The sequence below is a fragment of the Kitasatospora sp. NPDC001540 genome, from assembly GCF_042894345.1.
In the GTDB taxonomy this organism is placed as follows: domain Bacteria; phylum Actinomycetota; class Actinomycetes; order Streptomycetales; family Streptomycetaceae; genus Kitasatospora; species Kitasatospora phosalacinea_C.
Window position 1 is genome coordinate 1 of record NZ_JBIAVO010000040.1, and the last position, 55,143, is coordinate 55,143.

The 55,143-nt window shown below is 75.0% G+C and carries 54 protein-coding genes and 1 tRNA gene (1 of these 55 only partly in view); 24 read left to right on the forward strand and 31 right to left on the reverse strand.

The features are described 5' to 3' along the window. Positions 1 to 187 precede the first annotated feature (187 nt). The 5 genes from ACFY00_RS32210 to ACFY00_RS32230 all read right to left on the reverse strand — a co-directional run bounded on the left by ACFY00_RS32210 (position 188) and on the right by ACFY00_RS32230 (position 4,809). Positions 188 to 1,387, reverse strand: a complete 1,200-nt coding sequence (locus ACFY00_RS32210) for a hypothetical protein (RefSeq protein ID WP_388036163.1) — start codon at positions 1,385 to 1,387, stop codon at positions 188 to 190. Positions 1,388 to 1,723: 336 nt separating this feature from the next. Then, a complete protein-coding gene (locus ACFY00_RS32215; RefSeq protein WP_388036166.1) occupies positions 1,724 to 1,924 on the reverse strand; it encodes a hypothetical protein in 201 nt (66 codons plus the stop codon). Positions 1,925 to 2,004: 80 nt separating this feature from the next. Further along, positions 2,005 to 2,694: a class F sortase gene (locus tag ACFY00_RS32220; RefSeq protein ID WP_388036168.1), complete on the reverse strand. Its 690-nt coding sequence runs from the start codon at positions 2,692 to 2,694 to the stop codon at positions 2,005 to 2,007. Continuing rightward, complete coding sequence (locus tag ACFY00_RS32225) at positions 2,691 to 3,404, reverse strand: hypothetical protein (RefSeq protein WP_388036170.1); 714 nt, start codon at positions 3,402 to 3,404, stop codon at positions 2,691 to 2,693. The genes ACFY00_RS32220 and ACFY00_RS32225 overlap by 4 nt, the downstream gene beginning before the upstream one ends. Before the next feature lie 160 nt (positions 3,405 to 3,564). Then, on the reverse strand, positions 3,565 to 4,809 hold the full coding sequence (locus ACFY00_RS32230; RefSeq protein ID WP_388036173.1) for an aromatic acid exporter family protein: 1,245 nt from the start codon (positions 4,807 to 4,809) through the stop codon (positions 3,565 to 3,567). 220 nt (positions 4,810 to 5,029) lie between these two features. Between ACFY00_RS32230 and ACFY00_RS32235 the strand changes: the two genes are divergently transcribed. Beyond that, positions 5,030 to 6,253 (forward strand): MFS transporter, encoded by a 1,224-nt coding sequence (locus ACFY00_RS32235; protein WP_388036175.1) that lies wholly within the window; start codon positions 5,030 to 5,032, stop codon positions 6,251 to 6,253. Between the two features lie 165 nt (positions 6,254 to 6,418). Here the strand turns inward: ACFY00_RS32235 and ACFY00_RS32240 are convergent, their stop codons facing one another. Continuing rightward, a complete protein-coding gene (locus ACFY00_RS32240; RefSeq protein WP_388036178.1) occupies positions 6,419 to 7,369 on the reverse strand; it encodes a GlxA family transcriptional regulator in 951 nt (316 codons plus the stop codon). 122 nt (positions 7,370 to 7,491) lie between these two features. Between ACFY00_RS32240 and ACFY00_RS32245 the strand changes: the two genes are divergently transcribed. Then, complete coding sequence (locus ACFY00_RS32245) at positions 7,492 to 8,388, forward strand: NAD-dependent epimerase/dehydratase family protein (RefSeq protein ID WP_388036181.1); 897 nt, start codon at positions 7,492 to 7,494, stop codon at positions 8,386 to 8,388. Positions 8,389 to 8,391: 3 nt separating this feature from the next. Here ACFY00_RS32245 and ACFY00_RS32250 read toward each other — a convergent pair whose 3' ends face one another. The 7 genes from ACFY00_RS32250 to ACFY00_RS32280 form a co-directional block, all read right to left on the reverse strand. Then, complete coding sequence (locus ACFY00_RS32250; RefSeq protein ID WP_388036184.1) at positions 8,392 to 9,267, reverse strand: helix-turn-helix domain-containing protein; 876 nt, start codon at positions 9,265 to 9,267, stop codon at positions 8,392 to 8,394. Positions 9,268 to 9,314: 47 nt separating this feature from the next. Beyond that, the gene (locus tag ACFY00_RS32255; RefSeq protein WP_388036187.1) at positions 9,315 to 10,199 is read right to left on the reverse strand and encodes a class I SAM-dependent methyltransferase; all 885 of its coding nucleotides are present in this window, start codon (positions 10,197 to 10,199) and stop codon (positions 9,315 to 9,317) included. Further along, positions 10,196 to 11,731: a 4-hydroxyphenylacetate 3-hydroxylase N-terminal domain-containing protein gene (locus tag ACFY00_RS32260; protein WP_388036190.1), complete on the reverse strand. Its 1,536-nt coding sequence runs from the start codon at positions 11,729 to 11,731 to the stop codon at positions 10,196 to 10,198. Before ACFY00_RS32260 ends, ACFY00_RS32255 begins: the two co-directional genes overlap by 4 nt. Next, positions 11,728 to 12,282, reverse strand: coding sequence for a flavin reductase family protein (locus ACFY00_RS32265; RefSeq protein ID WP_388036193.1), 555 nt, complete (start codon positions 12,280 to 12,282; stop codon positions 11,728 to 11,730). Before ACFY00_RS32265 ends, ACFY00_RS32260 begins: the two co-directional genes overlap by 4 nt. Beyond that, a complete protein-coding gene (asnB, locus tag ACFY00_RS32270) occupies positions 12,279 to 14,108 on the reverse strand; it encodes an asparagine synthase (glutamine-hydrolyzing) (protein ID WP_388036196.1) in 1,830 nt (609 codons plus the stop codon). Before asnB ends, ACFY00_RS32265 begins: the two co-directional genes overlap by 4 nt. Then, positions 14,108 to 14,848, reverse strand: coding sequence for a hypothetical protein (locus tag ACFY00_RS32275; RefSeq protein ID WP_388036199.1), 741 nt, complete (start codon positions 14,846 to 14,848; stop codon positions 14,108 to 14,110). The genes asnB and ACFY00_RS32275 overlap by 1 nt, the downstream gene beginning before the upstream one ends. Positions 14,849 to 15,072: 224 nt before the next feature. Further along, a complete protein-coding gene (locus ACFY00_RS32280; protein WP_388036202.1) occupies positions 15,073 to 15,912 on the reverse strand; it encodes a LuxR C-terminal-related transcriptional regulator in 840 nt (279 codons plus the stop codon). A gap of 527 nt (positions 15,913 to 16,439) precedes the next feature. Between ACFY00_RS32280 and ACFY00_RS32285 the strand changes: the two genes are divergently transcribed. The 7 genes from ACFY00_RS32285 to ACFY00_RS32315 all read left to right on the forward strand — a co-directional run bounded on the left by ACFY00_RS32285 (position 16,440) and on the right by ACFY00_RS32315 (position 23,852). Further along, positions 16,440 to 17,384 (forward strand): ABC transporter permease, encoded by a 945-nt coding sequence (locus ACFY00_RS32285; RefSeq protein ID WP_388036204.1) that lies wholly within the window; start codon positions 16,440 to 16,442, stop codon positions 17,382 to 17,384. A gap of 3 nt (positions 17,385 to 17,387) precedes the next feature. Continuing rightward, complete coding sequence (locus ACFY00_RS32290; RefSeq protein ID WP_388036206.1) at positions 17,388 to 18,212, forward strand: ABC transporter permease; 825 nt, start codon at positions 17,388 to 17,390, stop codon at positions 18,210 to 18,212. Next, positions 18,209 to 19,168, forward strand: coding sequence for an ATP-binding cassette domain-containing protein (locus ACFY00_RS32295; RefSeq protein ID WP_388036209.1), 960 nt, complete (start codon positions 18,209 to 18,211; stop codon positions 19,166 to 19,168). Before ACFY00_RS32290 ends, ACFY00_RS32295 begins: the two co-directional genes overlap by 4 nt. Further along, the gene (locus tag ACFY00_RS32300) at positions 19,165 to 19,998 is read left to right on the forward strand and encodes an ABC transporter ATP-binding protein (protein ID WP_388036212.1); all 834 of its coding nucleotides are present in this window, start codon (positions 19,165 to 19,167) and stop codon (positions 19,996 to 19,998) included. The genes ACFY00_RS32295 and ACFY00_RS32300 overlap by 4 nt, the downstream gene beginning before the upstream one ends. Then, positions 19,995 to 21,608, forward strand: a complete 1,614-nt coding sequence (locus ACFY00_RS32305) for an ABC transporter substrate-binding protein (protein ID WP_388036215.1) — start codon at positions 19,995 to 19,997, stop codon at positions 21,606 to 21,608. The genes ACFY00_RS32300 and ACFY00_RS32305 overlap by 4 nt, the downstream gene beginning before the upstream one ends. A gap of 34 nt (positions 21,609 to 21,642) precedes the next feature. Further along, on the forward strand, positions 21,643 to 22,668 hold the full coding sequence (locus tag ACFY00_RS32310) for an LLM class F420-dependent oxidoreductase (RefSeq protein ID WP_388036218.1): 1,026 nt from the start codon (positions 21,643 to 21,645) through the stop codon (positions 22,666 to 22,668). An 83-nt stretch (positions 22,669 to 22,751) separates the two neighbouring features. After that, complete coding sequence (locus ACFY00_RS32315; RefSeq protein ID WP_388036221.1) at positions 22,752 to 23,852, forward strand: LLM class flavin-dependent oxidoreductase; 1,101 nt, start codon at positions 22,752 to 22,754, stop codon at positions 23,850 to 23,852. Positions 23,853 to 23,878: 26 nt separating this feature from the next. Here the strand turns inward: ACFY00_RS32315 and ACFY00_RS32320 are convergent, their stop codons facing one another. Further along, positions 23,879 to 24,352, reverse strand: coding sequence for a hypothetical protein (locus ACFY00_RS32320; protein WP_388036223.1), 474 nt, complete (start codon positions 24,350 to 24,352; stop codon positions 23,879 to 23,881). 46 nt (positions 24,353 to 24,398) lie between these two features. Further along, positions 24,399 to 25,112 (reverse strand): winged helix-turn-helix transcriptional regulator, encoded by a 714-nt coding sequence (locus ACFY00_RS32325; protein WP_388036225.1) that lies wholly within the window; start codon positions 25,110 to 25,112, stop codon positions 24,399 to 24,401. Between the two features lie 79 nt (positions 25,113 to 25,191). Between ACFY00_RS32325 and def the strand changes: the two genes are divergently transcribed. After that, positions 25,192 to 25,839, forward strand: a complete 648-nt coding sequence (gene def / locus ACFY00_RS32330; RefSeq protein ID WP_388036228.1) for a peptide deformylase — start codon at positions 25,192 to 25,194, stop codon at positions 25,837 to 25,839. 147 nt (positions 25,840 to 25,986) lie between these two features. Beyond that, the gene (locus ACFY00_RS32335) at positions 25,987 to 26,943 is read left to right on the forward strand and encodes an NADP-dependent oxidoreductase (protein ID WP_388036231.1); all 957 of its coding nucleotides are present in this window, start codon (positions 25,987 to 25,989) and stop codon (positions 26,941 to 26,943) included. A 75-nt stretch (positions 26,944 to 27,018) separates the two neighbouring features. Here the strand turns inward: ACFY00_RS32335 and ACFY00_RS32340 are convergent, their stop codons facing one another. The 3 genes from ACFY00_RS32340 to sigJ form a co-directional block, all read right to left on the reverse strand. After that, positions 27,019 to 28,035 carry a BtrH N-terminal domain-containing protein gene (locus ACFY00_RS32340; protein ID WP_388036232.1) on the reverse strand — a complete coding sequence of 339 codons (1,017 nt, stop codon included), beginning with the start codon at positions 28,033 to 28,035 and terminating at the stop codon, positions 27,019 to 27,021. Further along, complete coding sequence (locus ACFY00_RS32345; protein WP_388036235.1) at positions 28,032 to 28,874, reverse strand: MerR family transcriptional regulator; 843 nt, start codon at positions 28,872 to 28,874, stop codon at positions 28,032 to 28,034. Before ACFY00_RS32345 ends, ACFY00_RS32340 begins: the two co-directional genes overlap by 4 nt. A gap of 81 nt (positions 28,875 to 28,955) precedes the next feature. Next, entirely contained in the window at positions 28,956 to 29,921 is a 966-nt protein-coding gene (sigJ, locus tag ACFY00_RS32350) for an RNA polymerase sigma factor SigJ (protein ID WP_388036238.1), read from the reverse strand. A gap of 264 nt (positions 29,922 to 30,185) precedes the next feature. Between sigJ and ACFY00_RS32355 the strand changes: the two genes are divergently transcribed. The 3 genes from ACFY00_RS32355 to ACFY00_RS32365 all read left to right on the forward strand — a co-directional run bounded on the left by ACFY00_RS32355 (position 30,186) and on the right by ACFY00_RS32365 (position 33,518). Continuing rightward, positions 30,186 to 32,546: a hypothetical protein gene (locus ACFY00_RS32355; RefSeq protein ID WP_388036240.1), complete on the forward strand. Its 2,361-nt coding sequence runs from the start codon at positions 30,186 to 30,188 to the stop codon at positions 32,544 to 32,546. Positions 32,547 to 32,774: 228 nt separating this feature from the next. Further along, on the forward strand, positions 32,775 to 33,032 hold the full coding sequence (locus ACFY00_RS32360) for a hypothetical protein (RefSeq protein ID WP_388036243.1): 258 nt from the start codon (positions 32,775 to 32,777) through the stop codon (positions 33,030 to 33,032). A 3-nt stretch (positions 33,033 to 33,035) separates the two neighbouring features. Further along, on the forward strand, positions 33,036 to 33,518 hold the full coding sequence (locus ACFY00_RS32365; RefSeq protein ID WP_051777960.1) for a thioesterase family protein: 483 nt from the start codon (positions 33,036 to 33,038) through the stop codon (positions 33,516 to 33,518). 160 nt (positions 33,519 to 33,678) lie between these two features. Here ACFY00_RS32365 and ACFY00_RS32370 read toward each other — a convergent pair whose 3' ends face one another. The 7 genes from ACFY00_RS32370 to ACFY00_RS32400 all read right to left on the reverse strand — a co-directional run bounded on the left by ACFY00_RS32370 (position 33,679) and on the right by ACFY00_RS32400 (position 39,460). Then, positions 33,679 to 33,858 (reverse strand): hypothetical protein, encoded by a 180-nt coding sequence (locus tag ACFY00_RS32370; RefSeq protein ID WP_388036245.1) that lies wholly within the window; start codon positions 33,856 to 33,858, stop codon positions 33,679 to 33,681. Between the two features lie 101 nt (positions 33,859 to 33,959). Further along, complete coding sequence (locus ACFY00_RS32375) at positions 33,960 to 35,291, reverse strand: hypothetical protein (RefSeq protein ID WP_388036248.1); 1,332 nt, start codon at positions 35,289 to 35,291, stop codon at positions 33,960 to 33,962. A 277-nt stretch (positions 35,292 to 35,568) separates the two neighbouring features. Continuing rightward, positions 35,569 to 36,042, reverse strand: a complete 474-nt coding sequence (locus tag ACFY00_RS32380; protein ID WP_388036250.1) for an SsgA family sporulation/cell division regulator — start codon at positions 36,040 to 36,042, stop codon at positions 35,569 to 35,571. Continuing rightward, entirely contained in the window at positions 36,039 to 36,362 is a 324-nt protein-coding gene (locus ACFY00_RS32385) for a hypothetical protein (protein WP_388036252.1), read from the reverse strand. Before ACFY00_RS32385 ends, ACFY00_RS32380 begins: the two co-directional genes overlap by 4 nt. A gap of 493 nt (positions 36,363 to 36,855) precedes the next feature. Further along, entirely contained in the window at positions 36,856 to 38,220 is a 1,365-nt protein-coding gene (locus tag ACFY00_RS32390) for a YDG/SRA domain-containing protein (RefSeq protein ID WP_388036255.1), read from the reverse strand. 133 nt (positions 38,221 to 38,353) lie between these two features. Further along, positions 38,354 to 38,427: transfer RNA gene (locus tag ACFY00_RS32395), tRNA-Pro, on the reverse strand. Positions 38,428 to 38,515: 88 nt separating this feature from the next. Continuing rightward, a complete protein-coding gene (locus ACFY00_RS32400) occupies positions 38,516 to 39,460 on the reverse strand; it encodes a metallophosphoesterase (protein ID WP_388036258.1) in 945 nt (314 codons plus the stop codon). A 131-nt stretch (positions 39,461 to 39,591) separates the two neighbouring features. On the opposite strand from ACFY00_RS32400, the gene ACFY00_RS32405 reads away from it, so the two are divergent. After that, positions 39,592 to 40,047, forward strand: coding sequence for a GatB/YqeY domain-containing protein (locus ACFY00_RS32405; protein WP_388036260.1), 456 nt, complete (start codon positions 39,592 to 39,594; stop codon positions 40,045 to 40,047). Positions 40,048 to 40,244: 197 nt separating this feature from the next. Here the strand turns inward: ACFY00_RS32405 and ACFY00_RS32410 are convergent, their stop codons facing one another. Beyond that, entirely contained in the window at positions 40,245 to 42,464 is a 2,220-nt protein-coding gene (locus ACFY00_RS32410; RefSeq protein WP_388036263.1) for a transglycosylase domain-containing protein, read from the reverse strand. 399 nt (positions 42,465 to 42,863) lie between these two features. Here ACFY00_RS32410 and ACFY00_RS32415 point away from each other — a divergent pair, with 399 nt between their 5' ends. Beyond that, positions 42,864 to 43,187, forward strand: coding sequence for a WhiB family transcriptional regulator (locus ACFY00_RS32415; RefSeq protein WP_030461873.1), 324 nt, complete (start codon positions 42,864 to 42,866; stop codon positions 43,185 to 43,187). Positions 43,188 to 43,194: 7 nt separating this feature from the next. On the opposite strand, the gene ACFY00_RS32420 is transcribed toward ACFY00_RS32415, so the two are convergent. Beyond that, positions 43,195 to 44,370, reverse strand: a complete 1,176-nt coding sequence (locus tag ACFY00_RS32420) for an ArsA family ATPase (protein ID WP_388036324.1) — start codon at positions 44,368 to 44,370, stop codon at positions 43,195 to 43,197. 50 nt (positions 44,371 to 44,420) lie between these two features. Beyond that, positions 44,421 to 45,431 (reverse strand): ArsA-related P-loop ATPase, encoded by a 1,011-nt coding sequence (locus tag ACFY00_RS32425; RefSeq protein ID WP_388036327.1) that lies wholly within the window; start codon positions 45,429 to 45,431, stop codon positions 44,421 to 44,423. Between the two features lie 234 nt (positions 45,432 to 45,665). Between ACFY00_RS32425 and ACFY00_RS32430 the strand changes: the two genes are divergently transcribed. The 5 genes from ACFY00_RS32430 to ACFY00_RS32450 all read left to right on the forward strand — a co-directional run bounded on the left by ACFY00_RS32430 (position 45,666) and on the right by ACFY00_RS32450 (position 48,570). Further along, positions 45,666 to 45,821 (forward strand): DUF4177 domain-containing protein, encoded by a 156-nt coding sequence (locus ACFY00_RS32430; protein ID WP_014136749.1) that lies wholly within the window; start codon positions 45,666 to 45,668, stop codon positions 45,819 to 45,821. 2 nt (positions 45,822 to 45,823) lie between these two features. After that, on the forward strand, positions 45,824 to 46,288 hold the full coding sequence (locus ACFY00_RS32435; protein WP_285735993.1) for a RidA family protein: 465 nt from the start codon (positions 45,824 to 45,826) through the stop codon (positions 46,286 to 46,288). A gap of 142 nt (positions 46,289 to 46,430) precedes the next feature. Further along, positions 46,431 to 47,273: an NUDIX hydrolase gene (locus ACFY00_RS32440; RefSeq protein WP_388036266.1), complete on the forward strand. Its 843-nt coding sequence runs from the start codon at positions 46,431 to 46,433 to the stop codon at positions 47,271 to 47,273. A gap of 219 nt (positions 47,274 to 47,492) precedes the next feature. Further along, positions 47,493 to 47,684, forward strand: a complete 192-nt coding sequence (locus ACFY00_RS32445) for a hypothetical protein (protein WP_388036269.1) — start codon at positions 47,493 to 47,495, stop codon at positions 47,682 to 47,684. A 64-nt stretch (positions 47,685 to 47,748) separates the two neighbouring features. After that, positions 47,749 to 48,570: an MBL fold metallo-hydrolase gene (locus ACFY00_RS32450; protein WP_388036271.1), complete on the forward strand. Its 822-nt coding sequence runs from the start codon at positions 47,749 to 47,751 to the stop codon at positions 48,568 to 48,570. A 178-nt stretch (positions 48,571 to 48,748) separates the two neighbouring features. On the opposite strand, the gene ACFY00_RS32455 is transcribed toward ACFY00_RS32450, so the two are convergent. Together ACFY00_RS32455 and ACFY00_RS32460 are read right to left on the reverse strand one after the other, a co-directional pair. After that, positions 48,749 to 49,423, reverse strand: coding sequence for a Crp/Fnr family transcriptional regulator (locus tag ACFY00_RS32455; protein WP_014136744.1), 675 nt, complete (start codon positions 49,421 to 49,423; stop codon positions 48,749 to 48,751). A gap of 156 nt (positions 49,424 to 49,579) precedes the next feature. Continuing rightward, positions 49,580 to 50,236: a GntR family transcriptional regulator gene (locus ACFY00_RS32460; protein WP_388036274.1), complete on the reverse strand. Its 657-nt coding sequence runs from the start codon at positions 50,234 to 50,236 to the stop codon at positions 49,580 to 49,582. A 143-nt stretch (positions 50,237 to 50,379) separates the two neighbouring features. Here ACFY00_RS32460 and ACFY00_RS32465 point away from each other — a divergent pair, with 143 nt between their 5' ends. Then, positions 50,380 to 51,603, forward strand: a complete 1,224-nt coding sequence (locus ACFY00_RS32465) for an amidohydrolase family protein (protein WP_388036277.1) — start codon at positions 50,380 to 50,382, stop codon at positions 51,601 to 51,603. Between the two features lie 44 nt (positions 51,604 to 51,647). Further along, complete coding sequence (locus ACFY00_RS32470) at positions 51,648 to 53,144, forward strand: APC family permease (protein WP_388036279.1); 1,497 nt, start codon at positions 51,648 to 51,650, stop codon at positions 53,142 to 53,144. Positions 53,145 to 53,333: 189 nt separating this feature from the next. Here the strand turns inward: ACFY00_RS32470 and ACFY00_RS32475 are convergent, their stop codons facing one another. Continuing rightward, positions 53,334 to 54,524 carry an amidohydrolase gene (locus ACFY00_RS32475; RefSeq protein ID WP_388036282.1) on the reverse strand — a complete coding sequence of 397 codons (1,191 nt, stop codon included), beginning with the start codon at positions 54,522 to 54,524 and terminating at the stop codon, positions 53,334 to 53,336. 424 nt (positions 54,525 to 54,948) lie between these two features. On the opposite strand from ACFY00_RS32475, the gene ACFY00_RS32480 reads away from it, so the two are divergent. Continuing rightward, on the forward strand, positions 54,949 to 55,143 hold the beginning of the coding sequence (locus ACFY00_RS32480) for an NAD-dependent protein deacetylase (RefSeq protein WP_388036285.1). The gene runs 645 nt beyond the window's last position; the window shows 195 of its 840 coding nt (coding positions 1–195); it begins with the start codon at positions 54,949 to 54,951; its stop codon lies off the right edge, out of view.

Sequence of the window (55,143 nt, forward strand, 5' to 3'; positions counted from 1 at the left end):
CACCGCCCGGTCGAAGGCCGGGTCGCAGGTCAACTCGATGGTCCGCATGCCCACACCGTAGGGGTCGCCCCCGCGTCGGCGGGAACCCGCCCCGGGGGGGGCGCCCCCCCCCCCCCGGGGGGGGGGGGGGGGGGGGGCCCCCCCCCCCCCCCCCCCCCCCCCCCCCCCCCTCCCCCGTTCCCCCGGGTCACTTCAGGTAGGTCGGCCAGTCCGGGGCCTGGGCCGGGTCCAGGAGGCGCAGCTGGTCCAGCACCTTCGGGTCCTGGGCGTCCATCCAGTCCGCGAGCTCCTTGAAGGAGACGCAGTGCACGCCGTCCTTCTTGCAGACGGCCTCCATCACGTCCTGGATGGCCTGCATGTAGATGCCGCCGTTCCAGGTCTCGAAGTGGTTCCCGATGAACAGCGGTGCCCGGCTGCCGTTGTAGACGCGCTCGAAGCCGTCCAGGTAGCCCTCGCGGGTCTGCTTCTCCCAGGCCGCGTACTTCTTCGGGTCGCCCTCGGTGCTGGCGCCCGACTGGTTGGCCAGGAAGTTGAAGTCCATCGACAGCACCTGGGTGTTGCCGAACGGCAGCAGTTGCAGCGGGAAGTTCCAGATGCCGTCCGACTTCGTCGGCCAGACCTGGAACTCGCCCGGGGAGCTGGCGTCGTAGCGCCACCCGTAGGTCTTCGCGGCCTGCAGCAGGTTCTTCTGGCCCTCCAGGCAGGGGGCCCGGCCGCCCACCAGCTCCTTGGCGTAGTCGAACGGCAGCGGGGCCTCGTCGGTGAAGCCGGTGTTCGTCCTCCAGTTGGCGACGAACGAGTACGCCTGGTCGATCTCCTTCTTCCAGTCGTCCACGCTCCAGGTGGAGCCGCCCCCGGCGTCGCCCGCGTCGGTGCAGAAGTGGCCGTTGAAGTGGGTGCCGATCTCGTTGCCGTCCTGCCAGGCCAGCCGCAGCTGGGCCAGGGTGTCCCGGACGTGCTGGCTGGTGGGGAAGGAGATGGCGGAGCTGCCGGGGGAGTGCTGGGGGGCCTGGTAGAGGCTGCGCTTCTCGTTCGGGACGAGGTAGATGCCGCTCAGGAAGAACGTCATCGTGGCGTTGTTGGCCTTGGCCAGCTCGCGGAAGCGGGAGAACAGGTGGTCGTCGTTCTCCAGCGCGCCGTCCCAGGAGAAGACCACGAACTGCGGTGGCTTCTCGCCGGGCTTCAACTTCTCGATCTTGAGCTGGTGGGGCTGCGGCCCGGTGTCGGACATCGAGCCGTCGCCCAGCACCTTCACCTTGCCGTCCCAGGCCGACGCCGAGGCCCCGGCACCGGCCGCCGCGGCGTCGGACGAGCCGTGGCCCGGGTCCGCGCCGTCGTCCAGCACCAGCGTCAGGGCGAGCGCGGTGACCGCGCAGCCTGCCAGCACGCCCAACGCCACCTTGACGTTCCGGCTCCGGTTGCCCGGTCTCTCCCTGCGCCTGTGGTTCTTCACTGTCCGCTGTTCCTCGTCCCGCTCCGCCGTGTCGCCGCGCGACTGCGCCGGCATGACCGGACATCGCACCATCTTTTTATTGGACGACTGTAAGCGGGTGGTCGGTTGTCACCGCAGCCCGGACCGGAAGTTGCCGGAAGTGGTGGCACCGCGACCATGAGTGGTCAGAACAGGCCGTGCCACCTCTGCTCGACGACGACGTTCCACCAGGTCGATTCCTCGTGGAAGGCGTCCGGGTCGATCGCCGCCGGCTTCCTCCGTCCGCACGGGTCAGTTGCAGGAGCTGCCGGAGCGGCAGGGGGTCAACCCGGGCACCGGGGCGGGCGGCGGGGGCGTCGGGGTGTAGTGGCTCGAGCCGAACAGGAAGGCGGTGCCCAGCGTCAGGGCGACGCCGAAGTCCGCGAGGAGCAGCAGCGGACGGGAGCGGCGCCGGTCCTGCGGACGCGGCTCTGCGGGCCGGGGGAGCGTCATGGGTGCACCCTGCCCGCCCCACGGTCGGAGCGGAATGAGTACGCGGGCTCAAATCCCGTGGCCCCCGCGGCCGTCGCGCGTCAGGCGGTGGAGGTCAGGTGGGCGTACACCACGGTGTTGGAGTCGTAGCCGGTGCGCCGGTCGTAGCGCCCGCCGCAGGTGATGACGCGCAGTTCGGCGCGGCCGGTGGGGGCGTACACCTCCGCGGTGGGGAAGGCGCTCTTCGGGTAGGAGCGCACCGCGTCGACGGTGAAGGTGGCGGTGCGGCGGTCCTGCCGGGTGACGGTGATGGTCAGGCCGGGGCGCAGCAGCCCGAGCCGGTACAGCACGCCGGGGCCGCGCCGGTCGTCGACGTGGCCGACGACCACGGCGGTGCCGTCCGCGCCGGGCGCGGGGGCGTCCCGGTACCAGCCGACCAGGTTGGGGCGGCCGAGCGGCGGGGTGCTCAGGGCCCCGTCGGCGTCCAGGCCGAGCGGGGTGAACGCGGCGTCCACCGAGATGGAGGGGATGCGTAGCCGGGTGGGGTCGGACGGGCCCAGCGCCGGGACGTCCGGGGTGGCGGCCGGTGCGGGGGCGGGGGAGGACGCCGTCCGGGCGGGGGTCGTCCGGGCGGGGGCCGCGGACGGCGGCGGGGCGGGCGGCGGCGGGGGCGGTTGGGAGGTGGTCAGTCCGTCGTCGACCAGCCAGGCGCCGCACAGCAGCGCGACGACCGCGGTGCCGAACCGTAGCCGGTCGGCACCGCGGGAGCGTCGGTGGGCGGGAGGGGTCAACGGCGGGCGCGGCGGAGTCGGCGCACGACCAGGTAGCCCGCCCCGGCGACCAGGGCGGCGCCGACGGTGACCTCCGCCGGGTTCAGGTCCTGCGAGGAGCCGCCCGCACCGGCCGCGACCCCGCCGTGCGGCGTCCGGCTCGGTCCGCCCGGCCCCGGCCTGCCGGGCGAGGGCGACGAGCCGCCGCCGACCCCGCCCTTGCCGGTGGGCGAGGTGCTGGGCGACGGGGAGGGCGAGCCGCCGCCGTTGCCGACGGGCGAGGGTGAGCCGCTGGGCGGCGGGCTGCTGGCACCGGCGCAGTCGACCGTGAACACCTTCTGCTTGGCGGCGCCGTTCTCGCCGGTGAAGTTCCAGAACAGCTTGTAGTGCCCGTCGGGCAGCGACTGGTCGGTGGTCCGGGCGGTGCCGGTGGGCATGACCAGGACTCCGCTCAGCACCTGGGCGTTGCCGGTCGGCGGCTGCTGGTCGATGTGCCAGGTGACGCTCTGCCCGGCGTCGAAGTTGAGGCCGTCGAGGTAGAACTTGCAGACCTTCGGGTCGTCGTTCTGGCTGTCCGCGGCCGTGGTGCTGTCGTGGATCTTCACGTCGCCGTTGTCGCCGGGCGCGGCGTGCGCGGGGAGGGCGAACACGGCCAGCGGCAGGACGGCCGCACCGGCGAGGGCGGCCGCGTGCAGCGGCCGCAGGCGTCGCCCGGTCGAGGTCGGGGTCATGGGAGCTCCGGGGGGAGGGACGGGGGCTGTCGGCAGGGCGCCGACACCCACCGAGGGTCCTCGCCCCCGCCTGGCGCACCGTCACAACACACCCGAACCGGTACGACGGTTCCCCCCGACGGCCCAGCTCCCGGCGTGTCCGGGGCGGGGTGGGGCGCCGTCAGGCGGGTTCGCGGCGGCGGATGCGGCGGGGGCGGAGGCGTTCGCCGCGGGCGAAGCGGCGCAGGCGGGGGAGGCGGGCGAAGCGGTCGCGGTTGGCGACGGCGGCGCGGTCGAGTTCCTCCATCAGGCGGCGGCCGCGGTGCTCCAGGTCGAGTTCGTCGAGGATGCGGTCGACCTCGGCGAGCAGCGAGCCGTGCAACTGCCAGGCCTCGGGGCTCTCCTGGACGCGGCGCAGCAGGAGCTGGGCGACGTTCTCGCGGCAGGCCCAGGCGGCGGAGAGCTCGGAGGCCATCCGCTGCTCGGCCTCCTCCGCGTTGCGGCTGACCTGGGTGGTGACCAGCACCGCGAAGCTGACCAGGGCGCCGCCGACGTGCTCGAACAGCTCCTCCAGGGCCACCGCCACGTCGTCCGGGAAGAGCCGTTCGCCCGGGCCGCGGCGCTTGGCCAGGTCGGTGAGCGAGCGGGCGATCACCCGGATGACGACCACGCAGATCTCCAGCGTGTCCAGGCCGGTGCGCAGGACCAGCCGGGGGAGCAGGCCCTCGCTGATCCGCGGGTTCAGCCGCAGGCTGTCCTCGGCCTGCCGCAGCGCCCCGTCCACCTGGGCGATCGCCTGGTCCAGCCGCCGGGCCTCGTGCAGCCGTTCGGCGGCCCGTTCGACCGGCACCGGGCGGCCGAGCTGTTCGGCGAGGCCCAGCAGCAGGGACCGGGCCCGGCGGGCCAGGTCCTCGATGGACTCGCCCGCCGTGTCGACCCACACCGGGGGCGCTATCACCAGGTTGAACAGCAGGCCGACGCTGGCGCCGATCACCGTCTCCAGCACCCGGTCCCAGGCCTGCGTGGTGACCTGCGAGACGCCCAGGATCAGCATCGCGCTGATCGCGACCTCCTGGACGAACTCGTCGACCCGCACGAAGCGCCCGATCACCAGCGAGGCCAGGATGATCAGCCCCAGGCTCCACCAGGACAACCCCACCACGGCGGAGAACCCGATCGCGATCAGCACCCCGACCACCACCGAGTTGACCCGCCGGATGCTGGTGGTCAGCGTGGAGTACACCGTCACCTGCACGACCAGCAGCGCCGTCAGCGGCGCGGTCAGCGGCACCGGCTCCCGGCTCAGCCAGGTCGCCACCACGTACGACAGCGTCGCGGCGACCGTGGCCCGCACCGTCTGCACGACGAACGGGTCCTTGGCACCGCGACGCACCACCACCGCCACCGGTTCGGGAACGAAACGCATGCAGCCCTTCTATCCCTGCCGGGGCCCGATCACACCGCGCACACGCTGACGGGGCCTCAGGCTGTGAGCTGCGGTCACAGGATGAACGCCTGTCTGGCTGGCCCCCGGCCCGCTGCCGAGGATGGCGGCATCGGACGCCCATGCCCCCCGCGCGGCCGAACGCGTCCGCGGTCCGAGGACGCGCCGCGCGACCCGAGGACCGGACGAGGTGGTGGTCGCCGTGAGCGACGTCTCCGACCTGACCGAGCGCGGGCGCACCGAGGCGGTGCCCGCCCCCGAGGCCCTGCGGCCCCTGCGCTACGCCGGGGTGTTCGCGCTGCTGTTCCTGTTCGGCACCGAGACCTTCCTGGTCTCCCCGCTGCTGCCGACCATCGCCGAGTCGATCGGCTCCACCGAGGCCGCCGCCGCCTCCACCGTCACCGCGTACGTGCTGGTGTACGCGGTCTTCGCCCCGTTCCTCGGCCTGCTCAGCGACCGGTTCGGCCGCCGCCGCACCCTGCTCGCGGGCGGCCTGCTGTTCGTGCTGTCCAACGCGGCGGCCGCGCTCTCCACTGACCTCACCCTGCTGGTGCTCTCCCGCGCGCTGGCCGGGCTGGCCGCCGCGGCCGCCGGACCGGCGATCTGGGCGCACATCGCCGAGACCGCCCCCGAGGCGGTGCGCGGGCGCGCCCTCGGGCTCGGCATGGCGCTGTTCTCCACCGGCCAGGTGGTCGGCGTGCCGCTGGGCGGCGTGCTGGCCGGGGCGGCGGGCTGGCGGGCCGCGTTCTGGGCGCTCGCGATCGGCACCCTCGCGGCGATCGCGCTGCTCACCCGGCAGGTCGCCCCCGCGCCGGGCGGCGCGGCGGCGGGTGGGGCCGTCCGGGCGATCCTGGGCGGCTGGCGCGACCCGGTGCTGCGGCGCGCGCTGCTGGTCAACACCGTCTTCAACGCGGCCAACCTGGGCGCGTACACCTTCCTCGGCGCCGTCCTCGACCGCCGGTTCGACCTGTCGGTGCAGGCCCTGGGCCTGGTCGGCGTGCTGGTCGGCGCGGGCAGCGTGGCCGGTTCGCTGGTCGGCGGGCGCCTCGGCGACAAGGCCCGCGGCGCGGGCCGCACCGACCTGCCGCTGCTCGCCCTCTGGGGCCTGCTGCTGGCCGCGGGCATCGCCCTCGCCACCAGCGCCCCGGGCCTTCCGCTGTCCCTGCTGGGCGTGCTGGTCTGGTTCACCGCCAGCGGGGCCTTCGTCACCGACCAGCAGACCCTGGCCGGCAGCGTCGCCCCCGCTCACCGCGCCACCTCCAGCGCCTGGCTGACCTCCACCATGTACGCGGGCACCGGCCTGGGCGCGTGGGCGGTCGGCGCGTTCTCCGACGTCACCCACGGCGCCCTGCTGATCGGCACCGGCCTGGCCCTGCTCGCGGCGGCGGGCGCCTGGGCGGTCTCGCGCGGCCTGCGGAGGGCGTGAAAGGGGGCCCCGTCAGGGGCTCGGGGAACTCTTCGGCAGACGAGCATGCACAACCAGGGGCTCGGGGAACGGCGAGTCCGTGCTGCTTCGGGCCGGGGTGACAGAACCCGAAGCCACCGCACGCACCGGCAGCAGCCCCGTGCCCGCCGTTCCCCGCGCCCCTGATCACGCGCCCCTCCGGGTGGTGAACGCGTTGCGGTAGGCGGCCGGGGTCATGCCGAGGTGGCGGTGGAGGTGCTGGCGGAGGGACTCGCCGGAGCCGAGGCCGCTGCGGTCGGCGACCTGGTCGACGGTGAGGTCGGTGGTCTCCAGGAGTTCGCGGGCGCGCAGCAGGCGCTGCTGGAGCAGCCACTGGAAGGGGGTCACGCCGGTCTCGGCGGTGAAGCGGCGGGTCAGGGTCCGCACGCTGGTGCGGGCCCTGGTGGCGAGGTCGGCGAGGGAGATCGGCCGGTCGAGGTGCTGCAGGGCCCAGACGCGGGCGGCGTCGAGCGGGGAGCCGGTGCGGGCGGGCAGCGGGGTGCTGACGAACTGGGCCTGGCCGCCCTGGCGGACGGGGGTGACGACGGCGGCGCGGGCGGCCGCGTTGGCGACGGCCGCGCCGTGGTCGGTGGCGATCAGGTGCAGGCACAGGTCGAGGCCGGCGGCGGAGCCCGCGCCGGTGACGACCCGGCCGTCCTCGGCGAACAGCCGGTCGGCGTCCACCCGGACGGCGGGGAAGGCGCGTCGCAGTTCGTCGGCGAAGGCCCAGTGGGTGGTGGCGGTGCGGCCGTCGAGCAGTCCGGCCTGGGCGAGGACGAAGGCGCCGGTGCAGATCGAGGCGATCCGCTTGCCCGCGGCGGCGGCCTCCCGCAGGGCGTCCAGCGCGGCCGGGTCGGCGTCGTGGCGGCTGGCGGTGGAGGGGACGACCACGGTGTCGGCGGCGGCGAGGGCCTCCAGGCCGTGCCGGACGACGACGTCGATGCCGCCGTGCCCGGGCAGCACCCCGGGCACGGGCGTGCAGACCGTGACGGTGTAGCAGGGGCGTCCGTCCGCGACGGCGGCGTCGAACAGCATCGAGGGCATGGACAGGTCGAAGGGCTTGACGGGCGGGACGGCCAGGACGGCGACGCGGTGCATGGCTGGATCCTTGGACTCCGTGGCTATCGGGCCACTGACCCTACCCCCTTGCGGCAGGGCAGAGTTGGCCGGGCGGAGGGCCCCCGCGACCACGTTCCCCACCAGAGCAAGGAGACACCACCATGGCCGGAGCAGTCGTCATCGGAGCGGGCGCCACCGGGGCCGCGACCGCCAGGCAGTTGGCCGGGCGCGGCGAGCGGGTCCGTCTGGTGACCCGCGGCGGCGGCGGGCCCGAGCACCCGGGCATCGAGCGGATCGCCCTGGACGCGGGCCGCACCGAGGAGTTGGCCGAGGTGCTGGCCGGGGCGGACACCGTCTTCAACGCCGCCGCGACCGCGTACCACACCTGGCCGCAGACCCTGCCGCCGCTGTTCGACTCGATCCTGGCGGCGACCGAGCGGGCCGGGGCCGACTACGTGATGCTCGGCAACCTGTATGGCTACCGGCCGACCGCCGGGCCGGTGACCGAGCGGACCCCGCTGGAGGCGCGCACCCGCAAGGGGCGGGTGCGGGCCGAGCTGTGGCGGCGGGCCGAGCGGGCGCACGCCGAGGGGCGGCTGCGGGTCACCGAGGTGCGGGCCGGGCAGTTCCTGGGCCCGGGCGCGGTCTCCACGTTCACGCTGCTGGTGGCGCCCCGGGTGCTGGACGGCGAACTCGCCCTGGTGCACGGCAATCCGGACGCGGCGCACTCCTTCTCGTACACCGAGGACGTCGCGGCGGCGCTGGTCGCGGTCGCCGGTGACGACCGGGCCTGGGGGCGGGCCTGGCACGCCCCGGTGATCACCACCACCGTGCGGGGGGCGGCGACCGCGCTGGCGGAGCTGCACGGGGCGCCCGAGCCGCGGCTGGAGCAGCTCACCGAACGGGAGTTGGCGCTGCTGGCGTTCGGCGACCCGCTGTGGCGGGAGCTCGCCGAGCTGGGACACATGGCGGAGCGGCCGTTCGTGGTGGACGACGGCGACCTGCGCGAGGCCTTCGGGCTGAAGGCCTCGACGCTGGGCGCGGCGCTGGCGGGCTGAGGCTCAGCGGGCCCCGGCCGCCAGCAGTTCGGCGCCGCCCGCGGCCCCCGCCGCCGTCAGCTCGGCCATCCGGGCCGCGTCGGCGGGGGAGGACGGGGTGAACAGCACCACCAGCGCCGAGGGGTCGTCGACCGGGTGGAAGGAGCTGAGGGTGAGCCGGACGGGGCCGAGGCCGGGCGGGTCCACCAGGACGGTGCGGGCGGTGAGTTCGGCCACCGAGTGGCAGCCCCACCAGTGCCGCAGCTCGGGCGCGTCGGTGTCCAGGCGGCGGTAGAGCTCGTCGGTGCGCGGGTCGGCGAGGGCGGGCCCGGCCTGGGCGCGGAAGTGCTGGAAGACGTTCATCGCGAGCGGCTCCCAATCGTGCAGGACCTCGCGCAGGCGGCGGTCGACGGCCAGCAGCCACATCAGGTTGCGGCGGTCGGCGGGCACCTGCTCGGGGGAGCCCCACAGCGCGCTCCAGGCGGCGTTCCAGGCCAGCAGGTCGAAGTGCCGGTCGAGCAGGGCGGCCGGGCTGGCGGGCCAGGAGTCGAGGACCGGGCGGACGGACGCGACCAGCCGCCCGGCGGCGCTGCGGTCGGCGTCGGCGGGCACCGGCTCGTGGTAGCCGGCCAGCCGCATCGCGTGCCGCAGGCCCGCCGCGTCCAGCCGCAGGGCGCGCGCCACCGCCTCCAGGACCTGCCGGGAGGCGGTGACGCGGCCCTGTTCGAGCCAGGTGTACCAGGCGAGGCCGACGCCGGAGAGCGAGGCGACCTCCTCGCGGCGCAGCCCGGGGGTGCGCCGCCGGGCGGTGGCGGTGAGTCCGACGTCGGCGGGCTGGAGGAGTTCGCGGTGGGCGCGCAGGAACGCGCCGAGTTCCTGGCCGGTGGCGGGGGTGGACACGGTGCTCGCTCCTCGTCGCGGTGGTGCTCGGGTACGTCGGTTCCAGGTTAGGCCGGGAGCGGGCCGGTTCCGGATCCTGCAACAAACTCCTCACGTTGCGCCAACTCCCAGAGCCGAACGGGCATGTGGCTGACGTGCCCGCGTTCGGCCTGCCGCCGCCAGGCGGCGGCGCCGACGGCCCGGTAGAAGTCGGCGCGGCGCTCCTCGGGGAGGACCTGCGCGTAGTAGTCGCCGAAGGTCGCGGCGTGGAAGTGCTCGTACTGCTCGGCGGAGTCGACGGTGACCACCGCGTCCCGCTCGGCGTGCCCGGCGACGGCCAGGTGCGGGGCGAGGACGTCGAGCAGCTCGTCGACGGTGCGGGTGCGGGTGGCGATCGGCAGGACGCCGTGCTCGGCGAGCAGCGCGGGCACCTGCTCGGCCGGGACGCCGAGCGCGCCCAGCGCCTCGCGCACCAACTCGTCCTCGCCGCCCAGGCCGTGGGCGTCGCGGGCCGGGTGGTAGGTGGTGAGCAGGAAGCGCCCGCCGGGGGCGAGGTGGGCGGCGACCCAGGCGAAGACCCGGTCCTCGACCGGGTACAGCCAGTGCAGCACCGAGGTCTGGGTGATCACCTGGGCGCGGTGCGGCAGCGGCTCGGGCGCGGTCAGGTCGGCCCGGTGCAGCTCGGCCCGCTCCCCGTACGGGGCCAGCCGGTGGCCCGCCTCGGCGATCCGGTGCTCGGAGCGCTCCAGGCCGACGGCCAGCCGCAGCGAGGGGAAGCGCTCCAGGGCGCTCTCCAGCAGCTGGCCGATGCCGCTGCCGAGGTCGATCAGCACCTCGGGGGCGCCGCTAACGCGGTCCAGCACCCAGTCGCGGTCCTGGACCTGGCGCAGGCGGCTGGCGTCGGCGTACCCGGCGAGGGTGCGGGCCTGGATCTCGACGGTGGACGGGCTCACGCGCGGGCCTCCTGGACATCGGTGCCGACGGGGGTGTCGGTGCTGGCGGGGGTCTCGGGGGTCTCGAGGGTCTCGGGGGTGTCGGGGGTGTCGAGCAGGGCGAGCAGCCGGGCCCGGGCCTCGGACTGGTCGTGGCGGTGGTAGACGGTGATCCGGTTGCGGGCCAGGTCGCCGCGGTGGACGTACTCGTACAGGTCCTGGCGCTGGCCGAAGCCGTCGCCGGTCAGCTCCCAGGCGAGGCGGAACAGCCGGGACTTGCGCTCCACGTCGGTGCCGCGGCCGCGCATGTAGCGCTCCAGGTGCGGGCGCAGCCTCGGGTGGGCGAGGTCGCCGGGGGAGGGCTGCATCAGCAGGCCGGAGGCGCCGATCCGGCGGACGATCTCCACCGCGTCGCCCGCGACCTCGGCCGACCACACCCGGGAGGCGAAGGTGTCGCCGGGCGCGAACAGGCCGGAGTCGGTGAGCGCGCCGCGGTTCTCGGCCGCGTCCAGGAAGTAGCCGGTCAGTTCGGCGTACCCGGCGAGCCGGCCCAGGTCCTCCTGGACGTTGCGGAAGCCGTCGACGCCGATCGACTCGGCCAGCAGCGTCGCGGTGGCCAGCAGGGTGCGCAGCCGCTCCCGGTAGCGGATGTGGCCGACGTACGCGCTCCAGGCGTTGATCCGGCCCAGGCCCTCGCGGGCCAGGGCGGCGTCGCGCAGCAGGAACACCCGCTCCCACGGCACCAGCACGTCGTCGAAGAACAGCATCGCGTCCTGCTCGTCGTACCGGGCGCCGACCGGGTGCCGGTGGCCCCAGGGGGCGGCGCCGAGCGGCTCGCGGGCCAGCGTGATCAGGCCCGGGGCGTTCAGCGGCAGCGCGAACCAGACCACGAACTTCTCGGCCCGGTTGTCGGTGAACGACGCCGACAGGTACACCAGCACCTCGTGGGCCAGCGGCGCCAGCGTGGTCAACTGCTTGGCGCCGCGCACCACGATGCCGCGCTCGTTCTCCTCCAGCACCCGCAGCGCCAGGTCCGGGTCGTCCAGCGGGCTCGCCGAGCGGTCGATCTGCGGGTCGCCCAGCGCGTGCGAGAGCACCAGGTCATTCTGCGCGCAGTAGCGGTACCAGGCCTCGGCGTTGGCGCCGAAGCGCGGGTCGGCGGTGGCCAGCCGGTGCCGGAAGTCGTGCACGCCCACCGCGATCGAGGCCATGAACGCCGGGGAGCGGCCCTGCTGGCCGAGCGCCTGGGCGTGCCAGAACTCGGCGCTGCGCCGCTGGACGCGCAACTCCTCCAGGGTGGTGGGCGGTTGGTAGGCGCGGGCCAGCCGCAGGCCGGTGTCCGGGTCCTTCCAGGTCAGCAACTCGCGGTGCTCGGGCTCGTGCTGGAGGTCCAGCAGTCGGGCCAACTCGTCGGCGGCGGGCCGGAACGCGGGGTGCGAGGCCGGGTCGGCGACGCGCTGCCCGTCCAGGTACAGCTCGCGGCCGTCGTCGAGTTCGGCCCGGTAGCGGTCGCCGGTGAGCAGGCCGCGGGGCTCCGGGGACAGCAGGGTCATGCGCCGACTCCTCTGGTAGGGAAGGACGTTGGGGTGCTGGGCGGGGTCTCCGGGCCCAGCAGCCGGTAGCGGGCGGCGTGGTGCAGCAGCGGGCGGCCGCCGTCCGCGCCGACCGCCGTCACCCGGCCGACCAGCAACACGTGGTCGCCGACCGGCAGTTCGGCGTGCAGCTCGGCCTCGAACCAGGCCGCCGAACCGGTCGGGACGGGCCCGCCGACCGGCTCCGCGCGCACCGGCAGGTCGGCGAACGCCCCGGCGCTGCGGCCCGCGCCCGGGGTCGCGAAGCGGCGGGCCAGCGGTTCCTGACGGTCCGTCAGGACGGTGACGGCGAACCGGCCGGAGCCGTGCACGGCCGCCGCCAGCGGGCTGCGCGGGGAGAGCGCGACGCCGATCAGCGGCGGGTCGAGGGAGAGGGTGCTGAAGGAGGAGACGGTCTTGGCGTGCTCCTCCCCGCCCCACCGGGCGCTCAGCACCGCCACCCCGGTCGGCCAGTGCCGGGCGGCGGCCCGCAGCGCGTCCGCGGTGACCGCGCTGCGCACGGGCGCGCTCACCGCAGCGCCACCCGGTAGGCGCGCAGCCACTCGTCGACCTGCACCAGGTGGTCCAGGCCGCCGACCGGGTTGGGCGCGGTGCGCGGGCTGGGCAGCGGGCGGCCCTCGGCGAGGTGGGCGCGCACCAGCTCCCGGTCGACCAGCTCGAAGACCGGGGCGGCCGGGTCGGCGAGCAGCTCGTGGGCCCGGGCGGTGAGCACCTCGGTGTAGCGGACCGCGGGCGTCGACGGGTAGCCGGACTTCGGGCGGTCGGCGACCTGCGGCGGCAGCAGGTCGCGCACCGCGTCGCGCAGCAGGCCCTTGGCCCGGCCGCCGGGCGACTTGAGGGCCCACGGCACGTTCCACAGGTACTCCACCAGGCGGTGGTCGCAGAACGGCACCCGCACCTCCAGGCCGACCGACATCGACACCCGGTCGACCCGGTCCAGCAGCGGCGGCAGCCAGCGGGTCAGCGCCAGGTGGAAGGTCTCGCGGACCTTCGCGTCGTCCGCGCCCTCCCCGTCCAGCCGGGGCACCGAGGCCAGCGAGGAGCGGTACGCGGCCTCGGTGTACTCGGCGGGCCGGGCCGCGGCGCGCACCTCCGGGCGCAGCAGCGCGGCCGGGGTGGTGCGGCCGTGCAGCCAGGGGAAGGTGCCGGAGGCGAGCGCCGGGGCGTCGTGGAAGTAGGGGTAGCCGCCGAAGACCTCGTCGGCGGCCTCGCCGGAGAGCGCGACGGTGGAGCGGCGGCGCACCTCGCGGAAGAGCAGGTGCAGCGAGGCGTCCATCTCGCCCCAGCCGGGCCGGTCGCGGGCCCGCAGCACCGCGTCGCGGGCCTCCAGCAGGTCGTCGTCGGGGATCAGCACGCTGGTGTGCAGGGTGCCGATGTGCTCGGCGGCGGCCCGCACGTACGGGGCGTCCTGGCTGGTGCGCCAGGCGTCGGGGGCGCGGTCGGCGCTGCCGGGGAAGTCCACCGAGAAGCTGGTGATCTTGCCCTGGCCCTGGCGCTCCCGGGCGGCGGCGGCCAGCGCGGTGATCGCGGAGGAGTCGACGCCGCCGGAGAGCAGCGTGCACAGCGGGACGTCGCTGACCAGTTGGCGCTCCACCGCGTCGGCGAGCAGCGCCCGCACGGTGGCGCGGGTGGTGGCCTCGTCGTCGGTGTGCGGGGCCGACTCCAGCTGCCAGTACCGCAGTTCGCGCACCGCGTGCCGGGTGGCGAGCACCAGGTGGCCGGGGCGGACCTCGTGCAGGCCGCGGAACAGGCCGTGGCCGGCGCTGGGCGCGGCGGGCAGCGCGAAGAGCTCGGCGACGCCCTCGGCGTCCAACTCGGCGGGCAGCAGCGGGTTCGCCAGCACGGCCTTGGGCTCGGAGCCGAACAGCACCCCGTTGGCGTGCCGGTGCCAGTACAGCGGCTTGATGCCCAGGTGGTCGCGCACCAGCAGGAGTTCCTCCCGCCGGGCGTCCCACAGCGCGTACGCGTAGATCCCGTTGAACCGGGACGGGGCCCGGTGCCCCCACTGCAGGTGGGCGCGGAGCACCACCTCGGTGTCGGAGCGGGTCCGGAACACGTGCCCGTGCGCCTCCAGTTCGGCGCGCAGCTCGCGGTGGTTGTACAGCTCGCCGTTGTAGGCCAGCACCGCCCGGGCGTCCTCGGCGTCGGCGAACGGCTGCAGGCCGCCGTCCAGGTCGATCACCGCGAGCCGGGTGTGGCCCAGCGCCGCGTGCCGCGACAGCCACACCCCGTCGGCGTCCGGGCCGCGGCAGGTGAGCGTCCCGGTCATCCGGCGGACCGTTTCGGCGCGCAGCCGCAGGTCGTCCGCCCAGTCCAGCCATCCGGTCACTCCGCACATCAGCGCGTCCCCGTCCCTTCCTCGGTGCCTTCGGTCGCGGCGCTCGCCTCCCAGTGGCAGCCGTGGCCGGTCGGACCGGACTGCAGCCGGTACGCCGGACGGAAGCCCTTGGCGCGGATGTTCGCCGACAGCGCGTGGGTGCAGTACGTGCACGGCGAGGCCAGCGTGATGGTCACGCCGCTGCGCCGGGCCTGCTCCCGGTAGTCCCAGATCGCGCAGTGCGTGATCGTCAGTGCGGCCCGCTCCCGGCCGGGCGGCCGCTCGTCGTCGAACTCGTACTCGGAGCCGTACAGTTCGGCCTGCCGCGCGATCCGGTGGATCGGGTCGGCGGCGCCCCGGCCGTGGTCCGGCTCGACGGTGCGGTGCACCTCGGCGTTGGACGCCGCCCAGGCCGCCAGCACCCCCTCGCCGTAGCGGCGCACCAGGAAGCGCTCCATCAGCGCCTGGCCGCGGAAGAACAGCCGCTGCCACTGCGCCGAGGGCGCGGACTCCTCAGGCAGGTCGGCGAAGATCTCGCCCTGCAGGGCGAACCACTCGGCCAACTGCGGCTGGTCGTCCAGCGAGACCAGGTAGCGGGTCAGCCCGGCCTCGGCCTCGTGCAGGCGCTGGCGCCACAGGGCGGAGCGCTCGGCCTCCGACATCGACCGGTAGGGCGAACGCCCCCACTCGGGCCCGCCGTCCGCCGCCTCCACCGGCAGCACCACCACCCGCGGCCCCGGCTCCGTTCCGTCGACGCCCATCAGGTGCTCTCCCTCCGCAGCGGTCCGCAGCTCCTTGTCGTTGCCACGCTAGGGATCGGCCGTCCGCCGCCAGAAGCTCCGAACGGCTACGCGCGGGGCGACCTTCGTCGCCCCCGGAGGGCGACCCGGGGGAGCGCCGGGAGCCCCGCGCGCACCCGGGAACGCCGGGAGCCCGCCCACCGCGGGGGTGGACGGGCTCCTCGGGGACGGCGCGGAGCGGCGGCTCAGCCGGCCAGGCCGTGGCGGACGGCGTACAGGGCGGCCCGCAGCCGGTCGGACTGGCCGGTCTTGCGCATCGCCTGGGTGAGGTGCTTCTTGACGGTGGCCTCGGCCAGGGCGAGCCGGCGGCCGATCTCGGCGTTGCTCAGGCCGAGCGCCAACTGTGCCAGCACCTCGCGTTCGCGGTCGGTCAACCCGGTCTGGTCCAGCGGGAGTTCGACCGGGGCGACGGCCTGCGGACGGACCGGGACGGGGGCGGGCAGGAACAGCGTGCCCCCGGCCGCGACCAGCCGGACGGCGTCCACGATCCGCTCCGGCGGCAGGTCGAGCGGGAAGCAGCCGCTGCCGCCCGCCATCAGGATCCGGCTGGCCTCGGTGGTGGTCTCGGCCCGGCGCAGCAGCAGCACCCGGGCGTCCGGCGCCCCGTCCGGGCGGCGCAGCGCCGCGACGGTGGCCAGGTCGCCGTCCAGGGTCGCGCCGCGGCCCAGCAGCACCAGGTCCGGCCGGGTGCGGTGGACCGAGCGGACGGCGTGCGCCGGGTCGGCGGAGGAGCCGACCACCGCGAGGTCGGCGGCGCCCGCCAGGACGCTGCGCAGCCCGGCGCTGACCACCGGGTGCCGCTCGACCAGGAACACCCGGGTGGCGACCGGCCGGTGCGCGGCGCCGGTCGGGCACAGCGGGTGATGGCAGGCGCAGGCCGCCTCGGGGGCGGGGCGGGCCGCGTCGGCCAGCAGCTGGTGCCCGGCCAGCAGGTCCAGCGGGTTGTCGATCTCGGTGTGCAGGGCGTCCTGCGGGTGCGCGCGGTGGCGCAGCACCCGGGCGGGGCCGCTGGTCAGCGCGGGCACGGGACCTCCCGGCGGGAGGGCGCGGCGGGGTACGGGTGCATGGCGGATCTCGGTCCCCTCGGTGGCGGCTGCCCGGGCCTGGGCCCGGGCGCGGGAAAGGGGGATCGGCGCCGTCGACGGCGCCGACCCGCGGAGGACGGGCGGGGGCGCCGCGGCCGGTCGGGTCAGGACCGGGGGCGGCGCACCGTGCCGGGGCGACAGGTCTCGTCGAAGCACCTGCGGTGCCACGAGCCGCCGATTCCCCAGAGGGTGAAGTCGCGCCGCCGATATGCCATACGGAAATCCTATTTGCGCCGATGAGGGACGGTCAAGGACGGTTCCCCGCCCACCGGTTGCCCCCACCGCCGTACCCGCCCCCTCCACTCCTATGACCACGGGTAACAGCATGAACGCCTGGCTGGCTGACGCCGCGCACCGTCCGCGAGCCTCGGTCCGGACGACCCCGACGGCACCGGCCACGCCCCCTGCCGTCCGAACCGGAGGACCCACCGCACCATGCCCGCCGCCACCGCCGACCCGGCCGCCCCGTGACCCGCTTCCTGCTGCGCCGCCTGCTGCTCGCCGTCCCCACGCTGCTCGGCGTGAGCGCCGTCGTGTTCGCCACCGTCGCCCTCGTCCCCGGCGACCCCGTCACCGCGTTCCTCGGCCCCGGCGCGCCCGCCGAAGCCCGGCAGGCCCTCGCCGAACGCATCGGCCTCGACCGCCCGCTGCCCGTCCGCTACCTCGACTGGCTCGGCCACGCCCTCAGCGGCGACCTCGGCACCTCCACCTCCACCCAGCGTCCGGTCGCCGCCCTGCTGCTGCCAGCGCTCGGCCAGACCCTCACCCTCACCGCCGCCGCCTTCGCCCTCGTCCTGCTCGGCGGCGTCCTGCTCGGCACCCTCGGCGCGCTGCGCCCGCACGGCTGGACCAAGCGCCTCAGCGGAGCCGCCGCCACCCTCGCCGTCTCCGCCCCCCAGTACTCCGCCGCCCTGCTGCTCACCGCCGTCCTCGCCGTCCACTGGCGCCTGCTGCCCGCCGGCGGCACCCACGACGCCTTCGGCCCCGGCGGCACCGGCGACCTGCTGCGCCACCTCGTGCTGCCCGCCACCGCCGCCGCCCTCGTCCCGCTCGGCCTCACCGCCAAGGTCCACCGCGCCGCGCTCTCCACCGTCCTCGGCTCCGAACTCGCCGACGGCCTGCGCGCCCGCGGCCTCGGCCGCGCCGCCGTGCTGCGGCACTGCGCCCACAACGCCTCGCCCGCCCTGCTCACCATCGGCGGACTGCAACTCGCCTACCTGCTCGAAGGCGTCGTCTTCGTCGAGACCCTGTTCGCCTGGCCCGGCCTCGGCCGCCTGCTCTACGACGCGCTCACCGCCCGCGACCTGCCGCTCGTCCAGGGCGGCGTGCTGCTCGTCGCCACCGCCTTCGTCGGCGTCAACCTGCTCGTCGACGCCGCCCACGCCGCCATCGACCCCCGGGTGCGGAGCTGAACCATGGTCACGATCCGCCACCCCCGCACCGCGCTCGCCGCCACCGCGGCCCTGCTGCCCGTCCTGCTCGCCCTCGCCGCGCCCCTGCTCGCCCCCGCCGACCCCGACGCCGGACACCTCGCCGACCGGCTCCTCGACCCCGGCGCCCCCGGCCACCCGCTCGGCACCGACGGCCAGGGACGCGACCTGCTCAGCCGCCTGCTCTGGGCCGCCCGCCCCTCCCTCACCGCGGGCCTGCTCCCCGTCGCCGTCGCCGCCCTGGCCGGCGCCCTCATCGGCATCACCGCCGCCCTCACCGGCCGCGCCACCGAACAGGCCCTGCTGCGCACCCTCGACGTGCTCTACGCCTTCCCCGGCGTCCTGCTCGCCATCGCCGTCGCCACCCTGCTCACCCCCGGCCTCGGCGCCACCGTCCTCGCGCTGTCCGTCGTCCTCACCCCCGCCGTCGCCCGGGTCGCCTTCACCGAGACCCGGCGCATCCGCACCGCCGAGTACCTCGAGGCCGCCACCGTCAGCGGCGCCACCCGCACCACCCTGGTCCTGCGCCAGGTGCTGCCCGTCGTCGCCCCCGTCGTCCTGGTCTACGCCAGCTCCCTGGTCGGCCTCGCCATCGTCTACGCCGCCGGACTCTCCTTCCTCGGCCTCGGCGTCCCCCCGCCCACCCCCGAATGGGGCGCCATGCTCGACGAACTCCGCCCCGCCCTGTTCACCCACCCCTGGCTCGCCGCCCTCCCCGCCCTCGTCATCCTCCTCGTCTCGGTCGCCTTCAACGTCCTCGGCGAGACGCTGCGCGGACGGCTCGGCGAAGGAACGGAGGCACCGCGATGAGCCTGCTCACCATCGACCACCTCACCGTCCACCACCCCGGCGGCGTCCGGGCCGTCGACGACGTCTCGCTCACCCTCGACGCCGGACGCGCCCTCGTCCTGCTCGGCGCCTCCGGCAGCGGCAAGACCACCCTCGCCCGCACCGTCCTCGGCCTGCCCGGACGCGGCACCACCGTCCGCGGCTCCGTCCGCCTCGGCGACACCGAACTGCTCGGCCTGCCCGAACGCGCCCTCACCCGCATCCGCGGCCGCCGCATCGGCTACGTCCCCCAGGACCCCTCCGCCACCCTCGACCCGCTGCGCCGGATCGGCACCCAACTCGCCGAGGTCCTCCGCGTCCACGGCCTCGCCGACACCCGGCGGGCCGCCCGCGCGGCCGCCCTGCCGCTGCTCGCCGCCGCCGACCTGCCCGACCCCGAACGCGCCGCGAGCGCCTACCCGCACGAACTCTCCGGCGGCCTGCGCCAACGCGCCGCGATCGCCCTCGCCATCGCCGGCGACCCCGAACTCCTCATCGCCGACGAACCCACCACCGCCCTCGACACCCTCGTCCGCGCCCGCATCCTCGACCTCTTCACCACCCTGCGCACCCGCTGCCACCTCGCCCTCCTCCTCGTCACCCACGACCTCTCCGCCGCCGCCCGCATCGGCGACACCGTCGCCGTCCTCGACGGCGGCCGCCTGACGGCCACCGGCTCGGCGGAGGAGCTGCTGAGCCCCGTCGGGGGTTCGGGGAACGGCGGGTCCGAGCTGCGCAGTGGCCCCTTCAGGGGCCCGGGGAACGGCGGGTCCGAGCTGCTGGCGGCCGGAGCCCACCGGGATGTCCGTGCTGCTTCGGGCCCGGGAACAGAACCCGAAGCCACCGCGCGCACCGGCAGTGAACCCGCAGCAGCCACGGCCCCGCCGTTCCCCGGGCCCCTGGTGGTGCCTTCCGTTGAGGAGGAAGCTTCCCGATGACCGCCCTGCTGCGGCTCGACGCCGTCTCCAAGAGCTACGCCCACCGCCCCGCCGTCACCGACGTCACCCTGGAGGTGCACCCGGGCGAGAGCGTCGCGCTGGTCGGCGAGTCCGGCTCCGGGAAGTCGACGCTGGCGCGGCTCGCGCTCGGCCTGGTGCGCCCCGACGCGGGGAGCGTCACGTTCGAAGGCCGCGATCCCTCCCGGCTGCGGACCCGCGCCGACCGGGCCGTCCGGGCCCGGCTGCAGTTCGTGCCGCAGCACCCCCGCGGCTCGCTGAACCCGGCGCTGCGCTCCGGCGAGGCCGTCGCCTTCGCACTGCGCGCCCACCGCGTGCCGCGGCGCGAACACGCCGACCGCGTCGCCGAGTTGTTCCGCCAGGTCGGCCTCGCCCCGGAGCTGGCCCGCCGCTTCCCCCGGGAGCTCTCCGGCGGACAGCTGCAACGCGTCGCGGTGGCACGGGCGTTGGCGACCGGACCGGCCCTGGTCGTGTGCGACGAGCCGACCTCCGCGCTGGACCGCGACACCCAGGAGCGGCTGCTCGACCTGCTGGTCGAACTGCGCGAACGCACCGGCACCGCCTACCTGTTCGTCTCCCACGACCTCGCCGCGGTCGCCCGCTTCGCCCACCGCGCGCTGGTGCTGCGCACCGGCCGCGTGGTCGAGCAGGGCCGCACCGAGCACCTGTGGACCGCCCCGGCCCACCCGTACACCCGCGCCCTGCTGGACGCCTCCGGCCCGCACGTCGCGCTCCGCCTTCCCGAACGCACCCCTGAACGCAGTACCGAACGCAGTACCGAACCGAACGACAAGACCGAGGAACCGACATGACCCAGCACCTCCGCACCCGCTCCAGAGCCGCCGCGGCCCTCGCCACCGCCGCCGTCCTGCTGGCGGCCGCCGCCTGCGCCTCCACCTCCGCGGGCGGCGACGCCGCAGGCGGCGGCAACGGCGGGACGCTGGTGATCGGCGCGACCGGCAAGCTGCCGAACCTGGACACCGTGATCGGCGGTGCGGGCTTCGAGGGCAAGCGCCTGCTGAGCTTCCAGATCTACGAGGGCCTGACCCGCTACGAGCTGCTCAAGGACACCGACAAGCCGCCGCAGGTGACGGGCGCGCTCGCCGAGTCCTGGCAGGTCGCCCCGGACAAGGTCACCTGGACGTTCACCCTGCGCAAGGGCGTCAAGTTCCAGGACGGCACGGCGTTCGACGCCGACGCGGTGCTGTTCAACCTGCACCGCTACCTCGACAAGTCCAGCCCCGAGTACACCGACGCGCTCGGCGCCGCCGCCAAGGAGTACGCGGGCGACATCGCCTCGTACCGCAAGACCGACGACACCCACGTCGAACTGGTCACCTCCGGCCCGAACGGGCACTTCCCGGAGGACCTCGCGCACGTGCTGATCGCCAGCCCCACCGCCGTCCGCAAGTCCGGCAGCGCGAACTTCTCCCAGCACCCGGTCGGCACCGGCCCGTTCGCCTTCGCCTCGCAGACCGAGGGCCAGCAGGTCGACCTGGTCGCCAACAAGGACTACTGGCGCGGCGCCCCCAAGCTGGAGCGCCTCGTGGTCAAGGCGCTGCCCGACCCGGCGGCCCGCACCGCCGCGCTGCGCTCCGGCGGCGTCAACTGGATCGAGTACCCGAACCCGGACGACCTGGAGAGCCTGAAGGCCGACGGCGCGCAGATCGTCTCCAACAGCTACGACCACCTCTGGTACTGGATCCTGGACACCACCAAGGGCCCGTGGGCGGACGTCCGGGTCCGGCAGGCCGCCAACTACGCCATCGACCGGCAGGCCATCGCGGGCAACCTGCTGCACGGCACCGCCGACCCCGCCTACCAGGCCGCGCCGCGCGCCACCGCCGCGTACGAGCAGGGCGACGACCGCTACGGCCACGACCCGGCGAAGGCCAAGCAGTTGCTCGCCGAGGCCGGTTACCCGAACGGGTTCGCCACCTCGGTGACGGTGCCCACCGGCGGCTCCGGCAACCTGCTGCCGGTGCCGATCACCGAGGCCCTGCAGCGCGACCTGGCGGCCGTCGGCATCAAGGTGGACATCCGCACCACCGACTGGACCACCCTGATCGGCGCCGAGGCCAAGGGCGAGGTCGCGCTCGGCTCCGACGCGATCGCCCAGTCCACCACGCTGTTCCAGTCCGAGGCGCTGCTGCCGCTGTTCGTCGGCTCCAAGAGCCCGTTCTGGACCGGCCACTACGCCAACCCCAAGGTCGACGAGCTGATCGCCACCGCCGCCGCCAACCCCGACAGGACCGCCCGGCAGGCCGCGTACCGCACCGCGCTGCGGCAGGTCACCGAGGACGCGCCCTGGCTGTTCGTGGTCAACGACCGCAACCCTCGCGCCCTCGCGCCCAGCGTCCACGGACTCGTCCAGCCGCAGTCCTGGTTCCTCGACCTCACCACCGTGTCGGTCGCCAAGTGACCCCCCGCCCGCAGGCCGACCCGAAAGGCCCCCGATGAGCCCCGCCCACCCGACCACCGCCCACCAGCCCGCCGGCCCGCCCGCCTGGGGCATCACCCTGCCGCTGCCCGGACTGACCATCGACCGGCACCGCTTCCTGGTCGAACGGCTCCCCGACCTCGGCTACGGCGACGTGTGGAGCGCCGAGGGCGGCGGCACCGACGCCTTCACCCCGCTGGCCGCCACCGCCGCCTGGGCCCCGCACCTGCGGATCGCCACCGGCATCGTCCCGGTGCACACCCGCGGGCCCGCCGTGCTTGCCCAGACCGCCGCCACCCTGGCCCAACTCTCCTCCGGCGGCGTGCTGCTGGGCATCGGCGCGTCCGTGCCCGCGCACGTCACCGACATCAACGGCATCCCGTTCGACGAGCCCTTCAAGCGCACCCGCGACGTGCTGCGCTTCCTCACCGCCGCGCTGCGCGGCGAACACGTCGCCGGGGACTTCGACACCTTCTCCATCACCGGCTACCGCCTGCCCCACCCGCCCGTCGACCCGGTCAAGGTCATCCTCGGCGCGCTGCGCCCCGGCATGCTGCGGCTCGGCTTCACCGAGGGCGACGGCGCCATCACCAACCTGCTGCGCGCCCAGGACCTGCCCAAGGTGCTCGACGCGGTCGGCCCGCAGCCGCCCGGCAAGGAACTCGTCGTCAAGGTGTTCGTCTGCCCGACCGAGGACACCGCGTACGCGCACCGCGCCAGCCGCCCCTTCCTCGCCTGGATCCTCAACCGCGAGCCCTACCGCAAGTTCCACCAGTGGCTCGGCAACGGCGAGTTGCTCGCCGAGACGCACAAGCGCTGGGCCGACGGCGACCACGAGGGCGCCCAACGGGCCCTGCCCGACGAGGTGGTCGACACCCTGTTCCTGCACGGCTCCCCGGAGGAGTGCCGCGAACAGATCCTGCGCTACCAGCAGCCCGGCGTCACCGCCATCCAGCTGTACGTCTCGCTGCCGCCGGAGGTGTTCACCAGCCGCACCCGACTGCTCGACACCCTCGCCCGGCTCGGGCCCGCCGCCCGATGAGCTGCCCCGCCCACTGTCCCGCGGCGGGCCGCCGTTGCCCGGCGGCCCGCCCACCACCCCATGCCATCAACGGAGTTGACCCGATGGAACTCGAACTGCGCGGCGGCGTCCGCGCCGCCCCCGTGGCCGGCCGCACCCCCGCCGAACGCCAGGCCCTGCGCTGGGCCCCCGATCCACGCGAACGCACCGCCGATCCCGCCCACATTGCCCGCACCGCACGGGAGTTGGAAGAGGACGGACTCGATTCCGCACTCGTCGTCCAGTCCTCCTCCTGGCCCGACCCGTGGGCCGTCGCGGGCTGGGCGCTGGCCGCCACCACCCGGCTGCGGATCGCCGCCGCCCACCGGATCGGCCCCGCCTCGCCCACCACCGCCGCCCGCACCCTCGCCACCCTCGACCGGCTCTCCGGCGGACGGATCAGCGCCCACCTGATCATCGGCTCCAGCGACGCCGACGTCGCCCGCGACGGCGACACCCTCCCCAAGGCCGAACGCTACCGCCGCGCCGACGAGTACCTCTCCCTGTTCACCCGCTACCTCGCCGCCGAGGGCGACCTCGACCACCACGGCGAGTACTACACCGTCCGCGCCGCCCGCAGCGGCCTGCGCCCCCACCCCGGCAGCGAACTGCTGTCCTTCGGCGGCTCCTCCCCGGCCGGCGTCGACCTCGCCGCCCGCTACGCCCAGGTCTACGCCGTCCCGCCCCGCCCGCTGCCCGACACCCGGCGGCGGATCGCCGAGGTCCGCGCCGCCGCCGCCCGGCACGGCCGCACCCTGCGGATCTGGCGGCACGTCACCGTCGTCCTCGGCGACACCGACACCGCCGCCCAGCAGCACCTGCGCCGCCTGCGCCGCGACGCCCTGCGCCTGGCCACCGGTCCCGACGCCGCCCGCTACCACGACGCCGTCGCCCTCGACCGCGACCGCGAACGCGGCACCGCCGACGCCGGTGCCGTCACTGCCGACGCCGCTCCCGCCCAGGTCGCCGCCTACGTCCGCCGCTCCCTCGCGGGCGCCTACACCGGCTCGCCCGCCACCGTCGCCGCCCGGATCAACCTGCTGCGCTCCGCGGGCGTCGACATCGTCCAACTCGACCTCCCGGTCGAGACCGACCACGACCGCGCCCTGCGCCGCGCCCTGGTCGCCCAACTCCGCGACCCCGCCCCGCTGCGCCGCGCCTGGTAGCGCCGGGGGCGGGGCAGGGCCGCGGGCTACTCGGGCACGGCCACCGACACCCCGTTGGCCCGCACCACCAACTGCCAGGTGTCGTCCGGCTCCTCGCCCTGGGCGTCGATCACGCCGTCCAGCACGTGGTCGAAGGTGAAGCCCTCGAACCCCGGCCCGCCCGCGGCCCGGGCGCCGGGCCTCAGGAAGTGCTCCACCAGGTACGCCATCCACTCGGCCGCGTCGTAGAACTTCTCGACGCCGTTCCAGGCGATCGCGGTCCCGTCCGCGGTGGGCTCCCACTTGCACCACAGGTTGGGTTGGCCCGCCGGGGGCGTGTTGTAGCCGCGGACGTCCGGGTCGTGGCCCCGCCCCATGAACCCGGTGCCCTCGACGAAGTAGGGGCCGCGGTCACGGTCCATCCGCCGGGAGCGGGCGAACTTCCGCAGGTACGCGACCTCGTGCGCGTTGAGCGGTGGTGCGACGGCGACCCGTCCGGTGAAAGTGGTGTCGTAGCCCATGCCGGGCACGGTAGCCCCGCCCACCGACAGCCCACCGACAAGCCCTTCAGTCCAGCGGCTTCGGTGGGGCGGCCGCGCGGGTGTCGTACGCCGCGCGGGCGGCGTGCACCGCCGGGGCGTGCCGCACCGACCAGGCGCCGATCGCTGCCGTCAACTTCCCGGCCTCCAGGCCGAGTTCGGTCAGCGCGTACTCGACGCTCGGCGGCACGGTCGGGTAGACGGTGCGGCGGACCAGGCCGTCGCGCTCCAGGGAGCGCAGCGTCTGGGCGAGCATCTTCTGGGTGATGCCGTCCAGCAGGCGCCGCAACTCGTTGAAGCGCAGCGGCCGTTCGGAGCGGCGCAGCGCCGCCAGGGCGTACAGCACCCACTTGTCGGCCAGCAGCTCGACGACGGTCCGCGAGGGGCAGTCCCGGCGGTAGGTGGCGGGCCAGTCCACGGCCTGCGGCCGCTCCTCGGGCGCGCCCCCCGACGGGGGGACGGGCCCCCAGCGCAGCCGCCACGGCTTGGCCCGGCCGCCGCCCCGGCCGCCCCGGGGGGCCTCCTCCACCAGGCCGTGCTCGGCGAGGCGGCGCAGGTGGAAGGAGCACAGGCCGGAACTGAGCCCGAGCCGGGCGGCGGCCTCGGTCGCGGTGAGGGTGCCCGTCTCGGCCAGCACGTCCAGCAGGGCGAGGCGGACGGGGTGCTCCGGCAGGGTGCGCGCGGCCTCTTCGGCCCCGGCCCGGCCCTCCACCCCGCTCTTGGTCTCGATCTCTTCGGTCACTTCACCGAGCATGCTACTTTGCAAAGCCGATGACAAGCCGTCAGCCACCCCTCCGACCATCGAAAGGCGGCCCCGCACCATGGCCGACACCCCGCCCGACCGCCGGGTCCGCGTCCAGGGCGAACCCGTCGACGCGTTCCCGCTGCTGGCCCCCGAGACCGAACGCGGCGCGGTGCGCCGGATCACCGTCGTCGGGGAGGACGTCCTGCACCGTCCCTGCCGCCCCGTCACCGCCTTCGGCACCCCCGAACTCGCCCGGCTGATCGACGACATGTTCGCCACCAACCACGTCGCCGAGGGCGCCGGCCTGGCCGCCAACCAGGTCGGCGTCGACCTGCGGCTGTTCGTCTGGGACATCACCGACGACTGGGGCGTGCGCCACGTCGGCCACCTCGCCAACCCCGTCCTGGACGAGACCCCCGCCACCGGCCGCCGCCTGCTGGAGGAACCGGAGGGCTGCCTCTCCGTCCCCGGCCCCTACCGCCCGCTCGCCCGCCCCGACCGCGCCGTCGTCCGCGGCCGGGACCAGCACGGCAACCCCCTCGTCATCGAGGGCCGCGGCTACTTCGCCCGCTGCCTCCAGCACGAGAGCGACCACCTGGACGGCCGCCTCTACCTGGACCGCCTCGCCGCCCGCGCCCGCAAGTCCGCCCTGCGCGAGATGGCCGACCGCCAGCAGGAGGTCCTCGCCCGCCGCGCCGCCCGCGCCGCCCGCCTCGGCAAGTAGCCCACCGGGCGCCGCCGAGGGCGGTTTCTCTCGGGTACCTAGGTGTGGAGCAGGTGCCTACTTCACAGGGGGTACCGCCGCGGCCCAGGATGGGGGCGCGGCCGGTCGGCCGCCGGGAGGACGAGGGAACGAGGGGGGAGGAGCGACATGGGCGAGCGGATGCGTGCGGTGAGCCAGCGGGGGTACGGCGGGCCGGAGGTCCTGGAGGTGGTGGAGGTCGAGCGGCCGGAGCCCGGGCCCGGGGAGGTGCTGGTGCGGGTGCTGGCGGCGGGGGTGAACCCGGCGGACTGGAAGATCCGCTCGGGGGAGGTGGACCGGTTCGGCACCCCGCCGTTCACGGAGCGGTTCACCGTCGGCATCGACCTGTGCGGCACGGTGGTGGCGCTCGGCCCCGGCGCCGACCGGTTCCGGCCCGGCGAGCGGGTCTACGGCTGCGCGTTCCCGCCGCGCGGCGCCTACGCCGAGTACGCGGTGGTCGCCGAGTCGGCGCTGGCCGCCGCCCCGGCCGGGACGCACGCGGCGGACGCGGCGGCGCTGCCGGTCTCGGCGCTCACCGCCTGGCAGGCGCTGGTGCGGGTGGCGGAGGTCCGGGCCGGGCAGCGGGTGCTGGTGCACGCGGCGGCGGGCGGCGTCGGCCACCTCGCGGTGCAGGTCGCCAAGGCCCGCGGCGCCCACGTGCTGGGCACCGCCCGGGCCGCCAAGCACGCCTTCCTGCGCGGGCTGGGCGTCGACGAGCCGATCGACTACACCGCGGACGACTTCACGGCGCTCGCCCGCGGCGTGGACGTCGTCCTCGACCCGATCGCGGGCGACTACGGCCCCCGTTCGCTGGAGGTCCTCGCCCCCGGCGGCATCCTGGTCGACGTGCGCGGCACCGGCCCCGACCGCACCGCCGTCCGCGCCCTGGCGGAGCAACGCGGCCTGCGGTACGCCGAGTTCGGGTTCACCCCGTCCGGCGCCGACCTGGCGCAGATCGCCGCCCTGGTGGAGCGCGGCAGCCTGCGGGCCGCCGTCGACCGGGTCCTGCCGCTGGCGGACGCGGCCGGGGCGCACGCCCTGGGCGAGGCGAGCCGGGCGACGGGCAAGCTCGTCCTGACTCCCTGACCCCCTGACCCCCTGACTCCCTGACCCCCTGACCCGGCGCCCCGCACCCTGAACCAGGGCTTCCCGGAACCGGGCTCACCGAGGGGCGCGGCCGTCCGGGCTCCCGTCCCCCAGGCGGCACAGCGCCTGCATGGCCTCGCGCTCGACGCGTGCGAGCTCGTCGAGGATCGCGCCCGCCCGGGCGAGGTGCTGCGCGTCGCCCGATGCGCCGGCCTTCCCGATCAGCGCCGCCGCTTCCGTCCACAGGGGCGCGGCCTCGGCGTACAGCGCGTGGCCGGTGCGCAGGTGGCGGCTGTCGACCAGGTCGGTGCACTCGGCGAGGAAGTCGCGGTAGAGGTTGCGGAACAGGGCGCCGCCGGTACCGCCCTCCTCCATCAGCAGGGCGGCCCGGGTCAGGTCCCGCCGGGGGTCGTCGGTGCGCCGGAGCCAGCCGCGCACCAGCCGGCCGGCCTTCGCGACGCCGCGGTGGCCGAGGTTGGAGATCGGCGGGTGGAGGAAGGCCTCGGCGCAGGCGGTGACGGCGGGGACGACGCGTTCGCGCGGGGCGGGCGGGTCGTCCGGGACGGTGAGGGTGAAGGACCGGTGCCTGGCGGTCATCGGGCCGCGGGCGGCCCGGGCCCGGGCGAGGCCGGCCAGGCTGGTGGAGACGGCCCCGCCCTGCTGGGCGGTGTCCACCAGGTGGGCCCGGTGGTCGTCGTAGCCGTACATGGCGACGACGTGTCCGCCGAAGTGGGCCCTCGTGCCGAAGTAGTCCAGGTGGTAGCTGTCGAGTTGGAGCCCGACGGGACGGCCCCCGTCGATGGCGGCCGCCACGTCGTCCCACGCCCTGCGCGGGGAGGTGGTCTCCCGGACCAGGAGGTCCAGTCCGAGCGTGGCGGCCAGGTTCCTGGTCAGTTCGAAGGGCTTCACCCGTCCTCCGAGGAAGGGGAAGTCCAGGTTCCTGCCGTCCCAGTAGACGAAGGACAGACCGGAGCCGAGGCCGAACAGCATGGGCTCGGACAGGTCGATCCCCTGGTGCCGCAGCAGCACCCCCAGCGCGGTCGTCTCGCAGTGCAGGCCTCCGCGGGCGTCGATGCCCGTCACCGTGGTCATGCCGCGCCCTCCCGTTCCCGGACGGCCTGCTCCCGGACGTCCTGCTCCTGGACGAGGACGACCAGTCGGGTCGTCAGTCCTTCCGGCGGTGCCTCCGCCGGGCCGACGAGGTACGCCTCGCGCACCGGTGCCCGCGGGTGCAGTCCGCGCTCGTGGACGGCGGCGAAGAGCGCGTGGTAGGCCAGCGGGAGCTGTTCGTAGGGCCCGGTGTGCACCGTCTCGGCGACGAGTCCACCGGGCAGCACCTCGAACTCCAGGCCGGGCACGCCGTCCCCCTGCGGGAGCTGCGCCCCGACGGCGATCTCCGTCCGCTCCTCCAGGTCCAGCGGGTACAGCCCCCACAGCGGCGGCTCCCACGCCGTGCCCGTCCGGCCGAGCACGGGCAGCAGCCGGCCCGCGCACCGCGCGACCCCGGCGCCGATGCCCGCCGGGGTGCAGACCGTTCGCACCACCGCCAGCCGCCGCTCCGGCTCCCGGCCCAGCGTCACCCGGTGGCCGGGCAGGCCGTCCGCTGCCAGCCGCTCCAGCATCCCCATCCGGGCCCGGTCCCGGCTGATCCGCTCGGCCAGCCGGTCCCGTTCGGCGCGCAGGATCCCCGCCCTGTGCTCGGGCCCGGCGGCCAGCGCCCGGCCGATCACGGCCAGCGGGAGGTCCATCTCGCGCAGCAGGGCGATGGTCAGGGCGTCGCGCGCCTGCCCGGGTGCGTAGTAGCGGTAGCCGGAGCCCGCGTCCACCCGGACGGGGGCCAGCAGCCCCAAGTCGTCGTAGTGCCGCAGCTGCTTCACGCTGAGGCGGCACAGCCGGGCGAAGCGCCCGATGGTGAGGAGTTCGTCGTGCACGCCACCATGCTGGACCCTCCCACGGTGGGAGGGTCCAGCGCCGGTCCCCGCGGTGCGGGCCCGCCCGTCGGGCCCGACGGGTCAGGCCAGCCCGCGCAGCTTGTCGGGGTTGGAGACCGCGTGGATGCCGCGGACCAGGTCGCCCTCCGGCGCCAGGTCCAGGACCAGGACCGCGAACGGGCGGCCGAAGGCGGAGAAGGCGGCGGCGGGGGCGCCGTTGACGCTGCGCCAGGCCACCTCCAGGCCGCGGTTGCCGGACTTCCCGGCCAGCGCGGCGAGCAGGCGGGCGACCTTGGCGCGGCCGGTGAGCGGGCGCCGTCCGCCGGGGGCCTTGCCGCCGCCGTCGCCGATCAGGGTGACGTCCGGGGCGAGCAGTTCCAGCAGGGCCTTCAGGTCGCCGCCGAGGGCCGCGGCGAGGAAGCGCTCGGTGACCTGGCGCCGCACGGCGGGCCCGGCCTCGTAGCGGGGACGGCGCTCCTGGACGTGGGCGCGGGCCCGCCTGACCAACTGCCGCACCGCCGCCGGGCTGCGGCCCAGCACCGCGGCGACCTCGGCCCCGCCGTACCCGAACACCTCGTGCAGCACGAACGCGGCGCGCTCCAGCGGCGACAGCGTCTCCAGCACCACCAGCAGCGCCAGCGACACCGACTCGGCGCGCTCGGCGGCCAGCGCGACGTCCCCCGTCCCGCCGTCCGCGCCCAGCGGCGGGCCCACCAGCGGCTCCGGCAGCCACGGGCCGACGTACGTCTCGCGCCGCCGACCGGCCGCGGCCTGCTGGGCGAGGGCCCGGTTCACCGCGATCCGCACCAGGTACGCCTTGGGGTGCTCGATCCCGGGGGCGGTCGGGTCGGTGGCGCGGGCGCTCCAGGCCAGCCAGGTGTCCTGGAGGACGTCCTCGGTGTCGGCGACGCTGCCCAGCAGGTTGTAGACGAGGGAGAACAGCAGCTCCCGGTGGACCGCGTACGCCCGGTCGGCCCGTTCCCCCGCCGTCTCCGTCTCCGTCTCCGCCGCTCCCGCGACCCCGGCCGCCCCCGTCGCCCGCTCCATGCCCGCTCCCTCGCTCCGTCGGTCGTGTCCGGAACAGGGAACCGGACCGGACCGCGGAACGTGCCGCGACACCGGGCGCTGTGACCCGCCTCACACCCGTGCCCGGGTTCGACGGGCCGGGCCCGAACAGTCGTCCGGGCACCTCAAGTAGGCTGACCGCGGCCGGAAATGACGGTGCCACGACGAGTCGGGAGCGCCCGACCCCGTCCGGGCGCCCGCCGAGGGGACCGGCCGACGGGGACGGACACGAAGGACAGGCGACAAGTGGACAGCGACAACCGCGCCGGAGTTCGACTCGCGGACCGGGCGGAGGGCGGGCCGACGGCCCCCGACGCAACGCCCGGGACGACGGGGACGCCCGGAGCGGCCGGGACGCCCGGGTGCTGGCAGTACCTGCTGGACGACGGCCTCGACCCCGCCGGACGGATCCCCGTGCACGCCGTGCGCGCCAGCGTCCCGCCCGCCGACCGCACCGGCACCCCCGGCGCCCACCGCCCCAACCCGCGCCACGGCCGCCCGCTGCCCGGGCCCGCACCCGTGCCCGCCGACGCCCCCGCCCCCGGCCTGCCGCCGCTCGGCGCCGGACGCCGCCCCGCCGGGCGCGCCCTGCTCTCCTGGCTGGAGGACGCCCGCGCGCCCCGGCTGTGCCGGATCACCGGCTCCTCCGGCAGCGGCCGCACCCACCTGCTGACCTGGCTCGCCGCCGCCTGCCCGCCCGACCACCCGCGCCCCGGCCGCCGCGTCCACGCGCTGCTGGACGCCGAGGGGCTGACGGTCCGGTCGGCCACCGCCCGGCTCGCCGACCTGCTCGGCCTCACCGCGGGCGAGCCCGCCGAGCTGCTCGAAGCGCTCCAGGACGGCGCCCCCCGCACCGTCGTGGTCACCGACCTCGACCGGGCCGGCGGCTCCCGGCTGCCCGACCAGCCCGAACGGCTGGCCCGCGAGCTCCTCGTCCCGCTGCTGTCCGTCCCCTGGCTGCTGCTGGTCGTCGAGGCCGCCGACGGCCCCGCCGCCGAGGCGCTCACCGCCGCCGCCCCCACCGGCGCCGTCCTCGACCTCGACCAGCCGCAGTGGACCGACCCCGCCAAGTACGCCGCCTGGTGCGCGGGGCTGCCCGGCCACCCCGTCGACCCGGCCGCCACCCACCCCAGCCCGGGCCTGGCCCAGCTCGCCGCCCGCACCCCCGGCGCCGCCCCCGACCCGGCCCGGCCGCCCGCCGCGCGCGCCGCCGCGCTCGCCGAGGCCTGGTGGGCGGCCGTCCCGGACGCCGAACGCACCGCCCTCACCGCGCTGGCCGGGGCCGAGGGGCCGATCAGCACCGCCCTGTGGGCGACCCTGCCGGGCGCCGACGCCGCCTCCGTCGCGGCCGCCGCCGACCTGCTGCCGCCGCCCCCGATGGCCGACCGCTGGCGGCTGCGCCCCCAGCAGCTCGCCGCCCTGGTCGCCGCCGACAGCCCGCCGGTCGACCACGGCGCCATGGTGTGGCAGGTCGCGGGCGGCATACCCGTGCGCGCCGACGGCGGCCCCGACCTCGCCGCCAGCGACCCCGAACGCCTCGCCCTGCTGCTCCGGCACGCCTCTGCGGGCGACCCGGCCAGCCCGGTGCTCGGCGAGATCGACCTGCTGCTGCACGCCGAACCCGCCGCCGTCACCGCCGCGTTCCAGTACGCCGAGGACAGCGGGCTGCCGCCCACCCCGATCACCGAGGCCTGGCGCCGCGCCGCCCCCGACCGGGCCGCCACCGCCCGCCCCGCCGACCGCGCCGCCGTCCTGCACGCCCACCTCACCGGTCGCGACGACGCCGCCGCCGCGCACTGCGCCGAACTCGCCCGGCAGGCCGACACCCGCTGGCGCGCCGTCTGGCAGCACACCCCCGTCGACGGCCCCTGCGCCGCCACCCCGGGCCTGGGCCCGTCCGCCGGGCACCTGCTGCTGGTCGACGGCGCCGGCCTGCACCTGGCCGACCCCGCCACCGGCCGCCTCCTCGACGAGCGGCCCGGCGCACCGGCCGAGCCGCTGCACGAACCCCACCCGCGCGCCCTGACCGCGACCCCGTTCGGCGGCGCCCTGCTGCTGGGCGCCTCCGGCGCGCTGCACCCGCTCACCGTCCGCGGCGCCGAGGGCGTCCCGGGCGGGGCGCTGGCCGCCCTCGACGCCTGCACCGCCGTCGCCGCGCACGAGGACGTCATGGTCTTCGGCCGCCCCGACGGCCTCACCACCTACAGCGAGGTCTCCACCGGCACCGCCCACCGGCCCGAACACCCCCTGCACGAGGGCCCGGTCACCGCCCTCGACGTGGCCCCGGCCGACGGCGGCTCCCTGGTCGCCAGCGGCGGCGAGGACGGCCGGGTGTGGACCTGGATGCCCGGCCGCCCGCCGCTGCCCGCCCCCGTCGACCAGCGCCCGCACCCGGTCACCGCCGTCGCCCTCGGCAACACCCCCGCCGGGCTGCTGCTCGCCGCCGCCTGGTCCGACGGCCTGCTGCGGCTGCGCCGCTGGGGCGAGCGCCACCACGGCGCCGACCTCCGCCTCGGCGCGGCCGTCCGCACCCTCTCGGTCACCCCCGACGGCCTGGTGGTCGCCGCCCTGCCCGACTCGGTGCTCGCCCTCACCCTGGTCGGCTGAGCACCCCCCGTGTTGAAAGTTGACGACGGTTCAGCCATCTTCAACAAAAGACCGCGTAGTTCGCCATTTCCGGCTGGTTCCTGATCGAGTTTGACCAGCGGAAGGACATTCGGCGTCAACGGAGCCGCCGGCCCTTCCCCCTCGACGAATGAAACTCACTGCTGAACCCCCTTCCTGAATCCTCACGCGACACACATCCGAACAAGTCCGACCGGAAACGAGGAATCGATGTCTGAACACCGTGACGGGGTCGACCACGTGGAGAGGGAGTGCGCAGCCCTCGCCGGACTGCCCGCCGCCCAGCGGCTGGCCGCACTCGAGACGCTCTGCCGCCGCACCGAACGGATCCTCGGCCGCGCCGTCCTGGACACCGCCGCCGAGGTCTACGAACAGGGCCACGACACCGCCCTGCACCGCTCCCCGTACGCCTACGGGTACCTGCGCCGCAGCCTCGGCTACCACGGCGAACACCGAACGGACGGCTGACCGTTGTACACCTACTTGTGCCGCACCCGCTGGGGCGACATGGACGCCTTCGGCCACGTCAACAACCTCAAGGTCCTCCAGTACGTCCAGGAGGCGGTCTACTGCCTGCTGTACGACGACACCGAGGGCCAGGACCTCTTCGAGGACGGGTTCATGATCGCCCGTCACGAGATCGACTACCGCTCCCCGCTCTACCACTGCCCCACCCCGCTGCCCGTGCAGATCTGGGTGGAGCGCCTCGGCCGGTCCTCGATCAGCACCACCTGCGAGGCCCGCCGACGCGGGCAGATGGTGTTCCAGGCCCGGACGGTCACCGTGCCGACCGACGCCGCGACCCGGCGCAGCCGCCCGCTGCGCGAGGCCGAACGCCGCCACCTCAACCGCTACCGGGTCCGTCCCACCGGTCCCGTCGCCCCCGTCGGCCGCGTCCCCGTGCGCTCCACCGGCCGGATCAGGGTCCCCGCCCTCAACGAACGCGCCTCCTGACCCGTACGGGGCGCGACCGGGGAGCGGCGCTCCCGCCCAGGAGAGCAGGACGGACGGCCCCGGCCCGGGCACCCCACCCGGCCCCGGGGCCGTTCCCGCTCCCGTTCCCGCGCCACCTCCCTGCGGCCCCGTCCGGCCCGAGGACCGCACCCGGTGCCCGTCAGCTGACCTGCCGGGTGCCGGACCCGACCCGGTCCGGCACCCCGGGCGACGGGGCGCCGCCGCCCGGCGGAGCGGCACCCGGGGAAGCGGCGCCAACTGCCGCGCGGTCCACGGCCTCCGGGGCGATCGTCGACGAAGGGGCGGGCCGCACCAGCGGGTAGTACGAGGGATCGTTCATGGCGTCAATGGATCACCGCCGCCCCCGCCCGCCAAGCACCCCGCCCGCGCGTCTCACCCCACCGCCGGTCCGCGCCCCGGCATGCCCCGCCGCCCGCCCGGCTACCCGCCCAGCCGGGCGAACCGGCCCTCCAGGCGCGACAGTTGGAGGATCGTCGCCGGGGAGCTCAGCGCGTCCTGCCGCTCCCGGAAGCTCGCGTACGCCCGCCGGGCCTGGTGGATGTTGCCCGCGTCCAGCTCCAGGTGCGCGAGTTGCAGCAGCGACACCCCGATCGTCCGGTGCTCGCCCGGGGGCCGGGCCCGCAGCGAGGCCCGCAGGTACGACAGCGACAGCTCGGTGGCCCGCAGCGAGCGGTGCACCTGCGCGGCCTGGTACAGCAGCGCGGGCTCCGGGTACCGGTGCGGGCCGCCCTCCGCGGTCGCCCGCGCCGCCCAGTGCTGCGCCCCCTCCAGGTGCTTGAGCGCCTGCGCGGACTGCCGCAGCCGGGCCGTCGCCACCGCCTGCTGGGCCAGCACGAAGGCCCGCACGCCCGGTGCCGCGTCCGACGGCAGGTGCTCGGCCGCCGCGTCCGCCAGCCGGGCCGCGTACGCCTGGTGCCCGAGCGCCCCGGCCTGGGTGCTCTGGTCGCGCAGCGCCATCGCCTGGGCCGGGCCGTCCTGCGCCTCGGCCGCGAGCTGGTAGGCCAGCCGGTAGTGCCGCTGGGCCTCGCCGTGCCGGTTGTCGTCGGTGTACGTCCGCCCGACCAGGCGGACCAACTGGGAGGCGGCGACCAGCAGTTCGGCGTGCCGCGGACCCCCGGCGGGGGACTTCGCCCAGGGCAGCACCTGGTCGCGCAGGTACCCCAGCAGCAGGCCGCGGGCGATCGCCCCGCCGTACCCGTCGTAGTGCCGGGCGCCGAACGCCGTCATCTCCCGCACCGCCTCCACCTGCCGGGCCCCGATCCGCTCCGGCCCGGAGCGGCGGACGGACGGGATCAGCGGCGGGCGGGGGGCCGGACCCCCGGCGGGGCCGGGTCGCGCCGCCGGACGCGGGGCGGGCACCGCCCGGATCTGGAACAGCGGAGGCTGATACGTTTCGTCCTGCGGTTCGCCGGAATTCGGCCAGGAATGCAGTCGGCGCAGCCCCGCCAGGGCGTCCGCCGCCCCCTGCTCGGGCCCTTCCGCGGGCGCCGGATCGGTCGACTGCAGGCCGAGTTCGTCCCGCGAGACCGGGCGGCCCAGCCGCCGGGCGAACGCCTCCTCCAGCAACTGCGGCCCGGGCGGCCGCGGTTGGGTGCCGGACAGCCAGTGCGCCACCGTCGTCCGGTCGTAGCCCACGCTGAAGCCGCTCTCCCGGGCCACCTTCTGCAGCGCGGCCGCCAGCGCCGGGCCGTTCCACCCGGCCTCCGCCATGCACCCGCGCAGCGCGGTGTTCGGACCACGGGCGTGCGGCATCGACAACTCCTCGTGCGGACCACCTAAGGGGTTGGCCTCAGAATAACGGGCGACGTCGATGCCGAATGCCGGTTCCGGCCGAGCGTCGCCTGTTCAACGCCCGGGCGCGGAAACCGAAACTGCGCCGAGTGTTTCCATTCCGCGGCGAAGGAGTGAATTCCGACCGGCCGGAGTCGCCGGACCCGGCTGAATACGATGACCAGACAGGAATGCGATCACCTTTTCGTTCCCCTCCGTTCCCTCCGGCTCCTCCGGCTCCTCCGGCCTCCCGCGCGTCCTAGTCGAACCGCTCCGCGCCCCCGGCCTCCTCCAGCATCCGGCGCATCATCCCCTCGGCGTCCAGGTGCCGGTGCTCGGTGCCGACCGGCACCAGTCGGTGGGTCAGCTCCAGGAAGCCGCGCACCGGCTCGGCCGGGGTCCGCAGCACCGCGGTCTGGCCGGGCGTGCTCAGCGCGATCGCCAGCAGTCCCCCGTCCGAGGCCGACCGCCGGATCGTCACGTCCCCGATCCCGGCCCACCCCTCCAGCCCCTCCACCAGCAGCTCGCGGGCGAACAGCCAGGTGATCGGCTCCTCCAGGTCGACGTGGCAGTCCAGGTGCACGGCGTACGGGTCGTCCCGGTGGTAGCGCAGCCGGGCCGGCACCGAGACCTGCAGTCCCGGGCACGGCGCGACCGTCACGTCCAGCAGCAGCACGCAGTCCGGCTCGCCGCTGCGTCGCAGCCACGCGTGCGGGGTGTTGCGGTGGTTCACGACGCCTCCCTCGGGCGGACGACGGACGGGACGGGGGTCGGGGCGGCAGTCGGGACGGGTGGCGGGACGGGTGGCGGGACGGGTGGCGGGACGGGGGGCGGAGCGGCGGACGGGGCGGCGGGGGGCGCCTCCACCGGCGGGGGGCTCGCGGCCTCCGCCTCCGTGCCGTCCGCCCGGGGGCGGTCGGGCGGGGGCGGCGGGGAGAGCCGCTCCCGTGCGGGGGCCGGGTGGGTGGAGAACCGGGGCGGGGTGACCAGCCGGGACCACTCGTGGTCCCGGCGGCCGGGCACGGTACGGCCGGACTGGTGCCAGAGCGTCACCAGTCTTGCGTAGATGGGGGCTTGCTGAATCGTTTCGTCGCGGACACCCATCGGGGCCCGGGGGTCGGCACTCACGTCCGGGGATAACGACCGAACCCGGGGGCGGTCACGCCACTCGTCCGCACGCCGCCCCGGACGGGTGCGATCCCGTCGCGGCGGCCGTTGCGGAGGCCGTTGCGACGACCGTTGCGACGACCGCCCGGCGGCCCGTCCGACGCGTCCCGGCAGCGGCCGGAGCGTCAGGCGCCGGAAGCCGTCCGGCCGTCGTCCGTCCCGCTGCCCGCGCCGTTCGCGGCCGGGAACTCGGCCGGGGGCCCGGCCAGGGCCGCGGCCAGTGCGCGGGCGTGGGGGGGGGGGGGGGGGGGGGGGGGGGGGGGGGGGGGGGGGCGGGCGGGGGGGGGGGGGGGGGGGGGGGGGGGGGGGGGCCGGCCGCCCCGCCGCCCCCCCCCCCCCCCCCCGCTCCCTCTCGGGTGTTCTTCGTCGACGAGCAGCTTCAGACTTGGGCGTGATGCTCGCGGTGGTAGGCCAAGAAGCGACGTTCGACCTGGTGGGCAGGGACCTCGCGCAACCGGCCGATGACCTGCCCGGTGGACCGGTCGGTGATCGCCAGATCGTCGGCGATGGTCAACATGCCGAAGTCGAAGAGCTTGTGGTGGTTGGGGCACAGGCAGAGGACGTTCGAGGCGATGTCGGGACCGTTGTGCGGCCGTCCCAGTCCCCGGATGTGCGCGGCTTCTGCGTAGGCGCCGGTCGGCGTCTCCAAACGGATGCTGCACACCTGGCAGGAGAAGTTGTGGGCACGTTTCACGTAGTTCGCGACGGCGCTGCTCCGGAGGATGCGCAGGATCGATGACTCGACACGCGTCAACGTCTCCTGGCCGGCGGGAACGGGCAGGGCGGGAGCGGGAGCAACGGGCCGGAGCGGTTCGTCGGGCAGCCGGACCAGCCGGTAACGCCAGACCAAGTGACCGGACTGCCCGCGTTCGGACCAGTAGTCGTCGACAAGGTAGAGCCCGTCGTACCTGTACCCGGATTCGGGGGAGTACTGCTGGTCACCGTTCGTCCCGCGGATGACGCGTACGGGCCGTCCTGCGGTTCTGCTGGTGACGAGGGCCGCATTGCCCAGGGTGAGCTGTTGGTCGGACACCTGCTGGCCGGTGCGTTCGTCGCGACCGCCCTGGCCCGTGTAGATGATCGTGTCGCCGTGGTCCTCGTCGTCCTCGTACCCACCCGACACGACGATGGACTCGGCGCCGTTCTCCCTGGTTCCGCAGATGCCGCCTTGGAGCGGACGGTGCACTTGGGCACGGTGGAGCTCCGCACGGTTGGCGAAGACGGTGCCCACCGCGACGCCGGGGACCGGCCCGAAACCGTCGAAGACCGGGCCCAGCAGCAGGGTGTCTCGAAGCAAGCCGTCTGGAGCCGCCCCCTCGAAGAACCGGGCCACCAGATCTTCGATCACCACGCGCCTCGCTTCTGGGTCGTCAACGAGGAGGTCGTAGACCCAGCCCTCCAAGCCGCCCCGGGGGTTCTGGGCGTTCAGCCAGGGCAGTAGCTTCGAACCCCGCGCCACCGGAACATCGCCCGCGACGCCGTCGAGTTGCCACAAGCCCGAGTTCCGAAGAGCCACGAACGGGTACTGCGGCGCCGGGTCAGAGCCGGGGCGGCCGTACTCCTTCAAGAGCCGCTTCAGGTCCGGTCTGGCGTTCTTCCACGGCAGTAGCCGTGCCTGCCCCGCTGCCGCCCGGCCCATGGCCCAGAGCAAGGTGATCGGCTGATGCCGAGCGGGCTGACCGGAGGAGCGGTCAACATGGAGAGCGGCCACAGCCGAGCGGACATCATCTACGTGCTTCGTCATCAGGTATCGCTTTCCCTCTTGATCACCTGGAGACGGGCGGCCCCCGGGGCATGAGTCGTCAGGGCGACGCCCGCACAACGAGGAAGGGCCCTGCCGGATCTCTCCGGCAGGGCCCTTGCCTGCTACTACGAAGTCGGGGTAGCGGGATTTGAACCCACGGCCTCTTCGTCCCGAACGAAGCGCGCTACCAAGCTGCGCTATACCCCGGTCCTGCTGTGTTGCCTTCCGTGTTCGGCGCAACGAGTAGAACTCTACAGGAGGTGGGGCCAGAGACGAAATCCGGTTTAGGGGCTGGTCAGCGCGGGGCGGGGGTGAGGGTGAGGAGGGTGGCTTCGGGGGGGCAGGCGAAGCGGACGGGGGTGTAGCGGTTGGTGCCGCAGCCTGCGGAGACGTGGAGGTAGGAGCGGTGGTGGGGGGTGGTGTGGGTGGAGAGGCCCTTGACGCGGTCGGTGTCGAGGTCGCAGTTGGTGACGAGGGCACCGTAGAAGGGGATGCAGAGCTGGCCGCCGTGGGTGTGCCCGGCCAGGATCAGGGGGTAGCCGTCGGCGGTGAAGGCGTCGAGGGTACGGAGGTAGGGGGCGTGGACGACGGCGAGGGAGAGGTCGGCGTCGGGGGAGGGGCCGCCGGCGACGGCGGCGTAGTCGTCGTGGCGGATGTGCGGGTCGTCGAGGCCGGTGAACTCGACGTCGAGGCCGGCCACGGTGAGGCGGCCGCGGGCGTTGTTGAGGTTGAGCCAGCCGGCCTGGTCGAAGCCGTCGCGGAGCTTCTGCCAGGGGTTGTGGACGGCGCCGGAGATTCCGCGGCGGCCGGTGCCGTCGGGGTTGTTGAGGCCGTGGACGCCGCTGCGGAGGGCCTTGAGGTAGCGGGTGGGGCTCTTGCGGGCGGGGCCGTAGTAGTCGTTGGAGCCGAAGACGTAGACGCCGGGGAAGTCCATCAGCGGACCGAGGGCGTCCAGGGCGGCGGGGACGCCGAGCGGGTCGGAGAGGTTGTCGCCGGTGTTGACGACCAGGTCGGGGCGGAGCCCGGCCAGGCTCTTCAGCCAACGCTGCTTCTTGGCCTGGCCGTTGACCATGTGGATGTCGGAGACCTGGAGGATCCGGAGCGGCCGGGCACCGGCGGGCAGGACCGGGACCTCGACGCGGCGCAGGCGGAACGAGCGCACCTCGTACCCGGCGGCGTAGACGAGGCAGGCGGCGCCGGTGGCGGCGACACCGAGCGGGACGGAGTACAGCGGTCGCATCGGTCCATGGTCGCAGACCGCCCGGACGCCCCGGAGGGGGGCCGGGGAGGAAGCGCACGGACGGGGGCCGGGGGAGCGGTGGGCGGGAAATGGGGCGGCACGGCGGCGGGGCAGGTGCCAGAATCGGCGGCATGACGACGTTGAAGGAGCAGCTGCAGGAGGACCTCACGGCTGCGATCAAGGCCCGGGACGAGCTGCGCTCGTCCACCCTCCGGCTGACGCTGTCCGCGGTCACCAGCGCGGAGGTGGCGGGCAAGGAGAAGAAGGAGCTGTCCGACGCCGAGGTGCTGCAGGTGATCGGCAAGGAGGCGAAGAAGCGCCGGGAGGCGGCGGACGCCTTCGAGGGTGCCGGTCGGACCGAGCAGGCGGCGCGGGAGCGGGCCGAGGGCGAGGTGCTGGCCGGGTTCCTGCCGAAGCAGCTGTCGGACGAGGAGCTGGCCGCGATCGTGGCCGCCGCGGTGACGGAGTCCGGGGCCAGCGGTCCGCAGGGCATGGGCGCGGTGATGAAGCTGGTGCGTCCGCAGGTGGAGGGCAAGGCGGACGGCGGCCGGGTGGCCGCCGCGGTCAAGGCCGCCCTGGCCGGCTGAACCCGCCGCACCGCCGTACCGCCGCACCGCCGCACCGCCGGAACGCGGGACGGCCGGAGCGCCGGAACCCGGGAGGGGGACGGGAGCGCGGGAGCGACACCGGCAGGCCGCCGGCAGGTCGCCGGACGCGAAGCGACGGGGCCGCCCGCGAGGAGGGGAACTCCTCGCGGGCGGCCCCGCCGCCGTGTGCCGGTGGGTCAGTGGCGCCCGGGCTTGCCGCCGTTGTTGCCGCCGATGACGCCGGGCGGGAGGGTGACGCCGCCGGGCCAGCCGTTGTTGCCGCCCTGGGCGTTGTCGCCGGAGGGGTTGGACGGGGTGTCGCCGGGGGTGGGGGTGGTGGGCGCCTGGGTGGGCTGCGGGATGTCGACCTTCTGGAAGGAGCGCGGGCTGCTGCCCTTGAGCGCGTCGTTCATGGCCTTCTGCCAGATCGGGCCGGGGCCGTCCGCACCGTAGACCGCGTCGAAGTAGTGGCCGCCGATGCGGACCCTCTTCATCGAGACGTTGCCGCCGACGCCGCCGAGCCAGACCGAGGTGGCCAGGTCGGGGGTGTAGCCGGTGAACCAGGCCGCGAAGCGCTCGTCGGTGGTGCCGGTCTTGCCCGCGATCTGGCGGCCGTCGTCGAGGCCGAGGGCGGAGCCGGTGCCCTTCTCGGTGACGCCGAGCAGCAGGGTGTTGATGCCGTCCGCGGTGGTCTGGGCCATCGCCTGGGTGCAGTTGGCGCTCGGGACGCCGATGTTCTTGCCGTTGGCGCCGGTGACCGAGGTGATCGCGATCGGCGAGCAGTAGAGGCCGCGGGCGGCGAACGCCGCGTAGGCGCTGGCCATCTGGAGCGGGCTGACCTCCTGGGTGCCGAGCGTCATCGAGGCGATCTGCTTGATCTGGGTGCCGTTGGCCAGGGTGCTCAGGCCCAGCTTGTCGGTCATCTGCTTGACCGGGCACAGGCCGACCTGCTGTTCGAGCTGGATGAAGTAGGTGTTGACCGACTTCTGCATGGCGACCTGGAGGCTGTACGGGCCGACCTCGCTGGGCGACTCGTTGGTCAGCGACTCCCCCTTCTCGTTGGTGGTGGAGCCGTCGCAGGTGGTCATCTTGGGGTACACCATGCTGTTGGGCGAGGGGTACTCCTGGGTGATCGGGATGCCGGACTCCAGGGCGGCCGCGGCCACGATCGGCTTGAAGGTCGAGCCGGGGGAGAAGCCGCTGCCGCCGCCCATCGACGAGCCGACGTTGAGGTTCAGCACGATCTGGTTCTTCGAGGCGTCCAGGCCGTACGGGCGGGTCTGCGCCATGGCGAGGATCTTGCCGGTGCCGGGCTCGACCATGGTGCCCGCGGCGGACACCGGGTCGGTCACGTAGACCTTCTTGGTGACCGCGTTGTACATGGCGGCCTGCTTGTCCGGGTCGATGGTGGTGTTGATCTTCAACCCGCCCTGGGCCCAGAGCTTCTGGCGGTCCGCGGCGGTCGCGCCGAACGCCGGGTCCTGCTTGACCACGTGGCGCACGTAGTCGCAGAAGAAGCCCATGCCGTTCTGCGCGGTGATGCAGCCGTTCTGCGGCTCGGAGTACTTGATGCCGAGGTCGGAGTCGAGGGCGGCCTTGGCCGCCTCGGGGGTGATGTGCTTGTACTCCAGCAGCTTGTTGATCACCGTGTTGCGGCGGGTCTTCGCGGCCTGCGGGTGGGCGATCGGGTCGTACGCCGTGGGGTTCTGCACCAGGCCGGCCAGCATCGCGGCCTCGGGGACGGTGAGGTCCTTGGCGCTCTTGCTGAAGTACCGGTTGGCGGCGGCCTCGACGCCGTACGCCTGGTGGCCGTAGAAGGTGATGTTCAGGTAGTTGGTGAGGATCTGGTCCTTGGACAGGTCCTCCTCCAGCTTGATGGCGTACTTCAGCTCCTGGATCTTGCGGCCCAGGCTCTTCTTGGTGGCCTCCAGGAACGCGTCCTGGTCGTCGCCGGCCTGCTCGACGAAGACGTTCTTCACGTACTGCTGGGTGAGCGTGGAGGCGCCCTGCGCGGTGGTGCCGGACTCGGCGTTCTTGGTGATGGCGCGGAGCACGCCCTTGAGGTCGATGGCGCCGTGCTCGTAGAAGCGGGCGTCCTCGATGTCGACCTGGGCCTGGCGCATCACGGGGGCCATCTGGTCCGCGGTGAGGATGGTGCGGTCGCGGTCGTAGACCTTGGCGATCAGGCCGCCCTTGGCGTCGTAGATCATCGACGCCTGGGAGAGGGTGGGCTGCTTGAAGTCGTCCGGGATGTTCTCGAACGACTCCGCCGTGTCCTTGGCGGTCAGGCCGAAGGCGCCGACCGCGGGCAGCGCCATCCCGGCGACCAGGACGCCGGCCAGGATCGAACCGCCCAGGAACTTGACGCCGTGCCCTGCCTTGTCCATGAGGGTGTCGGTGGATCGCGAAGGTGCCATGGGGAAACCCTACGTCGCGGAATCCCGTACAGGGGGGCAGGTGTTCGCCTACGCTTGTCACAGAACTGCGACAGCTTCGCTCTGTTCATCGTCATCACTCTTGTGAGTGATGAGCTTTGTCCGATTCGCGGCATTGTGTCCGTAATCCGGATGGATGCAGGGCGGGTTGCTGTCGCGCACCGTGACGAAAGCGACCCTTTCGACCTCGGCAAGGCCCCCGACCTGCGGTCACTCCAACGAGTGAGCTGCCGGACACCCATAGTCCGATCGGGTCATTCGAGATTGGGCCCACAGGGGCTGTTGCGCTGTGCCGTTCTTCCGTAACGTCCTCAACTGGCAACGGTGAATATGCCGTTGCCGCCGTGGGGGAGCCCCGAATCGGGAGAGGACGGCGCCGGGATGGGCTGGGTGGACGACTGGAGCGCGCAGGCGGCGTGCCGCACGAGCGATCCGGATGAACTGTTCGTGCAGGGGGCGGCGCAGAACCGCGCCAAGGCGGTGTGCAGCGGGTGCCCCGTACGCACCGAGTGTCTCGCGGACGCGCTCGACAACCGGGTCGAGTTCGGCGTCTGGGGCGGGATGACGGAGCGCGAGCGGCGGGCGCTGCTGCGCCGTCGGCCGACCGTGGACTCCTGGCGCCGGCTGCTGGAGACCGCGCGCACCGAGTACGAGGAGTCGTTGGCGACCGGGGTGGTCCTGCGGGACTACGCCCAGGCGGGCTGACGCTCCGTCAGGAGTCGCCGGCGGGTGGGCCGTCGGGCCGTTCGGTGGGGGAGCCGAGCAGGTCGCCGATGGCCCGCAGGCCGTCCAGGTCGTGGACGTCGCCGGGGAGGGCGGCCACCTCGACGATCGGTACGTCCGGGTAGACCGAGGCGAAGCGGTTGCGGGTGCGCCGTTCCCTCGCCATGACCTGCACCCGTTCGGCGTGCAGGCGCAGCAGCCCGGCGGCCAGGGTCTCGGCCTCCGCGGTGGAGTGCGGGGTGCCGTTCTCCTCCAGGGCCTCGGCCGCGGCCAGCGCGCGTTCGGCGGTGAGCTGCGGGGCGCCGGTGGAGTGGACCCGGTTGAGCACCAGCCCGGCCAGCGGCATGTCGTCCTCGGCCAGCCGGTCGACGAAGTACGCGGCCTCGCGCAGCGCGTCGCGCTCCGGGGCGGCGACCACCAGGAACGCGGTGCCCTCGGCCTTGAGCAACTGGTAGGTGCGGTCGGCGCGTTCCCGGAAGCCGCCGAACATCGAGTCGGTCGCGGAGACGAACGTCTGGATGTCGCTGAGCAGTTGGGCGCCGAAGATCTTGCCGAGGGTGCCGCTGATCAGCCCCATGCCGACGTTGAGGAACTTCATCGCGGAGCGGCCGCCGACCTTGGCGGGGGCGGTCAGCAGCCGGATCACCCGGCCGTCCAGGAAGGAACCGAGGCGGCTGGGGGCGTCCAGGAAGTCCAGCGCGGAGCGGGACGGCGGGGTGTCGACGACGATCAGGTCCCAGCGGTCCTCGGCGCGGAGCTGGCCGAGCTTCTCCATCGCCATGTACTCCTGGGTGCCCGCGAAACCGGCCGACAGCGACTGGTAGAACGGGTTGTCCATGATCGCCTTGGCGCGGTCGGGCTCCGCGTGGGCTAGCACGACCTCGTCGAAGGTCCGCTTCATGTCCAGCATCATGGCCTGGAGTTCGCCCGTGCCGCGGGTGCCGCCGACCACCCGCGGGGTGTTGTCGAGCTCGCTCAGACCCATCGACTGGGCCAGTCGGCGGGCCGGGTCGATGGTCAGCACCACGACGCGCCGGCCGCGCTCGGCGGCGCGCAGGCCGATCGCCGCGGCGGTGGTGGTCTTGCCGACCCCGCCGGAGCCGCAGCAGACCACGATCCGGGTCGCCGGGTCGTCGATCAGGGTGTCGATGTCCAGCCCGGTCATGCCGCCCCCCGCCGTCGCGCCCGCGCCCACACCCGTATTCGCGCTCGTGCTCACGCCGCTCCCTGCCGTTTCAGCTCGCCCGCCAGCCGGTACAGCCCGGCCAGGTCCATGCCCTCGCCGATCAGCGGCAACTCGTAGGTGGGGAGCTTGAGTTGCTGGAGCTCGACGCGCTGGGCGCGCTCCAGCTCGACCCGCTCGGCGTGCTCCCTGGCCTGTTCCAGCAGCGGGTCGAGCAGCGGCTCGACGTGCGCCCGGACGGTCTCCGGCTTGCGCGAGCGCCCGCCCAGGCCGACCTCGCCCAGGGCCAGCGCCACCTCCTCGCGGTGGTCGCCGTCCACCGCCGCCACCGCCGCCGCGTCCAGTATCGGCGGGCGCACCATGTTGACCAGCACGCCGCCGACCGGCAGGCCGGAGTCGCGCAGGTCGGCGATCCCGTCCACGGTCTCCTGCACCGGCATCTCCTCCAGCAGGGTGGTGAAGTGCACCGCCGTCTCCGGGGAGCGCAGCACCCGCATCACCGCCTGCGCCTGGGAGTGGATCGGCCCTATCCGGGCCAGGCCCGCGACCTCGGAGTTGACGTTCAGGAAGCGGGTCAGCCGACCGGTCGGCGGGGCGTCCATCACCACCGCGTCGTAGCGGCGGCGCCCGTCCGGGCCCTTGCGGCGGGCCGCCTCGCAGGCCTTGCCGGTGAGCAGCACGTCGCGCACGCCCGGGGCGACGGTGGTCGCGAAGTCCACGAAGCCGACCTTCTGCAGGGCCTTCCCGGCCCGGCCCAGCTTGTAGAACATCTCCAGGTACTCCAGCAGCGCCTGCTCGGTGTCGATCGCCAGCGCGTGCACCTCGCCGTGGCCCTTGCCCGGCAGGCCGAGCTGGGCGGGCGTCACGGTGGCCACCCGGCGCTCCTCGTACGGCAGCGCGGCGATCTGGAACAGCTCGGCGATGCCCTGCCGGCCCTCCACCTCGATCAGCAGGGTGCGGCCGCCCTCGGCGGCCAGCGCCAGGGCCAGGGCGGCGGCCAGCGTGGTCTTGCCGGTGCCGCCCTTCCCGCTGACCACGTGCAGCCGGACGCCCTCCCAGTCGGGTTCCCGCGGTGCCTGCTCGCCCGGCCCCGCCGTGCCGCTGGTGCCCGCCACGCCCGCTCTCCGTCCGTCGCTCCCGTTCGGGGTCCCAGGCACCCCTCCACGCGAGGGTAACCAGCGCGCGCTCCGGATGCCGGGAGCATCCCGGCGGCCCCGGCGAATCATGCCCGCTTTGTGTCCCACCTCACACCGGCCCGGGCGGCTAGAGTCACCCCCATGACCAAGTGGGAATACGTCACCGTGCCGCTGCTCGTGCACGCCACCAAGCAGATCCTCGACACCTGGGGCCAGGACGGCTGGGAGCTCGTCCAGGTCGTCCCCGGGCCGAACCCGGAGCAGCTGGTCGCGTACCTCAAGCGCGAGAAGGAGTAGTCATGGGCCAGGTCGAGCAGAGGCTCGCCGAGCTCGGGCTGACGCTGCCCGAGGTCGCCGCCCCGGTCGCCGCGTACGTCCCGGCGGTGCGCGACGGCGTGCACGTGCTGACCTCCGGGCAGCTGCCGTTCGTCGGCGGGAAGCTCCCGCTGAGCGGCAAGGTCGGTGCCGAGGTCACCGCCGAGGACGCCAAGGAGCTCGCGCAGGTCTGCGCGCTGAACGCGCTGGCCGCGGTCAAGTCGGTGGTCGGCGACCTGGACAGGGTCGAGCAGGTCGTCAAGGTGGTCGGCTTCGTCGCCTCCGCGCCCGACTTCACCGGCCAGCCCGGCGTGGTCAACGGCACCAGCGAGCTGCTGGGCAAGGTCTTCGGCGAGAAGGGCGTGCACGCCCGCAGCGCCGTCGGCGTGGCGGTGCTGCCGCTGGACGCGCCGGTCGAGGTCGAGCTGATGGTGCGGGTCCGGGACTGACCCGGTGCCGCTGACGTCCGGGCCCGTCGCCGTTCGCGGTGGCGGGCCCGCGGCGTTCCCGGTGGGGCCCGCGGCGTTCCCGGTGGGCCTGCGGCGTTCCCGGGCGGGGGGCTCCCGGGCGGGGCGGTTAACATCCGTGAACATGCTGGAGATGCCGCCGTCCTGGCCCGCCCGAATCCGCGCCCTGGCCGCCGGGGAGCTCGTCCCCGTGCCGCCGAAGCCCTCCGCCACCGTGGTGCTGCTGCGCGAGGGCGCGGCCGGGCCCGAGGCGTACCTGCTGCGGCGGCGCGCCACGATGGCGTTCGCCGGGGGCATGTACGCCTACCCGGGCGGCGGGGTGGACCCGCGGGACCGGGAGGTGCGTCCGCCGTGGGCCGGACCGTCGACCGCCCGGTGGGCCGAGCGGTTGGGAGTGGACGAGCCGACCGCGTGCGCGGTGCTGTGCGCGGCCGTCCGGGAGACCTTCGAGGAGGCCGGGGTGCTGCTGGCCGGACCGGACGCGGGGACGCTGGTGGAGCCCCGGGACTGGGCCGCCGAGCGGGCCGCGCTGGAGCGCCACGAGGTGTCGCTGGCCGAGTTCCTGACCGAGCAGCGGCTGGTGCTGCGCAGCGACCTGCTGGCGCCCTGGGCCCGCTGGGTGACGCCCGAGTTCGAGGAGCGGCGCTTCGACACCTGGTTCTTCGTGGCCGCGCTGCCGCCCGGGCAGGCCGCCGCGGACACCGTCGGGGAGGCCGACCGGGTCGCCTGGCTGACCCCCGCCGCGGCGGTGGCCGGGTTCGAGGCGGGCGAGTTCGGGATGCTGCCGCCGACCGTCACCGTGCTGCGCGAACTGCTGCCGCTGGGCAGCGCGGCCGGGGCGGCGGCCGCGGCGCGGGGGCGGACGGTGGTCCCGGTGCTGGGGCGGGCCGAGGTCGCCGGGGACCGCATGACGGTGCGGTGGAGCGGGTATGACGAGCTGACTATCGACGGCGTGTTCCCGGCGTGAGAACCTTCCCCCGGAACGATCACCGGCCCCGCCGGGCGACCCGTTCCGGGACCGGCCCCGCGCCGGGCCGTACCGTTGACCGGCAGCACCCGTCCAGCACGGCTGACCTGCGCGATCGAGCCAGCACCGGCTGGTCGGCGCGACTGGGCCGGCACCGGCCGGCCGGCGGTCGCCGACCGACAACCGCACCGACCGTCTTGACCTCGGAAGGAGACTCCGATGACCTACAACGACGTGGCTCGCCGGACCTCGGCCACGCCCACCCGCACCGTCACCCCCCGCGCCGCCGCCTGCGACGAGAGCGCGCCCCGGGAGACCACCCGCCTGCTGACCCGCGACCTGCCCGGCCGCCCCCTGGTCCGCCCGCTCCCGTCGCGCAGCCTCAGCCGCGCCGAACGGGACGCCGCATGACCGCAGCGGTACATCGCACGACCGCAGCGGCACACCGGGTGAGCGCGCGCTCCGGGGGCACCGCGTGAGCGGCCCGCTGCCGGGCGACCCCGCCGACACCGTCGGCGGGGTCGCCACCCCGCGCGCCCAGTGCGTCCTCGCCCCCAACCCGTCCCCGATGACGCTGGACGGCACCAACACCTGGCTGCTCTCCGAACCCGGCTCCGACCTCGCCGTCGTCGTCGACCCCGGCCCGCTCGACGAGACCCACCTGCGCCGGATCGTCGACCTCGCCGAACAGCAGGGCAAGCGGATCGCCCTCACCCTGCTCACCCACGGCCACGCCGACCACGCCGAGGGCGCCGCCCGGTTCGCCGAACTCACCGGCACCGCCGTCCGCGCCCTCGACCCGGCGCTGCGACTCGGCGAGGAGGGCCTGCACGGCGGGCAGCGCCTCGAGGTCGGCGGCCTCGACCTGCGGGTCGTCGGCACCCCCGGGCACACCGCCGACTCGCTGACCTTCCACCTGCCCGCGGACGGCGCGATCCTCACCGGCGACACCGTCCTGGGCCGCGGCACCACGATGGTCGCCCACCCCGACGGGCGCCTGGGCGACTACCTCGACTCGCTGCGCCGCCTGCACGCGATGGCCTCCGAGCACGGCGTGCGCACCGTGCTGCCCGGCCACGGCCCCGTCCTCGCGGACGCGCTCGGCGCCGTCGACTACTACCTCGCCCACCGCGCGGCCCGGCTGGCCCAGGTCGAGACCGCGGTCGAGGCGGGCTGCCGGACCGCGCCCGAGGTGGTCGCCCGGGTGTACGCGGACGTCGACCCGGCGCTGTGGCCCGCGGCGGAACTGTCGGTGCGCGCGCAGCTCACGTACCTGGAGGACCGGGGCCTGATCTGAGGCGGGCGGCCGCGCGGGACCGGGGACGGGGAACCGCGCGCAGCGGGGGCGGAACGCCGGAAACGCCGGGAATGCCGACGAGGTCGCGACGAGGGCAGTGACCTGCCGTCCGTCGCGACCTCGCGGTGCGTTCGTGGTGGTTCGCGCGGTTCCCCGCGCTGCGGCTCCGCGCTCCGCGCTAGCGGGACCGGCGGGAGAGCCGTTCGACGTCGAGCAGGACGACCGCGCGGGCCTCCAGCTTGAGCCAGCCGCGGCCGGCGAAGTCGGCGAGCGCCTTGTTGACCGTCTCGCGGGAGGCGCCGACCAGCTGGGCCAGCTCCTCCTGGGTCAGGTCGTGGGCGACGTGGATGCCCTCGTCGGACTGGACGCCGAAGCGACGGGAGAGGTCGAGCAGGGCCTTGGCGACGCGGCCGGGCACGTCGGAGAAGACCAGGTCGGACATCACGTCGTTGGTGCGGCGCAGGCGGCGGGCGATGGCGCGCAGCAGCGCGATGGAGACCTCGGGGCGGGCGTGCAGCAGCGGGAGCAGGTCGCCGTGGCCGAGGCCGAGGAGCTTGACCTCGGTGAGGGCGGTGGCGGTGGCGGTGCGCGGGCCCGGGTCGAAGAGCGAGAGCTCGCCGATCATCTCGGAGGGGCCGAGCACGGCGAGCATGTTCTCGCGGCCGTCGGGGGAGGCCCGGTGCAGCTTGACCTTGCCCTCGACCACGACATAGAGCCGGTCGCCGGGGTCGCCCTCGTGGAACAGCGACTCACCACGGGCGAGCGTCACCTCGGTCATGGAAGCGCGGAGCTCGGCAGCCTGGTCGTCGTCGAGTGCCGCGAACAGCGCGGCGCGCCGCAGAACGTCGTCCACGAGCTTCCTCCTGCTGGTGTCTGGGCAGTGCTACTCACCACCAAGGATGACGCATGTCGCTCCGATCATATGAGGAGGGGGTGTGCCGAGGTGGGGCCTACGGGGCCATTCGCGCAGTTCGGGTGGGCGTTTCCCGCCACGGGCGCGACCGGTGGGCTACCCGTCGAGGGCCTGCCGGGCGAAGGCGCGGGTCCCGGCGACGTGGTGGCGGGCGAGGGCGGCGGCGGTCTCGGGGTCGCGGGCCTTGATGGCGTCGAGGAGCTGCTGGTGCTCGGTGCACATCGGGAGGCTGGTCCCGAGGTCGGAGGTGAGCCGGAACAGGCGGCGCAGGCGGCCGTCGAGCGGGGCCATCATGTCGCGCAGCAGCGGGTTGCCGGAGAGTTCGACGATCTCGCGGTGGAAGTCGGCGTTCAGGCTGACCGTCTCGCGCAGGCGTCCGGCCTCGGCGGCCTTGCGGGTGCGGGCCAGGAGGCGTTCGAGGCCGCGGATTCCGGCGGGGGTGGCGTGCCGGGCGGCGAGGCTGGCGGCGAGCGCCTCCAGGGACTCGCGGACGGCGAAGAAGTGCTCGGCCTCCTCGGGGCCGAAGTCGGCGACGACGGCGCCGCGACGGGCCTGGACGGTGAGGAAGCCCTCGCGTTCGAGGCGCTGCATCGCCTCGCGGACCGGGATCCGGGAGACGCCCATGCCGTCGGCCAGTTCGCGCTCGACCAGGCGCTGCCCGGTGGCGTACTCGCCCTCGATGATCCGCTCGCGCAACTGGACGTAGACGAGGTCCGCCAGCGACTGGTGGGCGTCGCCGAGGGTGTCGGTCATCGGGGGGCTCCAGGCGGAAGCGGGCGGGGGAGCGGGCAGGAGATCAGATCATTCCAGATCGGGGCGGGCCACCTCTTGTCTGGTATTCGGTATACCAGATACCTTGACCGCTCACCGCCCCTGACGAGCACCGGAGCCCGCCCGTGACCGCCTCCCCGCCGCCCGGCCCGCACCTGCTGCTGGACGCCACCCTCCCCGACGGCTCCCGCGCCGACCTACGGATCGCCGACGGCCGGATCGCCGCGATCACCCCCGCCCCTGCCGAACGCGAACGCGTCGAGCCCGGGCCGGGCGAGGCCGCGCTGGACGGGGCGCTGCTGCTGCCCGCGCTGGTCGACGGGCACGCGCACCTGGACAAGACCTTCCTCGGCGCCCCCTGGCAGCCCCACCGGGCAACGAACAGCTTGTCCGAGCAGATCGCCTCCGAGCGGCAGCTGCGCCGCGAGGTGGCCGCGCAGGTGCCGGTCGCGGACCGGGCGGAGGCGCTGGCCCGCCGGATGGCGGCGCTGGGCACCGGCTTCGTCCGCTCGCACGTGGACGTCGACCCGGATACCGGACTGGACCACCTGCACGCGGTGCTGGAGGCGCGCGAGCGGGTGCGGGAGCTGATCGACGTGCAGGTGGTGGCCTTCCCGCAGAGCGGCGTGGTGGCCGAGCCCGGGGTCGCGCAGCTGCTGGACGCGGCGCTCCGGGAGGGCGCCGAACTGATCGGCGGGCTCGACCCGTTCGGCTTCGACCGCGACGTGGACGGCCAGCTGGACGTGGTGTTCGGCCTGGCCGAGCGGCACGGCGCGGCCGTCGACATCCACCTGCACGACGGCGGCGGGGCCGGTGCGGCGCAGCTGCGGGCGATCGCCGGGCGGACGGCGGCACTGGGCCTGGGCGGGCGGGTCGCGGTCAGCCACGCGTACTGCCTGGGCCAGTTGGACGAGCCCGAACTCACCTCCACCGCCTCGGCGTTGGCGGCGGCCGGGGTGGCCGTGATGACCAACGGCCCGGCTCGGACGATGCCGCCGGTGAAGCTGCTGCACGAGCTGGGCGTGCTGGTCTTCGCGGGCTCCGACAACATCCGCGACGCGTGGTGGCCGTACGGCACGGGCGACATGCTGGAGCGGGCCACCGTCATCGGGCTGCAGGGCGAGCTGATGACCGATCAGGAGCTGTTGCTGGCGTCCGAGTTGGTCACCGGGCACGCCGCCCGCGCACTCGGTGTCGAGGAGTACGGGATCGCCGTCGGGCGGCCCGCGAACCTGGTGGCCGTCGCCGCGCACTCGGTGCCCGAGGCGGTGGCCGCGCATCCCGAACGGCTGCTGGTACTGCACCGCGGACGCACCGTCCTGGACCGGCTCGACGGCCGCTCCCGCTGAGGCAGTCACCCCCATCCCCGTTGCGCTCGGAAGGACCCCCCACCATGACCTTCACCCCCTCCGTCGACCAGCCGCCCGCCGCCCCGCCCGACCCGTCCCCGTCCCCGTCAGACCCGTCCCCGGACCGGCTGGCCAAGGGCCTGATTGGCACCACCGACCTGGTGTTCTTCGTGGTCGCCGCGGCCGCGCCGCTGACCGTGCTGGCCGGGATCGCGCCGTTCGCGATCGGCGTGGGCGGGGCGTCCGCACCGGCCGCGTACCTGATCTCGGGCGCGCTGCTGGTGCTGTTCGCCGCCGGGTTCACCGCGATGAGCCGGTACGTGCGCAACGCGGGCGCGTTCTACGCGTACGTGGCGCGCGGGCTGGGGCGGACCCTCGGGGTGGTCACCGCCTACGTGGCGGTGGTCAGCTACAACCTGATCACCCCGGGCGTGGCGGCCGCGTTCGGCTACTTCGCGGCCGGGCACATCGAGCAGCGCACCGGCGCGCACGTGCCGTGGTGGGTGCTGTCCGGGGCGTGCGTGGCGGTGGTCGGCGTGCTCGGCTGGCTGAAGGTCACGCTGTCGGCGAAGGTGCTGGGTGTCGCGCTGGTGCTGGAGGTGCTGTCGCTGCTGCTGATGGAGGGCGGGGTGCTGGCCGACCGGGGGACGGCCGCGCTCGACCCGGTCTCCTTCGACCCCTCGCTGCTCACCCAGGCCGGGGTGGCGGGCATGTTCGTGCTGGTCATCGGGGCGTTCACCGGCTTCGAGGCGACCGCGATCTACGCCGAGGAGGCCCGTGACCCGGCCCGCACCGTGCCGCGGGCGACGTTCGTCGCGATCGGCTTCCTGGCGGTGTTCTACGCCCTGGGCACCTGGATCGTGATGGGCGCCTACGGCACCGACGAGGCGGTAGCCCAGGCCCGCGCCGACGGCGGCCCCGACCTGACCTTCCGGGCCGCCGAGCGTTTCGTCGGCCTGTGGCTGTCGGACACCATGCACGTGCTGATCATCGTGTCGGCGTTCGCGTCCGCGCTGGCCTTCCACAACGCCGCCGCCCGCTACCTGTACGCCCTGGGCCGCGAAGGGCTGCTGCCGCGCGGGCTCGGCCGGGTCTCGCCGCGCACGGGGTCGCCCGGTCGGGCGGTGCTGGTGCAGTCGGTGTTCAACGCGCTGGTGGTCGGCCTGGGCGCGGTGCTCGCGGTCGACCCGTACCTGGTGGTGCTGCTCTGGTCCAACAGCGTGGGCGTGCTCGGCATCATGGTGATGCAGGCGCTGGCGGCGGTCGCGGTGTTCGCGTTCTTCCGGGCGGACCGGCGCGGGATGTCGGCGTTCCGGGTGGTGTGGGCGCCGCTGCTGGCCGCGGCCGGACTGGCCGTGCTCACGGTGCTCGCGCTGTTCAACTTCGACCTGCTGACCGGTCGTTCGGGCCTGGTCAACTGGCTGCTGCTGGTGCCGATGCCGGTGGTCGCGGCGGTCGGCTGGCTGGTGGCCCGGCGGATCCGGCGCACCGACCCGGAGCGGTTCGCCCGGTTGACCGAGGTCGATGTCGAACGCGACTGAGCGGGCGCGCGGACGGCGGTGGCCACCCCGGGGGCGGGGCGGCCACCGCCGTTGCGGCGCGCGCCGGTCGCCCACAGTTCGTCCGGTGGCGAACTGTGGGCCGCGAGTGGTGGCCCACCGGTCGGTGAGCGCGCCGTGCTCGACGACAGTTCGTCCGGCAGCGAACTGTGGGCCGCGGGTGGCCGTCCGTCAGTCGGTGAGCGCGCCGTGCTCGGCGACCACCCGGCCGGCCTTCACCACCAGCTCGCGCGGCGGCAGGTCGACCACCACCTGCGGGGTGCACTCGCCGTCCACCAGCAGGAAGTCGGCGGGCGTACCGGGCGTCAGGTCGGCCTTCGGCAGGCCGAGCAGTTCGGCGCCGCCGTGCGCGGCCAGTTCCAGGCAGTCGGTCAGCTCGGCGTCGGTGCGGGCGTCGGTGGTCCAGCCGAGCAGGTGGGCGCGGTGCAGCATGTCGGCGTTGCCGTACGGGCTCCAGGAGTCCCGGACGCCGTCCGAGCCGAGGCCGATCCGCAGGCCGCGGGCCCGCAGTTCGCGGAACGGCAGCACCTGGTGGGCGGACGGGGCGACCGTGGTCAGCGCGATCCCGGCGGCGGCCAACACGTCCGCGGTGGCGGCGAGTTCGGGTGCGGGCAGCTCGGGAAGGCAGAACGCGTGGCTGACCGTGACCCGGCCCTGCAGCCCGGCCGCGACCGTCCGGGCGGCGAGTTCGCGCAGCGGGCCGAGTCCGGTCGCGCCGCGGTCGTGCAGGTGCACGTCCAGCAGGACGCCGTACCGCTCGGCGAGGCCGAACAGCAGGTCGAGCTGCTCGCGGCCGTCCGGGCTGCCGCCGTCGAACCCGGCCGGGTCGATGCCGCCGACCGCGTCCACCAACCGCTCGCGGGCCGCCTCGGTCAGCAGCTCGGCCGCCCCCGGCGTGCGCAGCACGCCGTGCTGCGGGAACGCCACCGACTGCACGTCCAGCTTCCCGGCCAGCCGCTCGGCGGCCTCGCGCAGGCCGGTGACGCCGGCCAGGCCGTACGCGGGGGCGACGTCCACGTGCGCGCGCACGGCGCGGGTGCCGCGGGTCACGGCGTGCGCGAGCAGGCGGTGCGCGCGGACGCCGATCGGGGCGCGCTGGTGCTCGTACAGCTCGACGTCGGCGGCCACGTACTCGGGCAGGCGGTGTGCCGGGCGGCGGCTGTACCAGGGCTCGCCCCAGCTGGTCTTGTCCGGGTGGATGTGCGCGTCCACCAGCGTGGGCAGCGCGATCCGGCCGCCGCCCTCCACCACGACCGGGTGCGCGCCCGCGGGCGGCGCGGCCGCCAGGACGCCGTCCACGGCGACCAGGTCGGTGGGCGGGCCGCCGAACGGGCGGACCTGGCGGAACAGCGTGACGTGCATGGGGGTGCTCCCGGGACGGTGCTGAGGGCTCTGCCGAGCAGGGTCGCTGCCATTCGAACCGCTTCCGAGCGGTCAGTCAACTCGACTGCAATGCAGGCGAGTTGAAGATTCGGGCTGCCCGCTTCCCGGTGGTTTCCGGGGGGCGGGAGGTCAGCGGCGGCCCGTCCGGGCCGACGGCCGCGCGCGGGGGCGCGGGGCGGGCGCCGGGGCTCGCGGGACGTCCGGCGGGCGGACGGTCCGTGGAAGCGCTCCCAAGAAAGATCCGTACGCGTCTTCTGCCCCGCCGGTGAATCGACGTACAAAGGAAGCGGCGGAAGTTCGGGCTGTGGGGGCCGGAACGTCCGCAGCTGGAGCGGCCCGGGCGGTGCGTGGGGGTACTGCCTGGGCCGCTGGATTCCTCCGGTTCGTTCCCGGGCGATCCACAATGGACGGCATGAGCGCGTACGAGGACGGACTCCCCGAGGTGGCCCGGCTGCTGGACGGCGGCGGGGTGGTGGTGCTGAGCGGGGCCGGGCTGTCCACCGAGTCCGGCATCCCGGACTACCGGGGGCCGGACGGGGTGCGCCGCAACCGGGCGCCGATGACGTACCAGGAGTTCGTCGCGGGGGAGCCGGCCCGC

Excerpts from the sequence above, each read along its gene's own strand:
- ACFY00_RS32445 (WP_388036269.1), top strand. The coding sequence starts at position 47,493 with ATGACCTACAACGACGTGGCTCGCCGGACCTCGGCCACGCCCACCCGC.
- sigJ (WP_388036238.1), bottom strand. The coding sequence starts at position 29,921 with ATGGAGCGGGCGACGGGGGCGGCCGGGGTCGCGGGAGCGGCGGAGACG.
- ACFY00_RS32375 (WP_388036248.1), bottom strand. The coding sequence starts at position 35,291 with ATGCCGCACGCCCGTGGTCCGAACACCGCGCTGCGCGGGTGCATGGCG.
- ACFY00_RS32430 (WP_014136749.1), top strand. The coding sequence starts at position 45,666 with ATGACCAAGTGGGAATACGTCACCGTGCCGCTGCTCGTGCACGCCACC.
- ACFY00_RS32460 (WP_388036274.1), bottom strand. The coding sequence starts at position 50,236 with ATGACCGACACCCTCGGCGACGCCCACCAGTCGCTGGCGGACCTCGTC.
- ACFY00_RS32475 (WP_388036282.1), bottom strand. The coding sequence starts at position 54,524 with ATGCACGTCACGCTGTTCCGCCAGGTCCGCCCGTTCGGCGGCCCGCCC.
- ACFY00_RS32335 (WP_388036231.1), top strand. The coding sequence starts at position 25,987 with ATGGGCGAGCGGATGCGTGCGGTGAGCCAGCGGGGGTACGGCGGGCCG.
- ACFY00_RS32215 (WP_388036166.1), bottom strand. The coding sequence starts at position 1,924 with ATGACGCTCCCCCGGCCCGCAGAGCCGCGTCCGCAGGACCGGCGCCGC.
- ACFY00_RS32370 (WP_388036245.1), bottom strand. The coding sequence starts at position 33,858 with ATGAACGATCCCTCGTACTACCCGCTGGTGCGGCCCGCCCCTTCGTCG.
- ACFY00_RS32275 (WP_388036199.1), bottom strand. The coding sequence starts at position 14,848 with ATGGGCGTCGACGGAACGGAGCCGGGGCCGCGGGTGGTGGTGCTGCCG.
- def (WP_388036228.1), top strand. The coding sequence starts at position 25,192 with ATGGCCGACACCCCGCCCGACCGCCGGGTCCGCGTCCAGGGCGAACCC.
- ACFY00_RS32340 (WP_388036232.1), bottom strand. The coding sequence starts at position 28,035 with ATGACCACGGTGACGGGCATCGACGCCCGCGGAGGCCTGCACTGCGAG.
- ACFY00_RS32310 (WP_388036218.1), top strand. The coding sequence starts at position 21,643 with ATGAGCCCCGCCCACCCGACCACCGCCCACCAGCCCGCCGGCCCGCCC.
- ACFY00_RS32300 (WP_388036212.1), top strand. The coding sequence starts at position 19,165 with ATGACCGCCCTGCTGCGGCTCGACGCCGTCTCCAAGAGCTACGCCCAC.
- ACFY00_RS32290 (WP_388036206.1), top strand. The coding sequence starts at position 17,388 with ATGGTCACGATCCGCCACCCCCGCACCGCGCTCGCCGCCACCGCGGCC.
- ACFY00_RS32315 (WP_388036221.1), top strand. The coding sequence starts at position 22,752 with ATGGAACTCGAACTGCGCGGCGGCGTCCGCGCCGCCCCCGTGGCCGGC.
- ACFY00_RS32440 (WP_388036266.1), top strand. The coding sequence starts at position 46,431 with ATGCTGGAGATGCCGCCGTCCTGGCCCGCCCGAATCCGCGCCCTGGCC.
- ACFY00_RS32410 (WP_388036263.1), bottom strand. The coding sequence starts at position 42,464 with ATGGCACCTTCGCGATCCACCGACACCCTCATGGACAAGGCAGGGCAC.
- ACFY00_RS32435 (WP_285735993.1), top strand. The coding sequence starts at position 45,824 with ATGGGCCAGGTCGAGCAGAGGCTCGCCGAGCTCGGGCTGACGCTGCCC.
- ACFY00_RS32400 (WP_388036258.1), bottom strand. The coding sequence starts at position 39,460 with ATGCGACCGCTGTACTCCGTCCCGCTCGGTGTCGCCGCCACCGGCGCC.
- ACFY00_RS32240 (WP_388036178.1), bottom strand. The coding sequence starts at position 7,369 with ATGCACCGCGTCGCCGTCCTGGCCGTCCCGCCCGTCAAGCCCTTCGAC.
- ACFY00_RS32305 (WP_388036215.1), top strand. The coding sequence starts at position 19,995 with ATGACCCAGCACCTCCGCACCCGCTCCAGAGCCGCCGCGGCCCTCGCC.
- ACFY00_RS32470 (WP_388036279.1), top strand. The coding sequence starts at position 51,648 with ATGACCTTCACCCCCTCCGTCGACCAGCCGCCCGCCGCCCCGCCCGAC.
- ACFY00_RS32360 (WP_388036243.1), top strand. The coding sequence starts at position 32,775 with ATGTCTGAACACCGTGACGGGGTCGACCACGTGGAGAGGGAGTGCGCA.
- ACFY00_RS32390 (WP_388036255.1), bottom strand. The coding sequence starts at position 38,220 with ATGACGAAGCACGTAGATGATGTCCGCTCGGCTGTGGCCGCTCTCCAT.
- ACFY00_RS32320 (WP_388036223.1), bottom strand. The coding sequence starts at position 24,352 with ATGGGCTACGACACCACTTTCACCGGACGGGTCGCCGTCGCACCACCG.
- ACFY00_RS32230 (WP_388036173.1), bottom strand. The coding sequence starts at position 4,809 with ATGCGTTTCGTTCCCGAACCGGTGGCGGTGGTGGTGCGTCGCGGTGCC.
- ACFY00_RS32415 (WP_030461873.1), top strand. The coding sequence starts at position 42,864 with ATGGGCTGGGTGGACGACTGGAGCGCGCAGGCGGCGTGCCGCACGAGC.
- asnB (WP_388036196.1), bottom strand. The coding sequence starts at position 14,108 with ATGTGCGGAGTGACCGGATGGCTGGACTGGGCGGACGACCTGCGGCTG.
- ACFY00_RS32225 (WP_388036170.1), bottom strand. The coding sequence starts at position 3,404 with ATGACCCCGACCTCGACCGGGCGACGCCTGCGGCCGCTGCACGCGGCC.
- ACFY00_RS32260 (WP_388036190.1), bottom strand. The coding sequence starts at position 11,731 with ATGACCCTGCTGTCCCCGGAGCCCCGCGGCCTGCTCACCGGCGACCGC.
- ACFY00_RS32420 (WP_388036324.1), bottom strand. The coding sequence starts at position 44,370 with ATGACCGGGCTGGACATCGACACCCTGATCGACGACCCGGCGACCCGG.
- ACFY00_RS32405 (WP_388036260.1), top strand. The coding sequence starts at position 39,592 with ATGACGACGTTGAAGGAGCAGCTGCAGGAGGACCTCACGGCTGCGATC.
- ACFY00_RS32295 (WP_388036209.1), top strand. The coding sequence starts at position 18,209 with ATGAGCCTGCTCACCATCGACCACCTCACCGTCCACCACCCCGGCGGC.
- ACFY00_RS32245 (WP_388036181.1), top strand. The coding sequence starts at position 7,492 with ATGGCCGGAGCAGTCGTCATCGGAGCGGGCGCCACCGGGGCCGCGACC.